The following is a 54,508-nucleotide window of genomic DNA, read 5'->3' as shown; positions in this document are numbered from 1 at the left end:
TCCATGGATGGGAGCTTCTGCGGCCCTGGGCGACCACCCCCGACCGGGTCCGCCGCCTGCTCACCGAGCAGCTACTTCCCGCCGACGTCAGCCCCTGACGCGCGCCGCGCGATCAGCGCCTCGACGCCGTCGAGCAGCAGCTCGAGGCCGAAGTGGAAGTCGCCGTCGTCGACCCACCCTTCGGCGCCGCGCAGCGCGCCCGCGCGCACGGCGGCCGACAGCGCCGGGTAGGTCTCGGTGTCGAGCAGCCCGGCGAGGACCTCGCCGTAGTCGTCGGCTCCCCCGACGCCCGGGTCGTCGACGTACGGCTCTCCGGACGTGGCTACGAGCGCCGCGTCGGTCAGCGCGTAGCCCGCCAGGGCACTGGCCACGTTGATCTTCTCCCCGCCGTCCAGCCCTATGCCGTCGAGCGCGGCGAGCAGGCGGTCGAGCCAGAGCAGCCGACGGGGGCCCAGCGGCGGGGTGAGCCGCGCGATCGGCAACAACCACGGGTGCTCAAGGAGGGTGTCGCGCTGGGCGCGGGTCCAGAGCTCGAGATAGTCGCGCCAGGACCGGCCCGCGAGGTCGGGCGGCTTCGGCACGACGAAGTCGGCCATCGCGGTGAGGAGCTCTTCCTTGCTCCCGACATAGCGGTAGAGCGCCGTCGCCGCCACCCCCACCCGCGAGGCCACGCTCGCCATCGAGACCCCGGCCAGGCCCTCGGCGTCGGCGATCTCGATGGCGGCCGAGGCGATCATGGTCAGGTCCAGCCGAGGTCTCGGCCCTCGGCGCGAGACCGGCTCGCGCCCCCACAACCGCTCCACCACGGGCGGCAACGACCGATCCTGCGACATTCGGCTTCCTCCTTGACTCACTCCTAGGATTCTGCATTACCTTGAAACTATGAACGTCATACACAGTACGTCATTCACAGAAGCTGTGCACGCCAGAGGACTGACCAAGTCCTTCGGCGGCAGGCCGGTGCTCGCGGGGATCGACCTGACCGTGCCCACCGGCTCCCTGCTGGCCCTGCTCGGACCGAACGGCTCCGGCAAGACCACCACCGTGCGCATCCTGACCACCCTGCTCGCGCCGGACGGCGGCACCGTCACCGTGGGCGGCCACGACGTCACCCGCAAGGGCGTCGCGGTGCGCCGCGTGATCGGGCTGACCGCTCAGCAGGCCACGGTCGACGGGCTGCTGACCGGCCGGGAGAATCTTGAGCTGTTCGCCGGCCTCTACCACCTCGGCGGGAGGCAGGCCCGGCGGCGAGCGAGCGAGCTGCTCGAACGCTTCGACCTGACCGCCGCGGCCAACCGCCAGGTCTCCGCCTATTCCGGCGGGATGCGCCGCCGCCTCGACCTCGCCGCCAGCATGATCTCCAACCCGAAGATCCTCTTCCTTGACGAGCCCACCACCGGACTCGACCCGCGCAGCCGGGCCGAACTGTGGTCGGTGATCCGCGAACTGCTCGCCTCCGGCACCACCATCCTGCTGACCACCCAGTACCTCGACGAGGCCGACCACCTCGCCGACCGCGTCGTGGTGATCAACGGCGGGCGGGTCGTGGCCGACGACTCCCCCGCCGCGCTCAAACGCCAGGTCGGCGCGGAACGCCTGGTGATGCGCCTGTCGCGGGCCGACGACGTACCCCGTGCCGGGGCCGCGCTCGCCGACGCCCACCTCGACCCGGACACCCGCGAGGTCACCGTGGCCGTCCAGGACCCCCGGCACCTGCACAGGACGCTGGACCTGCTCCACCGGGCCGGGATCGACGTCGAGCACGTGGCCTTGCGCGCCCCCACCCTGGACGACGTGTTCTTCGAGCTCACGGCGGCCGCGGCATGAGCGCCCTCGTCACCTCGGCAGGCGACCTTCGCCGCCTCGTCGTCCGCGACCTGCGCCGCGAGCTGCGCGTTCTCGACGGCCTCATCGTGAACACGGCGCTGCCCGTGATCATCATGCTGCTCTTCGTGTACGTGTTCGGCGGCGCGATCACCACCGGCTCCAGCGGCCTGTCCTACATCGACTTCGTCGTCCCCGCCGTGCTGCTCATGTCAGGCGGGTACGGAGCCGCCCTGTCGGCCGTGAACATCTCCGAAGACCTGACCGGAGGCATGATCGATCGTTTCCGCACCCTGCCCATCAGCGGCTGGGTGGTGCCCGCGGGACACGTCGTGGCCTCGGTGGTGCGCAACGTGGCATCGTCCGCCATCGCCCTGCTCGCCGCGATCGTCCTCGGGTTCCGCCCCGAGGCCACCCTCACCGGCTGGGCTCTGGTGCTGGCACTGGTCGCGGGATACGTCCTCGCGATGTCCGCCCTCGCGGTCGTGTGGGGGCTGCTGGTCAAGTCGACCCAGGCGGCGGGAGCGTTCAGCTTCGCGGTGCTCTTCCTGCCGTACCTCTCGGACGGGATCGTCCCCGCGGAGACGATGCCGGGCGTGCTGCGCGACTTCGCCTACAACCAGCCGGCCACACCGATCATCGAGACGCTGCGGGCGCTGCTCCTCGACCGGCCCGTGGGCTCGTCGGGGGCGGTGGCGGCGGCGTGGCTGATCGGCGTGGTGGTGATCAGCGTCCCGGTCGCGGCCCTGCTCTTCCGCCGCAGGACCGCCGCCTGACGGCCCCGCCGATCAGGGTCGGGGCGTTATCCCGGCCAGGACCACGTCGACCACCCGTACGGCGAGGTCGGGAGCGAGCTCGCCGCCGGGCCCCCACTTGGTGTGCCAGAGCATCGTTCCCGAGAGCAACGCCATGCCCATGTCGACGTCCAGGTCGGGATTGAGCTCGCCGGAGGCGATGCCGCGCTCGATCACCGCGCGCATCGCCTCCCTGCGAGGGGTGATGGCCCGCTTGACGAACCGCTCCATCAGCTGCGGATAACGATCGGCCTCGCTCATCGCGATGTTCATCACGCAGCGGCTGCGGGGCTGACCCGCCTCCCTGCGCATGGCGTCGAGCAGGCTGATCAGGTCGTCGCGCACCGATGTGCCGCCGAGCTCCGGCAACGGCGCCTTGAGCGTGGCGAGGGCGTCGACGACCAGATCTTCCTTGTTGGACCAGCGCCGGTAGATCGTGGTCTTGCCGACGCCTGCCCTCGACGCGATCGCCTCGATGGACAGCTCGGACACACCCATGCCTTCGCCGAGCAGGTCGAGGGTCGCCTCGATGATCGCCTTCTCGGCCTTCTCGCTGCGCGGACGGCCCGCGGGGCGGGCAACCGCTGGTTCCTGGATCGTCATCGCGGCCTCACACTGTAGCGGGTTCCCTCTGTTCCGTCTGCCGCACCGGGCGCGGCTTGCCGGGCATCCACCTCGCCACGACCACGATGCCGATCAAGCCGACCACCGCCGACACCATGGCCGTGACGTGCATGCCGTCGACGAACGCGGCGAACGCCGGCTCGATCAGCGCCTGCCCCTGCTCTCCCAGAGCCTGGGCGACACCCATCGTCCCCATGATCGACTCGCCGGCGGCGTGCTGGGCGTCGGCGGGCAGGCCCGCCAGCACCGGCGCCATCTCGCCCCGGTAGCTGGAGGACAACACCGAACCGAGCACCGCCACTCCGAGCGCGCCGGCCAGCTGGCGGACGGTGTTGCTCATCGCGGATCCGACACCGGCCTTCTCCCTCGGCAGCGATTCCATGATGGCGGTGGTCGCGGGCGGCATGATGTTGGCCATCGCCGCACCCTGCACGAAGAAGACGATCTCGATCAGCAGGATCGGCGTGTTCTGGTCCATCAGAGCGTAGCTGCCCAGCGCCAGGGTCACCACGATCATGCTCACCGTGGCCGACAGCTTGGCGCCGAACCGCTCGTTCACCCGCTGGCTGAGGGGCGCGAAGATGAGCTGCGCCGCGGCGAACGGGATCATCAGCGCCCCCGCCTGCACCGGCGTGAACCCCAGCACGATCTGCAGGTAGAAGGTCAGGAAGAACATCCCGCCCATCATCGCGAAGAAGACGATGCCCATCATGCCGATGGCCGAGCTGAAGCGGACGTTGGCGAAGTTGCGGACGTCGAAGACCGGGTGGTCGATGCGCCGTTCCCACCACACGAACACGCCGAGCACCGCCAGGCCGAACAGCGTCGGCACCAGCACTTCGGCGCTGGCCACGGTGGCGAGTTCGCCGCCGCGGATGATGCCGTACACGACGGCCACCAGACCGATGATCGACAGCGCCACGCCCAGCGGGTCGAGCCTGGACGGCTTCGGGTCACGCGACTCGGGCACGACCATGGAGATCAGAACCAGGCTGACCAGCACGATCGGCACGTTGACCAGGAACACCGAGCCCCACCAGAAGTGCTCGATCAGCAGGCCGCCCGTGATCGGGCCGATCGCCACCGCGAGGCCGACGCCGCCGGCCCACACGCCGATGGCCTTGCCACGCTCACCGGGCGGGAACACGTTGGAGATGATCGCCAGCGTGGCCGGCATGATGGCCGCGCCGCCGATGCCCATCGCCGCCCTCGCCAGGATCAGCTGCGTCGGATCCTGGGCATAGGCGCTGGCCAGCGAGGACAGCCCGAACAACACCATGCCGATGAACAACATGCGCTTGCGCCCTGTTCGGTCGCCGATCACGCCGAACGTGAACAACAACCCGGCGAACACCAGCGTGTAGGAGTTGATCGCCCATTCGAGCTCGCTCTGCGTCGCCCCCAGGCCCACCGTCTCGTCGGCGATGGTCTTCATCGCGACGTTGAGGATCGTGTTGTCCAGCACGACGGCCAGCAGGCTGAACACCAGCACGCCGAGGATCGCCCATCGGCGTGGATGCCCCGTTTTCGGGTCCATGACAAGGTCCTTAATTTCGATACGTTCAAGTTTCGCAACGACACCGTAGCGCAATGCATTCCGATACGCAACGGTCTCGTTTCGTAAATCGTGAGTGAACTCCGTGAACCAGCGGGATCACTGCCGCCGCCCCCACCACTCGGCCGTCCACCCCTCACACGGGGCGACACGGGCGTCCTGCCGGCGCAAGGGAGGTGTCCTTCTCCAGCACCCGGACGACCTTCTGTCCTTACACGCCGGACGTCCCCTCCACCGGCACCACGGCCACCTGCTCCACCGGTGCCGTGGCAACCGTCTGGGCCGGCGCCGTGGCGATCGTCGCCGCCGGCGCCGTGGAAGCGCCCTCCGGCCGCGGCGTAGCGGGCCGGATCGGCGCGGTGGATGCCATCGGGCGGCGGCGCCAGAACGGGAGGGCGATCACCACCGTGGCCACCCCCACCAGGCCGGCCACGGCGAACGCCCACGCCGGGCCCGTACCGTCGATGACGGCCCCCGCGATCGGCGCCGAGACGGCACCACCCACCAGCAGCGCGGTGCCGTGGAAGCCCATCGCCTCCCCCCTCGCCCCTGCGGGCACCCAGCGGCTGAGCACGTCGACGGTGGACGACAGGGACGGCGCGCAGAGCATGCCCGAGGGCAGCAACGCCAGGACCAGCCAGTGCCAGCCGCCGCCCACCCACGCCACGGGGACGGTCAGCAGGCCCATGGCTCCGATGAGGACCAGCGGCGAGAACCCGCGGGACAGGCCACCGTACAGGAAACCGCCGCTTAGGGAGTAGACCGCCCAGATGGCCACGGCGAGCCCGACCCACGCTGTCTGGCCTGCGTGCTCCATGGTGGCGACCAGAGCGAGCTCGGCCGCCGTGAGCACGAACGTGGCCGCCGCGACCGTGCCGAGCAGCGCCACGAACGCCGGCGTGACCCACTGCCTCCTGGGCACCTTGACCGTCTGCTCCGCCATCTCGTCGGCCGAGCGGGTGGGCGGGTTGAGCACGATCAGCCCCACACCCGCCGACGTCACCCCGAGCCCGATGAGGGCCATCGTCGGGCCGCTGCCGAGCGTCGTGACGCCGGCCACCGCGAGCGCGGGACCGGTCATGTAGGACAGCTCGACCAGCATCGAGTCGAGCGCGAAGCCGCTGCGCCGCTGGGGCTCGGGCACCATGGCGGCCAGGCACTGCCGGGTCACGCTGAAGACCGGCAGCCCCAGCAGCCCCGCCACCGCCGCCGCCACGGCGAGGACGGGGAACGGCAGCGCCCACGCGCACGCCCAGAACACCGCCTGCGCCACGGTCGTGACGACGACCACGGGACGCAGCCCATGCCTGTCGACGAACCTGCCCGCCAGGGGCGAGCCGATCGCCATGCCGATCGTGCTGGCCATGGTGACCAGCCCGGCCTTGGCGAAGCCCAGGTCGAGCGTGGTGGCGACGTGCAGGGTCAGCGCCATGCCGACCGCCGTGGACGGGATGCGCGCCAGCAGCCCCACCAGCAGCAACGTGGGGAGACCCGGAATCCTGAGCAGGCGCCGGTAGGGGTCAAGAGCCATGGTGTTCGCTACCTCCGCGCCGATTCTGGCAAGAGGCACCGACAGTTCTGCCACTCGTTTTCCGCGCGTGCCATCATCGGAGGAGTCCGGGGACGCCACTGGGGCGCCTCGAGACCTTCCTGGAGTGATGACACATGTCCTCTTCGACCACGCTGTACGGCGGCGCCGCCGGACGCCGCGTCACCGTCCGCGACCTCGTCGCCGCCAAGGAGCGCGGAGAGCGGTGGCCCATGGTCACCGCCTACGACGCGATGACGGCGAGGGTGTTCGACGCGGCGGGCATCCCCGTCCTGCTGGTGGGCGACTCGGCGGCCATGGTCGTCTACGGCCACGACTCCACGCTCCCCGTCACGGTCGACGACCTGCTGCCGCTCACGGCGGCCGTCGTACGCGGCTCGTCGCGCGCGCTGGTGGTCGCCGACCTGCCGTTCGGGTCGTACCAGTCCTCTCCGCGGCAGGCGCTGGAGACGGCGGCGCGCTTCGTGAAGGAGGCGGGCGCGCACGCGGTCAAGCTGGAGGGCGGCCGCCGGGCCGTTCCCCAGGTCGAGGCGCTGGTCTCGGCGGGCATTCCGGTCATGGCGCACCTGGGCCTGACCCCGCAGTCGGTCAACGTCATGGGCGGTTACCGCGTCCAGGGCCGCGGGCCGGCGGGGGACGAACTCATGTCGGACGCCAAGGACCTGGAAGGGGCCGGAGCGTTCTCGGTGGTGCTGGAGTGCGTGCCGGCCGATCTGGCGCAGCGGGTCACGACGTCGCTGGCGATCCCGACGATCGGCATCGGAGCGGGCCCGTCGACGGACGCGCAGGTGCTGGTGTGGCAGGACCTCATGGGGCTGACGCCGCGGCCGGCCAAGTTCGTCAAGCAGTACGCGGATCTGGCCGCCGAGATGGACCGCGCCGTCCGCGCCTTCGCCGCCGACGTCACCTCCGGCGCCTTCCCCGCGCCCGAGCACACCTACCGCTGACGGGCGCGGCTCACGGGCAGTCAGGCGGCCAGGGTGGCGGGATCGGTGTTGGAGCCGCAGACGACGACCGCCACCCGCTCCCCCGGGCTCGGCGTGTAGACGCCTGACAGGAGCGCCGCGTACGCGGCCGCGCCGGCGGGCTCGGCCGCGATCCGGTGCCGCTGCCAGAGGGTGCGACGGGCGGCCACGATCGCCTCGTCGGTCACGAGCGCGCTCTCCACCCTGGGCCCGGAGAGGATCTCGAAGGCCAGACCGCCGATCTTGCTGGCGCCCAGCGCGTCGGCCCCCACGCCGCTCACCTCGACGGGCACCGGCCGGCCCGCCTGCAGCGCCGCCCGCAGGGTCGGGATCCGCTCGGGTTCCACGGCGACGATCCGCGGTCCCGCCCCGGAGACGCCCGCCGTGCTCGCGGTGCCCAGCGTGACGCCGCCGGCGAAGCCGCCGCCGCCGACGGCCACCACCACCGTGTCCACGCCACCGGTCTGTTCCACGATCTCCAGCCCGGTGGTGCCCTGCCCGGCGATCACCTCGGGCTGGTCGTAGGCGTGCACCGCCAGCGCGCCGGTCTCGGCGGCGCGTTTGGCGGCGGCCTCGGCGGCTTCGGCATAGATGGCGCCGGTCTGCGTGATGTGCGCGCCCAGCGCCTCGAGCCCCGCCACCTTCACCGGACTGGTCACCTCGGGGACGAAGATCTCGGCCCGCACGCCCAGCTCTCGCGCCGCGTACGCCACCGCCAGCCCGTGGTTGCCGCCGCTGGCCGCGATCACGCCGCCCGCGGGCAGTTCGCCCGCCGACAGGATGCGGTTGAACGCCCCGCGTACCTTGAAGGACCCCGAGTGCTGGAGCAGTTCGAGCTTGAAGAACAGCCCGGGCGAGATCTCGAGCACCGGGGTGCGGAGCGCGAGGCCGTCGATCCTCCTGGCGGCGGCCAGCACGTGCTCATGGGCGACGGTGGTCACGTTGTCCTCTTGTTCGTCGTTGCGGATCTGATCGCAGAACCCGACCCTATGCCAACGCCTGGGCGATGTCGGACCACAGGTCCTCGGGGTGCTCGATGCCCACCGCGATGCGCACCGTGCCCTCGCCGATGCCGCTGCGCGCCAGTTCCTCCGGGCTGAGCAACCGGTGTGAGGTGGTGGCGGGGTGCAGGATGAGCGTCTCGACGCCGCCCAGCGAGGGGGCGAGCAGCGCCAGGCGTACGGAGCTCATGAACTTCTCCCCGGCCGCCCGCCCGCCGGCCAGGTCGAACGCGAACACCCCGCCGAACCCCGGCAGCAGCTTGCCCGCCAGCTCGTACGAAGGGTGCGAGGCGAGCCCCGGCCAGTGCACGGCCGTCACGGCGGGGTGCTCGGCGAGCCGGACCGCCAGGTGGTGGGCGTTGGAGCAGTGGCGTTCCATGCGCAGCCCCAGCGTCTGGAGCCCGCGCAGCGTCAGCCAGGCCGCGAACGGGTCGGCCGAGGCCCCGAGCTCGACGGAGAAGTGCCACACCTTCTCGTAGAGTGCCGCGTCGGCGAAGACGGCGAGCCCGCCGACCACGTCGGTGTGCCCCGACAGATATTTGGTCGTGGAGTGGACCACGACGTCCGCCCCGTGCTCGATCGGCCGGCAGAGCATGGCCGTGGCGAACGTGTTGTCGACCACGGACAGGATGCCCAGCTCGCGCGCGGCCGCGCACATCCCGGGCAGGTCGGCCACGAGGGTCATCGGGTTGCTGATCGTCTCCAGGTAGACGAGCCTGGTCTCGGGCCGCACGGCGGCGCGCAGGGCGGCGGGGTCGTTCTCCGGCACGTACGTGACCGCGATCCCGAACCTGCCCGTCAGCTCGTTGAGCATGGCGGCGGTCCCCCCGTAGAGAGATCGTTGGGCCACCATGTGGTCGCCGGGCTTGAGCAGGCCGAGCAGGACGGTGTTGATCGCACCCATGCCCGATCCGGTGGCCACGGCTCCGGCGCCGCCTTCGAGCCCGGAGACGGCCAGTTCGAGGGAGCGGACGGTGGGATTGGTGTTGCGCCCGTAGACGAACGCGCCGTCGGGGCGGCCCATCGACGCGGCCATCACGGCGGGGTCGTCGAACACGAACCCCGAGGTCTGATAGATGGGAACGCTGATCGGACGGCTGCCCTCGACGGCCGGCCGCGGCGGGTGCACGGCCCGCGTTTCAGGTCGGAATTCGCTCATAGGCTAAGGATCGCCCACAAACGGGACTCACAGTGAGAGCCAATGCCTCAGAATTGGTCCATGGATGGGGCCAATCATGATGACCTCGTCGACCTGCTGGGCCGCTGGGCGTCGGGGCGCGGGCCGCTGTACCTGCTGCTCGCCACCCGGCTGCGGGAGCTGATCGACGACGGCGTCGTACCGCCCGACGAGCCGCTCCCGCCGGACCGCGTGCTCGCCAGGCGGCTGGCGGTGGGCCGGGGCACGGTGGTGGCGGCGTACGACCTGCTGCAGCAGGAAGGGCTCGTCGTACGCCGGCGGGGCAGCGGCACCCGCGTGGCCGCGCTCGACCTGCCCGCGACGCGCTCGGCTGACGGAGTGGCGGCCAACCCGCTGCTGCTGCACCTCCTGCACCCGCCGGACAGCGTGCAGCAGCTCATGTGCGCCGCCCCGGCCGACCCGCCGGAGGCGATGTTCGAGGCGTACGCCGAGGCCGGGGCGCGGCTGGCGGGCACCCGCTCCATGGGGTACCGGCCGGCCGGGGAACCCGCCCTGCGGCAGGCGCTGGCCGCCTACTACACCGGGCGCGGCGTGCCGACGACGCCCGAGGAGATCATCGTGACGACGGGCGCGCAGCAGGCGCTCACCCTGCTCGCCGGGCTGCTGCTGACCCCCGGGGACACCGTGCTGGCCGAGACGCCCACGTACCCGGGCGCTCTGGAGGTCTTCCGGCACGCGGCCGCGGCCATCAGGCCGGTGACGGCGGAGCAGGCGGACGCGGCCATGCGCGAGCGTCCCGCGCTGGCGTACTTCGTTCCCACGGCCCGCAACCCGGACGGCGCCGTCATGGATTGTCCGGCGCGCAGGCGGCTGGCCGCGCTGGCCGCGGAGCACGACGTGCCGCTGATCGACGACGAGGTCCGCGCCGAGCTGTGCTTCTCGGGCGAGACGCCGCCACCGCTGGCGGCGTACGGCCGGGGTGAGCAGATCATCACGGTCGGCTCCCTGAGCAAGCTGGTCTGGGGCGGGCTGCGTGTGGGCTGGATCCGCGCGGCGGCGCCGCTCGTGGCGCGGCTTGCCAGGCTGCGGGCCGTGCGCGACCTCGGCGGCGAGGTCGTCAGCCAGCTCGCCGCCGTCGCCCTGCTCCGCCGCCTCGACGAGGTACGGGCCGCGCGGGTGAGCACGTCCCGCCGGCTGCACGACCACCTCTGCGCCGGGCTGCGCGAGCGCCTGCCGTCGTGGTCGATCGCGCCCGCGCTCGGCGGCCAGACCCTCTGGGTCGGCATCCCGCGCGGCGACGCCGGCTCGTTCGCCCAGGTCGCGCTCCGTCACGGGGTCGCGGTGGCGCCCGGCCGGTCGTTCGACCCCGCGGGCGGGCACGGCGGCCACATGCGGCTGCACTTCCTGCTCCCCGAGGACGAGCTTTCGCAGGCGGTGAACAACCTGGCCGCGGCCTGGGCCGTCTACGACGGAACGGACAAATCGGTCTCCCGCCGGACGCTGGTCGTCTGACAGAGTGTGGTTATGGATTCGACCTTCGTACTCGTGCACAGCCCCTCCGTCGGGCCCTCGACGTGGGCTCCCGTGGCCGAGTCGCTGGAACGCCGCGGGCACGCGGCGGTGGTGCCCGACCTGACCGGCGTGACCGCGGGAGAGGCGCCCTACTGGCCGCGCTTGGTGGAGACGGTGCGCGCGGCCACCCCCGGCACCCGCGTGGTGCTCGCCGGGCACAGCAACGCCGGGCTCTTCCTCCCCTTGATCAAGGAGGGTCTCGACGGGCGGGTGGTGGCCTGCGTGTTCGCCGACGCGCACCTCCCGCCGCGCGAAGGGCCGGTCAAGGTCGCCGACGACGGGTTCCTGCCGTTCCTGCGCGATCTGGCGGGCCCCGACGGCATGTTGCCGCGCTGGACCGACTGGTGGGACGAGGAGGACGTCGTGGCCCTGCTGCCCGACCCCGCGACGCGCGTGCGGGTGGCGGCCGAGCAGCCCCGGTTGCCGCTCGACTACTACACGCAGTCCCTGCCGGTGCCCGCCGGGTGGGACGACGTCAGGTGCTCGATGTTGTGGTACGGCCCGCCGTACGACACGATCGCCGAGGAGGCCGCGCGGCGCGGCTGGCCCGTGACCCGGCTGCCCGGTCAGCACCTGCACCAGGTGATCGATCCGGAGGGTGTCACCGACGCGCTGCTCAAGCTGTCCGGGAAGTCGTGAATTCTTCACTGCCGTCCGCGATCGCGCCCCGCGATAGTCGGACCCATGAGAGCGATAGAAGTCAGCGGGCTCAGCAAGAGCCACCAGGGTTTCCCCGCGGTCAGGGACGTCTCGTTCGAGGTCGCCGAGGGCACGGTCTTCGCGCTGCTCGGCAGGAACGGCGCGGGCAAGACCACGACGGTCGAGGTGCTCGCCGGTTTCCAGCGCGCCGGCAGCGGCACCGTGCGGGTGCTCGGCCTCGACCCCTGGTCCGACAGGGCGGCCCTGCGTCAGCGCGTCGGGATCATGTTGCAGGAGGCCGGGTTCTTCCCTGAGCTGACGGTCGCCCAGACCCTCGACATCTGGCGCGACTTCACCGCCGCGCCGCGCCCGCGCGACGAGGCGCTGGAGCTGGCCGGGCTGGAGGGCCGGTCGGGCACGCGGGTGCGCCAGTTGTCCGGCGGCGAGAAGCGCAGGCTCGACCTCGCGCTCGCCCTGCTGGGCCGCCCTGACGTGCTGTTCCTCGACGAGCCGACGACCGGCATGGACCCCGAGGCGCGGTCGAGGACCTGGGAGGTGGTCCGCGACCTGGCCGGGCAGGGCACCACGGTCCTGCTGACGACCCACTACCTGGAGGAGGCGCAGCGCCTGGCCTCCGCCCTCGCCGTCATGGACCAGGGTGAGATCGTGGCCGCCGGCGGGATGGCGGAGACGCTCGCGGCGCGGCGCGGGCGGGTGGCGTTCCGGATGCCCGCCAAGGTCCGTCCCGCGGACCTGCCGCTGGAGGTCACCCTGGAGGGCGACCTCGCCGTCTGCCGGGCCGAGGATCCCGATCTCGCCGCGCAGACGCTCCTCAGCTGGGCGGCGGCGCGCGGCGTGCGCCTGGCCGGCCTGGAGGTCCGTACGGCCACCCTCGAAGACCTCTTCCTCGACCTGTCCAGGAGCGCCCGATGACCGGCCCGATGACCGGCCCGATGGTCAGCCCGAGGACCAACCCGAGGAACATGGCCGCCACCTACCGCCTCGCCACCCGCCTGTTCTGGCGGGACAAGTCCATGGTGTTCGCCTCTGTGGTCACCCCCGTCGGGCTGGCCGTCGGGATGCCCGCCCTCATGCGGAACGTGACCGACGTCGCCGCGGCCACCCACATCTTCCAGGGCGCGCTCGCGCTGCTGCTGGCGATCACCGCGTTCATGAACGTCACCGTCGTCCTGGCCGGCCGCCGCGACCAGCTCGTGCTGAAACGGCTGCGGGCGAGCCGGCTGACCGACGCGCAGATCCTCACCGGCCAGATCGCCGGCACGGCGACCCAGACCGTGATCGTGATTGTGTCGTGCACGCTGACCGTGCACCTCGTGGCGGATGTTCCGCTGCCGGCCGACCCCGTCGCGTTCGCCGCCGTCGTGATCGCAGGCTCGGCCGTGTTGTCCCTGCTCGGCGCCGCGTACACGGCCGCCGTCCCGCGCGCGGAGCTGGCAGCGGCGTTCACCACGCCGGTGTTCCTGGTGGCGGGCGTCTCCGCGGGCGCGATGGGCCCCATCCCGCTGCCTTCGTGGCTGCCTCCCGTGCTCGACCTGCTGCCGACCACGGCCGTCGTCGACGCCGTCAGGACCGGCGAGCTCGTCGTCCCCCTGCTGATCCTGGCCGGATGGACGCTGGCCGGGCTGGCCGCGATCCGGCTGTGGTTCCGCTGGGAACCCCGCAGGTCATAATCGTCACCGTGATCTCGTCAACCGCCAGGCGGCTCGCGACCGGGCTGATCGTCGGCGTCTCATGCGCCTACACGGTGATCGCGCTGCTCTACTTCCAGCACGGTGCTGTCTACGGCGTGCTGGCCGCCATGGCGATCAGCGCCGTCATCACCACCTACTCCCTCAACATGCGGGCGGCGCTGCGCGATGCGCGCCCGCCCCTCTTCCCTGCCACGCTCGTGCTCCAGGTGGTCGCGACCTACCTGCCGGAGCTGCTGCCGGGCGGCTGGTCGGCCGTGGCGGCCCCGCTGCTGGCCGGGACCCTGCTGGTGTACCTGCCGCTGCGCTGGGGCGGCGCGCTGGTGGGGCTCATGATGGTCTACGAGGGTGCCGCGTTGTCCCTGTCCGGTGCGATGCCGGTGATCGTCGCCTTCTACGTGATCACTGTGCCGACGACGGGGGCGATGACGTACGCGCTGGTGCGGTTCGTCCGGGTGACGGCCGAGCTGGAGGAGGCCAGGGCCGAGCTGGCGGAGGCCGCGGTGATGAGGGAACGCCTGCGTATCTCCCGCGACCTGCACGACGGGCTCGGCCGCAGCCTCACCGCGATCGCGCTCAAGGGCGACCTGGCCGCCCGCCTCATGGACGGCGATCCCGGCCAGGCCCGCTCGGAGGTGGGCGAGCTGGTTCTGGTGGCCAGGGAGGCGGCCAAGGACGTACGGCAGGTGGCCAAGGGCTACCGGGCGCTGTCGCTGACCGGCGAGGTCGACAGGGCGGTGGCGCTGCTGGAGTCGTCCGGGGTGGACGCGCAGGCGCACCTGGCCGACGTGCCGCTCCCCCGGCGGTCCGAGGAGGCGCTGGCGTGGGCGGTGCGCGAAGGGGTCACCAACGTCCTGCGCCACAGCCGGGCCACGACCTGCACGATCACGACGTCGCTGCACGGCACGACACTCCGTCTCGAGGTGGCGAACGACGGCGCGCTCACCGGCTCGCTAACGGCCGGCGGCGGGCTCACGGGCCTGGCGGAGCGGGCCGCGCAGGCCGGCGGCTCCTGCGCCGCCGCCCCGACGGGCGCGGGAGGTTTCCTGCTGGCCGTGGAGGTGACGACGTGATCAGAGTGCTGCTGGCCGAGGACATGCACATGATCCGCGCCGCCCTCACCGCCCTGCTCCGCCTCGAGTCCGACATCGACGTGGTCGCGGAGGTCACCCGCGGCGACGAGATCGTGCCCAGGGCCATGGAGATCCGCCCCGACGTCGCCGTCGTGGACATCGACCTGCCGGTCGTCGACGGCATCACCGCCGCCGCCGAGCTGCGCGAGCGCCTGCCGTCGTGCCGGATCCTCGTGCTCACCGCGATGGGCCAACCCGGCCACCTGCGCAGGGCGCTGGCCGCCGGCATCGAGGCGTTCCTGGTCAAGGACGCGCCCGGCGACCGACTCTCCGACGCCGTCAGGCGTACGGCCTCCGGCCTGCGCGTGCTGGACCCCGAGCTCGTCGCCTCGGCCATGGAGCACGGGGAGAGCCCGCTGACGCCCCGGGAGTCGACCGTGCTCAGGGAGGCGGCCGGGGGCGCGTCGGCCGAGGACATCGCCGCGCGCCTGCACCTGTCGCCCGGCACCGTACGCAACTATCTGACCGGAGCCGTCACCAAGACGGGCGCCCGCAACAAGATCGACGCCATCCGCATCGCCGAGGACGCCGGCTGGTTGTGAGCCGGGTGCCTCACTCGGGTCAGATGTCGGTGATGCGCAGTCCGGCGTGTGCCTTGTAGCGGCGGTTGATTGAGATGATGTTGGCGGTCAGCGCCTCCACCTGGTGGGCGTTGCGCAGCCGTCCACCATAGACGCCCCGCACTCCCGGGATGGCCTCGGCCAGGGCCTGCACCGTGCTGGTGGCCTCGCGGTCGTCGCCCAGCACCAGCACGTCGAGGTCCACCTTCTCCACCGACGGGTCCATCAGCACGACGGCCGACACGTGGTGGAAGGCCGCCACCACCCGGCTGTCGGGCAGCACCGCGGCGGCCTGCTGCGCCGCGCTGCCCTCCTCGACGGGCAGCGCGTACGCCCCCTGCTTGTCGAACCCGAGCGGATTGACGCAGTCGACCACGATCTTGCCTGCCAGCTCGGCGCGCAGGGACTCCAGCAGCGCCTTGTGCCCGTCGTACGGCACCGCGACGATCACGAGGTCCGCCCGGGAGGCGACGGCGGCGTTCTCGTCGCCCGTCGCACCCGCTCCGATGGAGCCGGCCGCCTCCTGTGCCCGCTGGGCGCTGCGCGACCCGATCAGCACCGGATGCCCCGCCAGCGCGAACCGCCGCGCCAGCCCTTTGCCCTGGTCGCCGGTGCCGCCGAGGATGCCGATGGAAAGCCCGTTAACGTCAGTCATAGCCAGATCATGCCAGTTCCACCCCGCCGGACCGGCAGCCGGGCCCGCCGCGAACGTGCCCGGCGAGAAGGAGCACCGGCGAACCCGGCGGGCTCACCGGGCGCGCCCGGTGAGCCCGGTGAGCCCGGTCCGGTGAGCGCGCGCCCGGCGGGTCAGCAGTTGCCGGACGCGGGCAGCCCGTACATCCGCAGCGCCAGCCACTCGATGGCCAGCGGCCCGCCCTCGATGGCCCCGGTGACGTGGTCGGGCGCGGGCAGCGCAACCCAGCGCACGGTCACCCCGGCCCGGCAGTACGCCGAGCGCAGCGTCGATCCCACCGAGAGCGGGATGATCTCGTCCCCGGTGCCGTGGTACAGGAACATCGGCACCTGCGGGGCCGCGGACCCGAGCCGGTTCTCCGCCAGGCGCGCCTGCCACTTGGGCTGGCCGAGCAGGTCGATCGGGCTCAGGTCGGAGAAACGGAGCCCGGCCAGCCTGTCCAGCTCGCCCACGCAGTCGTCGGCGGCGTCGGCGAGCAGCGCGCGGCCCCGGTCGTTGAGGTCGGCGTCGAGGCCGAGCTCGGGGTAGGCGGCGTCGAGCCCCACACCGGCGGCCGCGGCCAGCCCGAAGTCGTCGCCGCCGTCGAGGTGGTTCGCCACGGCGTGCAGGTCGGCGGGGACGCCGCCGGCCGCGACGCCCTTGAGCCGCAGCTCGGGCGCGTACGCGGGCTGCAGCTGGGCGGCCCAGCCGGCGGACGCGCCGCCCTGGGAGTAGCCCATGACGGCGACGGGCGCCCGGCTCGACAGCCCGGAGCCGGGGACGCGGGTGGCCGCCCTGATCGAGTCGAGCACGGCGTGCCCCTGCGAGATCCCGGCCATGTACGTGTGCGGCCCGGGCGTGCCGAGCCCTTCGTAGTCGGTCATCGCCACCGCGAACCCCTTGAGCAGGAACAGGCTCACCAGCGCGAGCTCGGCCTCCCGGCCCTGGCTCATGGCGGCGGAGGGGGCGCACTGGTCGCCGAGCCCGTGGGTGCCGACGGCGTACCCGACGATCGGGCGTGTGCCGAACGGGTAGCGGCCCTTCGGCACGAGCAGCGTGCCGGAGACCGTGTTGAGCGAGCCGGTGGCGGAGGTGGAGTGGTAGAGGATGTGCCAGGCGTTGACCGGCACCTCGAGCAGCCTGCCGGGCAGCAGGTAGACGGTGGCGGGCTGGGCCGAGACCACGTCGCCGGCGGTCGCGGCGCGGGCGGGGGTGGCGATGAGGGACATGATCGATAACAGGATCACTGACATGCTGACGCGGACACGAAAGGTCATGTGCCGCCCCTCTCCTTGAGGTTCACACACTCGGGGACGGCGGCGCCGCGAGCCCGATCGTTACTCGCAGGTAACCCCCTGTCAAGGCCCGATTTGACCGGTAGATCCACCTCGTGTCCGTACGCCACTCCCGAATCAGCCACCCCGGAAGTACGACGTCAGGCACCATGGATGCATGGACTCAGGATCAGTGGCACTCCTGCGCGAGCTCCTGGCCGACACCGGCTGGATCGACCGCGCGCGCGAGCTGGGGCTCGCCCTGCGCGCCACCCGCTCGCCCGGCGGCCTGCTGCTGGTCGGCCCTCCCGACGACGAGCCCTGGCACCTGACCGCGCATCTCAGCGACGAGGCCAGATACTCCGGGCTGACGCAGCTCGCACCCACCCTGGTGCGCTGGACACCGCCGGCCGACGCTCCCCCCCACCTGCGCGTCGGCCTCGACCGCCTGGAGCGGGCGGCCCGGGGCGAGACGTTGTTCGTGCTGGCCGAGGAGCAGGCCCCGGTCCCGCTGCTCGAACGCGTCGACGACGCACGGCGCACGGGCGCGACGATCCTGGCGATCGAGGGCGGCGACGCCGAGCTGACCGGCCTCGCCCATGACGCGATCGCGGTGCCGCGCGGCGGGCTGGTGTCGTTCGACGGCGCGCAGCACCTCGTGAGCGCGGCGGCCGGCGAGGTGGAGCGGCGCCCTGGGCTGCGCGAACGCCTGGCCCGGCTGCTGGAGAAGGTCAGCGGCCCTCAGGTGACCGACTAGGAGGCTCCGCGTGATCGTCGAGCTCAGCCACCGCATCGTCGAGGGGATGACCACCTATCCCGGCGTCCCCGCACCGAAACTCGGGGTGCACCTGAGCCGGGAGGAGTCACGCGGCATGTACGCGCCGGGCACGGAGTTCCACATCGGCGTGATCACGCTGGCCGCCAACACCGGCACCTACGTGGACACCCCGCACCACCGCTACGCCGGCGGCGACGACCTCGCGCAGGTGCCGCTGACGAAACTGGCCGACCTCCCCGGCCTGGTGATCCGGGCCGGTGGGCAGCGCGCGGTGGCCCTGGACCGGGCACTCGACGTACGCGGCCGGGCCGTGCTGATCCACACGGGATGGGACCGCCACTTCGGCACCGACGCCTACGTGCACGGCCACCCGCACCTCGCCCCCGAGTCGGCGGCCTGGCTGGCGGAGCAGGGCCCGGCGCTGGTCGGGATCGACTCGCTCAACATCGACGACACCCCGCCGCACGGCGAACGCCCCGCCCACTCGATCTTGCTGCGCGCGGGGATTCCCATCGTGGAGCACCTGACAGGGCTGGACGCGCTGCCCGAGGAGGGTTTCCGTTTCCACGCCGCGCCACCGATGGTCGCCGGCCTCGGCACGTTTCCCGTCAGGGCCTACGCGGTCGTGCCCTAATCGTCGTCGTCCTCCTCGGCCTCATCCCATGCCTTGTTGCGGTCGGCGGCGCGCTGCAGCGCCCCGGCGGCCTCCTGCTCGGACGCGTAGGGCCCCATCCGGTCCTTGTTGGGGCACCCCTTGTCGGGCTCGACCCTCATGTGCTTGAGGCAGAACCACCACTGGCCTTCGCTCACGGGGTCAATTCTGCCCCGTAGACTCATGTTTCATGACGACACTGCTCCAGCCAGGGCGAGTTTCGCCCATGCGAAAGGTCCCCGCCCACATCGAGCGGCCGGAGTACGTCGGCAAGAAGCGCCCCACCACCGGCGAGTCCGACGTGAAGACCCCCGAGATGATCGAGCGCATGCGGGTGGCGGGCAGGATCGCCGCCCAGGCACTCGAAGAGGTCGGCAACAACGTCCGGCCGGGCGTCACGACCGACGAGCTCGACAGGATCGGCCACGAGTTCCTCATCGACCACGGCGCCTATCCGAGCACGCTCGGCTACAAGGGCTATCCCAAGTCGCTGTGCACGTCGATCAACGAGGTGATCTGCCACGGCATCCCCGACGACACCGTGCTGCGCGACGGCGACATCGTCAACGTCGACATCACCGCCTACATCGGCGGCGTCCACGGCGACACCGACGCCACCTACCTCGTGGGCGAGGTCGACGAGGAGTCGCGGCTGCTGGTGGAGCGCACGCGCGAGGCGATGATGCGCGCGATCAAGGCGGTCGCGCCGGGGCGGCAGCTCAACGTCGTGGGCCGCGTCATCGAGGCGTACGCCAAGCGGTTCGGCTATGGCGTCGTGCGCGACTTCACCGGCCACGGCATCGGCACGAGCTTCCACTCCGGCCTCATGGTCCCCCACTACGACGACCCGTCGCTGCGGGTGGAGCTGGTGCCCGGGATGACGTTCACGATCGAGCCGATGCTGACGCTGGGGACCATCGACTACGACATCTGGCCCGACAAGTGGACCGCGGTCACGAAGGATCGCAAGCGCACGGCCCAGTTCGAGCACACGATCGTCGTCACCGACACGGGCAGCGAGATCCTCACCCTGCCCTGACCGCGCTCCGAGGCACCGTCACCGCCGCATGGGCACCACCCCGGTCACCGTGGTGCCCTCTCCGGGCACGCTGTTGACCGACAGGCTTCCGCCGATCTCCGCGAAGGCCGCCCGCATCCTGGCGATCCCGCGCCCCGCCAGCGGCGCGGGATCACCCATGCCGTTGTCGCTGACCGTCATGCGCAGCCCGCTCCGGCCCGCGGTGACAGCGATGGAGACGGTCTTGGCCCGGCTGTGACGCTCGACGTTCGACAGCGCTTCGCCCATCGCGGCCATGACGCCGCGTGTCACGCGCGACGGCACGTCCGTGGCGGGCAGCGCCCAGGTCTCGACCTCGATCCCCGTGCGCTCCGACCACTCGACGAGGCAGGCCTCCAGCGCCTCGGCCAGGCTCTGCCCCCCGCGCATCCGCGTCTCTTCCGACAATGGTCTCGCCTCTCTCGGCACCCCGGGCTCGCGCCGCACCCCACTACGGCGCTCCCAACCGCGCGGCGCGCAATCCCCCCTCAAGGTTGCGCATGCCGGCGAATGAGGTTATGCCCGTCTCCCCTGAAAGTCAGGCTACCCGGCGGTCCTGAGACGTGTACGGAGAAGATAGAAGGCCGTGTCCGATCGGCTACTCGCCCTTGTCAGCACGGTTGAGACGGGCGAGATAGGCGTTGTAGGAGTCGAGTTCCGGGTCTGCGGCGCCGGAACGGTCGGCCCTGCGGTCGGTGCGCCGTGCCTGCCGGTCGTCGTCCTGATACCACTGCACCGCGATGGCCAGCAGCACGATCAGCGTCGGGATCTCGCCGAACCCCCACGCGATGGCCCCGCCGTCGCGCTGCGTCTGCAGCAGCGTGTCGCCCCAGGGGCGGCCGAGCTGTTCGTACCATCCGGACGCGATCACCGCGCCCATCATCATCAGCGCGATGCCGAAGAACGCGTGGAACGGCATGGTGACGAAGAGCATCAGCAGCCGCCAGACGTGCGGGAGCCGGTGGGGCCCCGGATCGACCCCGACGATCACCCAGAAGAACAGGCACCCGCTGATGAGGAAGTGCAGGGTCATCCAGATGTGCCCGAGGTGCTCCTGCATGGCCGACTCGAACAGGGGCGTGAAGTAGAGCGCGTACGTCGACGCCACGAAGATGGAGGTCGCCACCAGGGGATGCGTGACGACCTTGGTGAACCGGCTGTGCAGGATCGTGGTGATCCACTCCCGCGGCCCGCGATCGCCCCTCCTCGATGCTGGCCTGAGCGCGCGCAGGGCGAGCGTGACCGGCCCGCCGAGCACGAGGAAGATCGGCACGACCATGGAGAGCGTCATGTGCTCGATCATGTGCACGTTGAACATGACCTTGGCATAGCGGGCCAGCCCGCTCTGCGTGGCGAACACCAGCAGCGCCACGCCGATGAACCAGGACGCGGTGCGGCCCCACGACCAGGCGACACCGCGCCGCGCCAGCCGGTAGACGCCGGCTCCGTAGAGCCCGGCCAGGACCGCGGCGACCGCGGCGAAGAACAGGTCGAGCCACCACAGCGTGAACACGTTCGCCAGCGACAGCTCCGGCGGCATGGGGAAGCCCAGCAGCTCGAACGCCCGGTCGGCGGGCACGACGACCTCGGGCGGCCGCGTGCGCGACAGTGCCACGGCCAGCCCGACGGTGGCGAGCATGAGCAGCGTCTCGCCGCCCGCCAGCCGGGTGAACGCCCGGGGCCGTGCCGCCGCGAGGTCGGCCAGCGTGCGCTGCCGGTGCCAGTAGCCCACGTAGCCGAGCAGCACGAACGCCACGATCTTGGCCACGGCCAGCAGGCCGTATTCGGACGTCCACAGGTCGGAGACCGCACCCAGCCGCGCCACCAGGCTGAACAGCCCGGACAACCCCACGCCGACGTAGCACCACACCGCCATCCGGGAGAACCTGGCGGCGGCCACCTCCAGCTGCGGCTGACGGCGCAGCGCGTGCGCGGCCAGCACGACGAGCCCGCCCACCCACAGGGCGAGGGCGAGCAGGTGGAGCGCCACCGACGAGGTGGCCAGGTCGTGGTTGGGCGAGGAGGCGCTGTGCCCGGTCAGCGGCGCGGGCAGCAGCGTCGCCAGCGCGAACACCAGCAGTCCCGCCGCGGCTCCGGCGGTGATGGCGCCGCGCGAGAACAGCGCGATCGCCACCCCGAACAGCACCACGAGCGTCAGCGCCACACCCTGCGTGGTCTGGGTGGCGTAGCTGGTCAGGATGGTGCGCTCGAGAATCTGGGGCACGGTCCTGCCGATGGACTCGGCGGCCCCGAAGAGGATGGCGAGGAACGCCGACCCGGCCCACGCCAGCGCCGACCACGAGCTGGCCTTGACGTAGTCGACGGCGGTCCTGCCGAGCACGCCCTTGTCGTTGGGCAGCAGCGCGGCGGCCATCAGCAGCAGGCCGACGGTGAGCACTCCCGACGCGTCCATGAGCAGCTTGGACAGCGGCAGCCCCCACCTGACGACCGCGCCGGCGTCGGGCAGCCCGGGAATGATCTTGGGGAAGGCGCTGCCTCCGGCCATCATGCCGATCACCAGGGCGGCGATCGCGGCCCCCGCGCCGGCGAGCGCGAGACGCGCCGCCCGGCTCATGGCTTCTTCTTCCGCGCGCTGAGCAGGAAGCCGATGCCGATGCCGACGAGCGCGCCGATCACGATGATCAGCCAGACGGGGAACATGGCCTCCTGCTCGGCCGACGCCTGCTCGGCGCCCGGCGACGAGGCCGCGGGCGCGGCGGGCTCGGACGCGACGCTGCTCGCGGGTGCGGGCGCCTGGCTCGTCGCCGCCTCCTCGCTGGGGCTGGGACCGGGGGACGGTGTCTGCGCCCCCTCGACCCGGAACGGGATCTCCCCTTCGATCGGATGGCCGTCGGAGGACACGACGCGGTAGGCGATCGTGTATTTCCCGTCGGGCAGCGGCCCCTTGACCGCCTGGCGCACGACCGCGCCGTCCAGCTCGGGCTTGCCGAGCTGGTGCTGGTCGTCGCCGGGCCCCCGCACGATCACGAACGGCATGCGCACCTTGGCGGTGAACTCGAGCTCGACCTCGTCGAGGGCCTTGACCTCGGCGCCCTTGGCCGGCGAGCTGCTCTTGAGCGCGTCGTGCGCCAGGGCGGGAGCGGCGCCGGACACGAGCAGGGCGGCGGCGAGAATCGCGGCGAGCACCGCGAACGGGGATCTCTTCATGGCACCTTCCAGGCTACCGACGCCACCGCCCGGTCCGGACCCCGATGGATGGGCCCGATGCCGCCTACAGACCCGCGCAGGCCAGCGCCCGCTGGTAGGCCTCGACGGCCCCCTCCGCGTCGCCCAGCTCCTCGATCGTCTCGGCCGTGGCCAGCCAGGTGGAGGCGGAGCGGCGGGAGTCGGGCAGCGGGGTCAGCCAGTCGCGCACCGACGCCACGTGACCGGCTGCCTCGGCGGAGCGCCCGACGGAGCCGTAGGCCCGGCCGAGCAGGAGGTTGGCCTCGGCGCCCAGCACGTGCCCGTATTCGGGGACCAGGCCTCTGCCGATCTTGGCGTGCTCGACGGCCTTGTCGAGGTCACCGGTCATGTATTCGGCGTAGGCCAGTTCCACGTGGACCCGGGCCTTGTCGATCATGCTGGTGGAGGTCTGCTCGAACTCGGCGACCGTCGCGCGCAGCTCGTCGCGCACGGCGGCGGCCTCGGCGGGCCGCGCCTTGAGCCGCTGCTGCAGGAGCGCGAGGCGCATCCTGGCGACGCTGCGCGGATGGCCGTTCTCCAGCTGCACCGCCATGGCCCGTTCGGCGAAGGACAGCGCCTCCTCGTTGTGGCCGGTGTTGTAGGCGACGTTGGAGGCCATCCAGTTGGCGGCCACGATGGAGCGGGGCGTGCCGAGCGCGTCGGCCGCGTTGAGCAGCTCGGCCGCGAACTGGCGGGCGCGGAGCAGGTCGCCCCGGTGCATGTAGGCCGACAGCAGGGTCGCGGCCAGCTCGACGAGCGGATCGGTCCACGGCAGGCGGGCGCTCCCGCCCAGCATCTGCTCCCCCACGGTGACGGCTTCGGTCAGCCGCTCGCTGTCGCGGTAGGCGCGGCACAGCACCATGGCGACCTCGATGCGCCGCTCGGGTGACAGCTCCTCTCCGCGGAGCTTGAGGAGGATGGAGATCGCCTCGTCGAGGTCGCCGGCCGCCTCGGTGGCGAGGGCCAGCCCGAATTCGGTGTCTTGACGAAGTGTGGGCAACCCTGTCAGGTTGCTGTTGGCCAGCAGCTCGCGGAAGCGGGTGCGGGCCTCGGCGACCTCGCCGTTCTCGAGCGCCAACCGTGCGTAACCGAGAGCCAGTTCGATGTCCTCCATCTGCTCGGCGGTCACACCGTTGATCAGATAAGACAACGAACACTCCAGTTTCTGGGCCAAAAGCTCCAGAACGGCAGGAGTCGGGGTACGCTTGCCACTCTCGATCAATGAGACGTAGCTGTCCGACAACTCGGGATGCGCCAGCTGTGCCTGTGACAGGCCGCGTTGTCGCCGAACTGTCTTGATGCGGAGTCCGACCAGGTCAGATGTGGTCACAGTCGTCGCTCCCTGAGAAGATATAGTCCGAGCAACCCCCACATAGGCGAGGGAGAACCCCCATGCGTATGCGTATTGCCCTGTCGGCACTGGTCACCGCGATGATGGTCGCTGCGACCCTTGCGGGCAATGTTACGGCCGCGAGTGCCGAAATGTCCCCCGTCGGCGTCAATCAGGATTCCAGCGACTGCTGCTGAGGCCGCCCGGCCAGAGGGGCACACTCCCGGCGTCAGGGGCGCGTACACCGCACCTCGCTCCCGACACTCGCCGGGACGATGAGGCACGCCCTCGTCATGTGTGCCCCTCGACCCCGCTCCGAAGTGTTCCTCCAGCCCGGGGCGGCGCGCTCGGCAACCCGCGCTGGGAGCGGCGGCTCGCGAAGGAGCAGGCGGCCGTGCACGAGGCGCTGCACCGGGCCTGATTCGCTAGCGCGGCGGGCCCGTGTCCCTGAGCGCGAGGAAGAAGTCGACCCGGTCCGCCATCGCCGACAGGTCCCTGCCGGTCAGCTCCTCGATCCTGCGGACGCGGTAGCGGACGGTGTTGACGTGCACGTGCAGCCGCTCGGCGCAGGCGTTCCACGAGCCGGCGCAGTCGAGGTAGACGCGCAGGGTGCGCACCAGCTCCGACTGGTGCGTGCGGTCGTAGTCGAGCAGCGGAGCCAGCAGCCGGGCGGTGAACGAGCGGCGCACGTCGACCGGCACGGTGGCCAGCAGCAGCGCGTGCGTGTAGATCTCGTCGCTGGTCACCACGCCGCCGGCGCGGGACTCGGCCAGCCGTCTGGCGTGCCGGGCCTCCTCGACCCCGCCCTTGACGGCGGCGGCACCGGTCAGGGCGCCGCTCAGCCCGACGCTGACGCGCGTGTCCGGCAGGGCGGACAACACCCGGACGCCGGCGCGCAGCCGGCCTGCGACCTCGGAGGCGGTGCGCTCGCGCAGGGGCACCACGGCGACCGCGCCCTCCCCCGTCACAGCCGGGTCCGCTGCCGGGTCCACGGCTGGGAGCACCGCCGCGACCGCCTCGCGGCCGAGCAGTTCCTCGACCACCTGGCCGCCGAGCGCGGACGGGCCGGGGGCGCCCTGCCCGGACACGGTGGCGTTCACGATCGTGTACGGCTCCGCCGCGTCGATGCCGCACGTCCGCAGCCTGGCGTTCAGCTCGGGCAGGCCGGCCCCGGCGAGCGCGGCGGCGACGAGCTGCTCGATCAGGCGGCGCTCCACCCTGCGCCCCTCCTCCATCCGGCTGCGTTCGAGCGCCACGCAGGCGGCCAGCTCGTAGCCGACGTCGGCCCGGCCGAGCAGGTCGCCGTCGCAGGCCAGCGCCCAGCCCGCGGCCCGGTGGCCGCGCCCGACCGCGAAGACCGTGGTGGCGCCGGCGAGCGCGGGCAGCCGTGGCGCCGTCAGGTACGCCGTCGCGAGGTGTGCCGGGTCGTCGGCCGCGCCGACGATCACCTCGCCCGACGCGGACACGACGGCGCCGGTGACGCCCAGCTCGGCGGCGGTCAGCCGGAACAGCTCGGGCAGGTCCGCGCCCTCGGCCATGGCCGCGACGAGCCTGCGGTGGCTGCCGAGCGCCTCGCGGACGTCGCCGGACAGACGGGGCACGACCAGCTCGGCCAGCGTGCGGAACGACACCTCGGTCGGCACCTCGATCAGGGGCAGCCCGGCGGCCCGGCAGGCGGTCACCAGGTCGCCGGGCACGTGGCCGAGCCGGGCCTGCCCGGCCCCGAGCGCGGCGACGCCGGCCTCGGCCAGCGCGGCCACGAAACGCGCCGAGTCCCCGGCCTGGTGCCACCACATGAGCCCGGTCAGGACCAGCTCTCCGCCGCCCAGGTAGCGCCCGGGCTCGGGCAGGTCGGTGATGTGCACGGTGCTGAACTCGCGGGCGGGGTCGCCGGCGAGCAGCGTGAGGCGCAGCTCCTCGATGGCCAGCAGGTCAGAGATCCGCATTTGGAGGAATATACAAGGAGGTGCGGACAACCGCTGACCCGGATTTGACGCCGGGCGCATAGGACGAAACCGGTGGCGGTGCTCTACTCGGAGGATGACGGAGACGGCGAGCACCACCACCGCAGGACAGGGCGTCGGTGAGAGCGCGCGGCGGCCGGACGCCGTACTGAAGGTGACCGGAGAGTTCTCCTACGCCTCTGACCTGTGGCTGGACGGCATGGTGTGGGGCGTGACGCTGCGCAGCCCGCACCCGTCGGCGTGGATCCGCTCGATCGACACAGGCCCGGCGCTGAAGATCGACGGGGTGCTGGCGGTGCTGACGCACGAGGACGTGCCGGGCGCCAAGTTCTTCGGACTGGACCGCAGGGACCAGCCGGTGCTGGCAATCGACCAGGTCCGCTACCAGGGCGAGCCGGTGGCGCTGGTCGCCGCCGACCATCCGGAGACGGCCCGCAGGGCGGCCGCGGCGATCGTGGTGGACTACGAGGTCCGCGAGGCGGTCACCGACCCCCGCCAGGCCAGGGACGTCGTCCGCCACCAGCCGGTACGCCGGGGCGACACGTTCGAGGCGGAGGTCGTCGTCTCCGGCGAGTACGAGGTCGGCATGCAGGACCAGGCCTTCCTCGGCCCGGAGTCGGGGCTGGCGGTGCCGGCCGAGGACGGCGGCGTCGACCTGTACATCGCCACCCAGTGGCTGCACGTGGACCGCGACCAGCTCGCCCCCTGCCTCGGCCTGCCGCACGACAAGGTACGCCTGACGCTGTCGGGCGTCGGCGGCGCGTTCGGCGCCCGCGAGGACCTGTCCATGCAGGTGCACGCCTGCATGCTGGCCCTGCGGCTGAACCGGCCCGTGAAGATCGTCTACGGGCGCGAGGAGTCGTTCTTCGGCCACGTGCACCGCCATCCGGCCCTGATGCGCTACGAGCACGGCGCCACCCGTGACGGCCGGCTCGTCTACGTCAAGGCCGACATCCTGCTGGACGGCGGCGCCTACTGCTCGTCCTCACCCGCGGTCGTGGGCAACGCCGCCTCGCTGGGCGTGGGGCCGTACGAGGTGCCGAACGTGCGCGTGGACGCCACCGGCGTCTACACCAACAACCCGCCGTGCGGCGCGATGCGCGGGTTCGGCGCGGTGCAGGCGTGCTACGCGTACGAGTCGCAGATGGACCGCCTGGCGGAGGCGTGCGGCCTGTCGCCGGTCGAGATCCGCGTCCGCAACGCCGTCGCGCAGGGCTCGCGCCTCATCACCGGCCAGCTGATCGACGCTCCGGCCCCGCTGGCCGCGATGTTGCGCGACCTGGAGTCGATGCCGCTGCCGGAGGGGCCGCCCGCCACGGACCTGCGGGCGCTGCCGGGCGGCGTCTCGCAGACGACCCACGGCGAGGCGGTGCGCCGGGGCGTCGGCTACGGCGTCGGGATCAAGAACATCTGCTTCTCCGAGGGCTTCGACGACTATTCCACGGCCCGGGTGCGTGCCGAGCTGGTCGGGGGCGAGCCGCACGTCACCGTGCACACGGCGGCGGCCGAGGTGGGCCAGGGCCTGGTGACGCTCCAGGCGCAGATCGCCCGCACGGAGCTGGGCATCGCGAACGTCACCGTGGCCACCGCCGACACCGCGGTCGGCTCGGCCGGCTCGTCGTCGGCCTCCCGGCAGTCGTACGTCACCGGGGGCGCGGTGCGGGCGGCGTGCGAGGCCGTGCGGGAACGGTTCGGCGGCCGGCCGGCCCGGGAGGCGCTGGAGAGGTCCGGGCCGATCGAGGAGACGCGTGAATACCGGCACCGCCCCACGTACCCGATGGATCCGGTCACGGGGCAGGGGGACTCGCACACGCAGCTCGCGCTCTGCGTGCACCGGGCGGTCGTGGACGTGGACGTGGAGCTGGGCCTGGTCAAGGTGGTCGAGCTGGCGGCCGTGCAGGACGTGGGCAGGGTGCTGAACCCGCAGGCGCTGGAGGGCCAGATCCACGGCGGCTCCGCGCAGGGGCTGGGGCTGGCGCTGATGGAGGAGATCCAGGTCCGCGACGGCCTCGTGCTGAACCCGTCGTTCACCGACTACCTGATCCCCACCATCCTCGACATGCCACCCATGCAGACGAAAATCCTGGAAAATCCAGACCCTGCGGCGCCGTACGGATTGCGCGGCGCCGGCGAGCCTCCGACCCTCTCCTCCACCCCGGCCATCGCGGCGGCGGTGCGCGCGGCGACCGGCCTCCGGTTGACTCGCGTTCCGATGAGGCCGGAAGATATCGCCTTGTTCGACAACGGGGAGGTTTCTCATGGCAAACGCACGTGAAGCGGCCGAGGCGGAGTTCCGGCGTTTCGACGCCGACGGCGACGGCCTGCTGACCGCCGCCGAGATCCGCCAGGCCAACGAGGCACTGGGCGGGCAGGGCGCGTCCGAGAGCGAGATCGAGGCGTTCATCGCGTCCGCCGACAACGACGGCGACGGGACGATCGGGCTCGACGAGTTCGTCGGCCTGGTGGGCCACGGGCGGCACGAAAAGGCGTGATCTCGTCCCCCGCCGGGTAATTCCCCGGCATTCCCCCTGATCGTTGGGGGGATGGCGTGCTCGACAGGTTCTTCGAGCTCACCGGGCGGGGGACCACCGTCGGCCGTGAGGTGCGTGGCGGGCTCACGACGTTCATGGCCATGGCCTACATCATCCTGCTCAACCCCATCATCCTGGCCGGCGCCAGGGACGTCACGGGCGCCCGGCTCTCCATCACCGAGCTGACCACCTCGACCGCCCTGGCCGCCGCCGTCTCCACGCTGCTGATGGCCGTCGTCGGCAACGCCCCCTTCGGCCTGGCCGCCGGGCTGGGGCTGAACGCGGTCGTCGCCTACCAGGCCGCGCCGCACATGACGTGGGCGCAGGCCATGGGCCTGGTGGTGCTGGAAGGTCTGGTGATCATCGTGCTGGCCGTGACCGGCCTGCGCACGCTGATCATGAACGCCATCCCGCTCGCGCTCAAGCACGCCATCAGCGTGGGGATCGGGCTGTTCATCGCCCTGATCGGCCTGGTGGACGCCGGATTCGTGGCGGCGGGCGAGGGCACGCCCGTGCAGCTCGGCGCGACCGGCCACCTCACGGGCTGGCCGGTCGCGCTGTTCTGCTTCGGCCTGCTCCTGATGATCGTCCTGTACGTCCGCAGGACCCCGGCCGCGATCCTCATCAGCATCGCCGTCACCGCCGTCCTGGCCATCCTGGTGAACTCGCTGGCCACCATCCCCCCGCAGGAGTGGGGCGTGGTCGCGCCGCGAGTGCCCGAGTCGCTGGTCTCGGCGCCGGACTTCGGGCTCGTCGGCGCGTTCGACCTGTTCGGCGGCTTCGCCAGGGCAGGGGCGCTCACGGCGACCGTGGTGCTGTTCACGCTGGTGTTGTCCGGTTTCTTCGACGCCATGGGCACCATCATCGGCGTCAGCGACGAGGCCGGGCTGATCGACGAGCGCGGGCAGGTGCCCCGGCTGGGCCGGATCCTGACCGTGGACGGCGTGGCCGGCATGGTGGGCGGCTCGGCCAGCGCCTCGGCGAACACCGTCTTCGTGGAGTCGGCCGCCGGCGTCGGCGAGGGCGCGAGGACCGGCCTGGCCAGCGTGGTGACCGGGGCTCTGCTGGGCGTGACGCTGCTGTTCACGCCGCTGGCCGCGGTGGTGCCCGCCGCGGCGGCCGCGCCCGCGCTGGTGCTGGTCGGGGCGCTGATGATGACGCAGAGCAGGAACGTGCCCTGGGGCGACATGGACCTCGCCGTGCCGGCGTTCCTGACGATCGCGTTGATGCCGTTCACCTATTCGATCACGAACGGCGTGGGCGCCGGAGTGATCGTCTACACCCTCATCAAGGCGGCCAGGGGCCGCTTCTCGGAGATCCCCCTGCTGCTCTGGATCGTCTCGCTGGTCTTTCTGGCCTACTTCGCCATCGACGGGCTGGAGCAGCTGTTCACCTAACGGATGTCGGCGCTGTTGCAGGCCACGCCGTTGCGGTCGACGTCGGTGTACCAGCCGTATTCGGCGTGCGTGCCCTGGTAGTAGGGCCCGTCGCCGGCGGCCACTGCCTCCTTGCAGCTCGCGTAGCGGCGGTCGGTGGAGCGCGCGGCGCCGGTCTGTGTGGTGCCGGTGCCGCCGGTCCGGGTCGTCTGCGGAACGCCGGTGGACGGCTGGGACGGGGCGCCGGTGGAGGTGGGCCCCATGGAGGTGGGTGCCGTGGACGCGGGGCCGGTCGGGAGGGGGTCGCTGGAGGCGGGGCCGGACGGGGTCGCGCTCGGTGTGCCGCCCAGCAGGCGTGCCACCAGCGCGTCGGCCTCCTCCTTCGTGTATCCCGCGATGCTCATGCTGTCGCCGTCCATGTGCTGTGTGACGATGGGCGCGGCCAGCACGGTCTTGGGCACCTCGGGCTTCTCCGGCGCCAGCACGACGGCGACCTGCCGCTGCTCGGGCACCTGCTCGTCGATGAGCTGGACCAGCCGCTCCTTGAACGCCGGCGCGATCGCGATGCGCACGGAGTACTGGCCGTCTCTCTCGCGCACCGGCTCGATCTTCTGCACGGCGCCGACCGTGACGCCGTCCTCAAGGAGGTAGCAGGTGGTCTGCCCGGCGTCGAGCACGGCGGGGTCGCCGGGGCAGGGGGCGGGCTTGGTCTCCCTGACGGGGGCGAAGTGGATCGGCACGGACAGCCGCGTGGGCGGCGTGCCGCCTAACAGCGGGGTGTCGGGACTGCGGGTCATCAGGACCGCGACCGTGCCGAGCACGCCTGCCACGAGCACGACGAGGACGAGCGAGACGATCAGCACGATGGTGGTGAGCCTGCTGGCCTGCGGCTCTCCCGGGTCCGCGGGTGGCGGCTCTTCGGGTTTGTCCATCGATGGCGACCTCATCCTGATGTTCGGGATGCGGGTGAGCTTATCGAGGACGGGCGGCACGCAGGTAATCAGCCGAACAATCCTCACTTCTCGGCGCTATAGAAGGAAGACTGGGGGTAAATCAGCATATTGGCGAAAAGAGTTGTCTTATGAAGGTCGGTGTACCGCGAGAGGTCAAGAACAGCGAATATCGGGTGGCCCTGACCCCGGCGGGGGTGCACGAGCTCGTCCGTCACGGCCACCAGGTCTACGTCGAGCGCGACGCGGGCGCCGGCTCGTCCATCCCCGACGCCGACTTCACCGCGGCGGGCGCCGTGCTGGTCCCCGCGGCCGACGAGCTCTGGTCCGCGGCCGACCTGGTCATGAAGGTCAAGGAGCCGATGCCGGAGGAGTACCACCGCCTGCGCAAGGGCCAGGTGCTGTTCACGTACCTGCATCTGGCGGCGAACAAGGCCTGCACGCGAGCCCTGATCGACTCGGGCTGCACGGCGATCGCCTACGAGACCGTGCAGACGCCCGGCGGCGCGCTGCCGCTGCTCGCGCCCATGTCAGAGGTCGCCGGACGGCTGGCGCCGCAGGTCGGCGCCTACCACCTGATGCGCTCGGAGGGCGGCAGAGGCGTGCTGATGGGCGGCGTCTCCGGCGTGCGGGCGGCACACGTCGTGGTGCTCGGAGCCGGGGTGTCCGGCATGAACGCCGCCACCATCGCCCTCGGCATGCAGGCCGAGGTGATGCTGCTGGACAAGAACATCGACAAGCTGCGCCAGGCCGACCTGATCTATCAGGGCCACTGCCAGACGATCGCCTCCAACACGCTGGAGATCGAGCGCGCGGTGCTGGAGGCGGACCTCGTCATCGGCGCCGTGCTGGTGCCCGGCGCCAAGGCGCCGACGCTGGTGAGCGACGACCTGGTCAGCCGGATGAAGCCGGGCTCGGTGCTGGTGGACGTCTCGATCGACCAGGGCGGCTGCTTCGCCGGCTCCCGCCCGACCACGCACGAGCAGCCCACCTACCGGGTGCACAACTCGATCTTCTACTGCGTGGCCAACATGCCGGGCGCGATGCCGCACACCTCGACGTTCGCGCTCACGAACGTCACGCTGCCGTACGCACTGGCCGTCGCCGACCGGGGCTGGCAGCGGGCCATGCGCGAGGACCCCGCGCTCGCGCTCGGCCTGAGCACCCACGAGGGCCGGCTGACCAGCCGGCCCGTGGCCGAGGCGCACGCGCTGGAGTGGACGCCGCTGGAGGACGTGCTCGCCTGAGCGCCCTTACTGCTGGGACTCGCTGGGCGCCGGGGAGGTGGTCTCCATCGGCGACTGCTGCTGGCCCGTGGGCTCGGGCGGCAGGGGCGCCTGGTCGGCCGTGGTGGTGATGGCGGCCTCGCCGCCGCAGGTGGCGCCGAGCTCGGGGGTGTCGGGCCCGTTCTGGTATTTCTTGATGAACGCCCCGAGCTTCGGGTCGTTGGCGTCGGTCAGCTTCAGCTGGTGGCCCCACGACGAGACGACGATCGGCGACGGCAGGTTGGGGAACGGACTCATCAGCATGTAGTCCTGCTGGCCCGTGGAGGACGCCACCTCCGTCAGCGCGTCGAGCTGCGCCTTCGGCAGGTCGGGCCGGTAGGTGATCCAGATGGCTCCGTGCTCCAGCGAGTGCACCGCGTGCTCGCTGTGGATCGGCTTGTCGTAGATCGAGCACTGCTGCCAGTTGTTGTGGTGCTGGCCGCCCACCGGCGGCGTCTCCTTGTAGGAGACCTTGTCCCACACGTGCTGGCCGCCTTCGTACTTCGCGCTGGTCACCGCGTCGAGCGAGGTCTCACGGGCCTGCTTGACGAGGTAGAAGCCCACCACGCCGACGAGCACCACGATGATGAGACCGCCGGTGCCCCACATGAGCAGCGCTGCGCGGCGCTGTTTGCGCCGCTGCTCGGCCCGCATCTTCTCCAGATGCTCGCGCCTCGCCTGCGCCTTCTCCTTGGCCATCGTTCCTCCATCGGCGTACCAACTCCGGTCACCCTATGCCCTCCGGGCGTATGGGGGTAATAAGAGCTCTATAAGGGTCCGATCACGGCCGCCGCCCCAGGTGGGTACGCTGTACTGACCATGGAAATGCCCGCGCGGAAATCGTTTCTCGCCATCGCCGGCGTGCTGGTGCTGGCCGTCGCGGCGTTCCTGCTGTTCGGCCGCGGCGGCACCCCCGGCGACACGTCCCCCGAGGCCGGTTTCGCCCGCGACATGGCCACCCATCACGCACAGGCCGTCGACATGGCGTTCAAGATCAGGGACAAGGGCCCCGCTCCCGAGATCGACAGCCTGGCCTTCGACATCATCAACACCCAGGCCAACCAGCGCGGCATGTTCCTGGGCTGGTTGCAGCAGTGGGAGCTCACGCAGTCGACCGACCAGCCCGCGATGGCCTGGATGCGCGGTCACGGACACGGCGGCACGTCACCGGCTCCCGGCGCCCCCGGGACCATGCCCGGCATGGCGAGCCCGCAGGAGCTGACCGAGCTCAGGCAGGCACAGGGCAAGGACGCCGAGGTGCTCTTCCTGCAGCTGATGATCCGTCACCACGAGGGCGGCGTGGAGATGGCCGAGGGCCTGCTCAAGCTCTCCACGCGGGCCGAGGTGGTCAACATGGCCCAGAAGATCGTCGCCAGCCAGAGCGGTGAGATCGAGCTCATGACCACGCTGCTCGAGAAGCGGGGCGCGCGGCCCTACCCGTCGATCCTGACCCCCCGATAGGGCCATGCGCCCCGACGCCGCCGTCGTGGGGTCCGGGCCCAACGGGCTCGTCGCCGCCGTCCTGCTGGCCCGCGCCGGGCGCAGGGTGCTGCTGCTCGAAGCCGCCGACCGGTTCGGCGGCGGGCTGCGGTCCGGCGAGCTGACGCTTCCCGGCCGGGTGCACGACCTCGGCGCGACGGTGATGGCCATGACGCTGGCCTCCCCCGCCTTCCGCGAGCTCCGTCTCCACGGCGTCGAGTTCGCCCATCCGCCGGTCGCCGCCGCCCACCCGTTCGACGACCGTCCCGCCGTGCTCGTGCACCGCGACGCCCGCCGCACCGCCGAAGGGCTCGGGCGCGACGCGGGCGCGTGGCTGGCGACCGCAGGGGCGACCGCCAGGGCCGGGCTTCCTCTGGTGGAGCTGCTGCTCAAACCGCTCGGGCCGTGGACGGTCCCGCCGTCCACGTTCGCGCGGGCGGCCAGGTTCGGGACGATGGCGGCGCTGCCCGCGACGACCTTCGCCAGACGCGCGTTCGGCACCATGGAGGGACGGGCGGCGATCGCCGGCATGGCCGCCCACTCCATGCTCGACCTGCGCTCACCCATCACCGCCGGCTACGGCCTGCTGCTGGCGTCCCTGGCCCACCTGGTGGGCTGGCCGCTCGTACGGGGCGGGTCGCAGGTCCTCGCCGACGCCCTCGTCGCCGAGCTGCGCTCCCTCGGCGGGGAGGCCGTCACCGGCCACCGCGTCCGCCGGCTCGCGGAGCTGGACGCGCCCACGATCGTGCTCGACGTGACGCCCCGGCAGCTCATGTCGATGGCCGACCTCCCCAGCGGCTACCTGCGGCGCCTGCGCCGCTTCCGTCACGGGCCAGGAGTGTTCAAGCTGGACTGGGCGCTGGACGGGCCCGTGCCGTGGCGGGATCCCGCGGTGGCGGGCGCGGGCACCGTGCACCTGGGCGGGACGCTGGAGGAGATCGTGCTCAGCGAGGCCGAGACGGCCGCCGGGCGGCACTCGCCGCGACCGTACGTGCTGCTCGTCCAGCCGTACGCGGCCGACCCCACGCGGGGCGGGCACACGCTGTGGGCCTACTGCCATGTCCCCCACGGCTCGGACGTCGACATGACGGACGCCGTCGAGAGCCAGATCGAACGGTACGCCCCGGGCTTCCGCGACCGCGTCCTCGCCCGTCACGCCATGGGGCCCGCGGCGCTGGAGGCGGCCAACCCCAACCTGGCCGGAGGCGACATCGGCGGCGGCCTGGCCAGTCTGGCGCAGTTCGTCAGGCGCCCGGTCTGGTCGCCCGCGCCCTGGCGTACGCCGCTGCCCGGGGTGTTCCTCTGCTCCTCGTCGACGCCGCCGGGGCCGGGCGCGCACGGCATGGGAGGCTGGCAGGCGGCCCGCCTCGCCCTCCGCCCCTGACCTCCGCCCCGGCGGCGCACCCGGCCCGGCGCCGGCGTTCCCGGCAGGCACCCACACGAACCGCGACCGCGGCGGGCGGTGCCCGGGAGGTGTCAGGTGGCGGGCCGGGCGGAGGCGGCGGTCATCTCCTCGGCGACGGCGGCGGCGAAGGCGTCCACGTCCGCCTCCGTGGTGTCGAACGCGCACATCCAGCGCACCTCGCCCACGGCCTCGTTCCACATGTAGAAACGGAACCTCTTCTGCAGCCGCACGACGACGTCCTTGGGCAGGACGGCGAACACCGCGTTGGCCTCGACGGGGCGCGGCAGGCGCACCCCCGGGATCGGGCGCACGGCCTCGGCGAGCCGCCGGCCCATGGCGTTGGCCTGGCGGGCGTTGCGCAACCACAGGTCGCCGTCCAGCAGCGCCTCGAACTGCGCCGACACGAACCGCATCTTCGACGACAGCTGCATGAAGGTCTTGCGGATGTAGTCGACGCCCCGCGCCGCGTCGGGGTTGAGCACCACGACCGCCTCGCCGTACAGGAGGCCGATCTTGGTCCCGCCGAACGACAGCACGTCGACCCCGGCGTCCGTGGTGAGGGCCCGCATCGGTACGCCGAGGGCGGCGGCGGCGTTGGTGAGCCGCGAGCCGTCGAGGTGGACGAGCAGGCCGAGGTCGTGGGCGTGGGAGCAGACGGCGGCGATCTCGTCGGGGGTGTAGACGGTGCCGAGCTCCGTGGTGTTGGACAACGACACGACGCGCGGCTGGGCGCGGTGCACGTCGCCGAACCCCCACGCCTGCCGGTCGATCAGCTCGGGGGTGAGCTTGCCGTCGGGTGTGGGGACGGTCAGCAGCTTGATGCCGCCGGCGACCTCGGGCGCCCCGCCCTCGTCGGTGTTGATGTGGGCGCTCTCGGCGCAGATGACCGCCTCCCAGTGGGCGGTCATGGCGCGCAGGGAGACGACGTTCGCGGCTGTGCCGTTGAACACCGGCCAGGCCTGCGCGCGCTCGCCGAAGTGCCGCCGGAAGGTGTCCTGCAGGGCCTCGGTGTAGACGTCGTCGCCGTAGGAGATCTGGTGCCCGCCGTTGGCCGCCGCGACGGCCTCGAGGATCTCGGGGTGCACGCCGGCGTAGTTGTCGCTGGCGAACGAGATGAGCTGGGGGTCGTGCCGGGGAATCAAGAAGTCAGGTCCCATCGCGTGCCGTTGATCTCCGCCGCGGGCCGGTCGTAGAGGCTGCCGATCGCCGCGGCCAGGTCGTTGACGTCGGTGAAGCCGGCGAACGCCGCGTCCGGCCTGGCCGCGCGCATGGCGTCGTTCACCAGGGCCTTGACCACCAGGATGGTGGCCGCGCTCGAGGTGCCGCGGAGCGCGTCGGCCAGGGAGAGCGTCCAGGCCTCCGACGCGGCCTTGGCCGCCGCGTAGGCGGCGCCGCCGGCCTCCGGGTTCTGGGCCGCCTTGGCCGAGACGATCACGAAGCGGCCGTTGTCACTGCGGCGCAGCAGCGGCTCGAAGGCCAGCGACACGTGCTGGAGCGTGCGGATCAGCAGGTCGTGCAGCACGTCCCAGTCGGCGAGGTCGGTGTCGGCGAACGAGCCGCCTCCGCGCCACCCGCCGACCAGGTGCACCACTCCGTCGACGCGCCCGTGCTCGCGGTCGATCCGGCCGGCCAGGTCGTGTACGGCGGCGCGGTCGAGCAGGTCGACGTCCTGCTTGTCCACGCCGATCACGGTGTGCCCATTTTTCCGGAAATATGCGGTAACTGCCTCGCCGGTGGGCCCGCCGGCCCCGGTCACCAGAATGATCATGCTCGGAGTCCCTTGGTCGATTCGACGACGTCGGCCAGCTTACGGCGGAGCGCCTCGTAGAACATGCTCAGGGGGAACTCGTCCGGCAGCACCGCGTCCACCTTGGCCTTCTGCTCCTCGGGCAGCGCCTGGATCCCCCGGGCCCAGGTCGAGGCCGGGTGCGGCGGCACGTACGCGCTCACCAGCTCGTACGCCGCCAGCCAGTGCGCCAGCTTGGACCTGTCGATGCTGTCGCGGTACAACTTCTCGACCTCGCCCCGCAGGTCGGCCACGCCGTCGGCCACCCGCTCCCAGTCGATGGTGAGCCGGTTGTCCGTCCACCGCACGATGTCGTTGCGGTGCAGGTACGCGAAGAGCAGTTGCCCGCCGAGCCCGTCGTAGTTCCGCACCCGCTCCCCCGTGATCGGGAACCTGAACAGCCGGTCGAACAGGATCGCGAGCTGCACGTACCGGGCGTACGGAACTCCCCGCGCCTCCAGCTTCACCGCCTCCCCGAACGCGGTCAGGTCGCAGCGCAGCTCCTCCAGCGAGTACAGCCAGTACGGCATCCGCTGCTTGATCATGAAGGGGTCGAACGGCAGGTCGCCGTGGCTGTGGGTGCGGTCGTGCACCAGGTCCCACAACACGAACGTGTCCTGCGCGAGCCGCTGCGACGCCAGCAGCCTGGCGGCGTCGGGCGGCAGGTCCAGCCGGAGCGTCTCGGTCGCGGCCCTGGACACCCGCCGGAACCTGGCGGCCTCCCGGTCGGCGAAGATGCCGCCCCAGGTGAACCGCTCGGGCGCCGTCCGCACCGCGACCGTCTCGGGGAACAACACGGCGGAGTGGGTGTCGTAGCCGGAGGTGAAGTCCTCGAACGCGATCGGCACGAACATCGGGTTGTCGTAGCCGTCCGCCTCCAGTCCGGCCAGCCAGCCGGGCCAGATCGTACGGATCCAGACGGCTTCGAGGTTGCGGTTCGGGTTGCCGTTCTGGGTGTACATGGGGAAGACGACGACGTGTTCCAGACCGTCCTCGCGCTGGCGGTCGGGGTGGAACAGGTCGAGGGAGTCGAGGAAGTCGGGCACGCCGAGGCCCTGCTCGGCCCACGCGGCCAGGTCGGCCTGCACGGCCCGCAGGTAGGCGGCGTCATGGGGGAAATATGGCGAAATTTCGCCCAGGTGTCCCGCGATCGCCTCCACCAGCTCGCCGGCCCTGGCCTTCGACTCCTCCGGCACCGAGCCGTCCTTGACCTGCAGCGGCCTGAGCTCCTCGACGGCCTCCTTGAGCCTGCCGAACACCGCCGCCCTTCCGCCGCGGGCCTCCTCACGCGCAGAGTCGCCCGCACCGCGAGCCGGGACGCGGGCGGCCCAGGTGACGACGTTCCCCCAGAGCGTGCGGTGGTCGTAGTCGTCGATGGAGTCGTCACCGAACAGGTCGGAGTCGGCGAACACGACGACGCGGCCCTGGCCGTACCGGAGCGTGACGGCCAGCGGCGCGCCCGCGGGGTCGGCGCTCGGCGAGGTCGCGAACAACACGGTCGCGCCCGTCCCCGGCACCGCGCCCCCGGCGGTCACCGTGCGCCCACCCTCGGCGGTCACGGTGAGCGCGCCGGAACGGTAGAAGCAGGCGGTCCGGACGCCGGCGAGCAGCCCGCCCGAGGTGGCGGGCTCGGCCAGCACCCACGTGGCCACGTCCCGGTGGGCGCGCTTCGGGTCGCGCACGGTGGTGTGCTCGACGCCCACCCCGAACCGTGCGAGCAGCTCGTTCAGGTTGTTGCCGTACTTGTCCTGCTCCTCCTCGGCCAGCACCACGAGGCCGCCCCCCGCCGCGACGAAGGACTGGACGGCGTCCAGCTCGGCTGCGGTGAGGACGGGGCTGCCCTGGCCGGTCGTCCGCTCCCACCGCTCCCCCGACGGATGCGCGATGACCAGGACGTCCTGGTCCGCCAGCGCCTCGGGGCCGAGCGCTCCGGACGTGTGCGCCGCGACCGTGTGCCCCAGGTGCCGCAGCAGTCCGGCCGCGCGGGCGTAGCTGTTGTCGTCGGGATGGGCCGGGTTGATGGCCTCGGCCACCTCGCGCCGGACGGTCCACGACTCGTTGTGGGCCTCGTCGAACAACACCCGGGGGAACGCATGCATGAAAGATCTCCTGCTTCTGCCGCTTTCAGGCGCAGAATATACACACAGGTCCGGCATGCTTCGCCAAAGCCTCCCGAATGATGAGACAGAACGGCGGTCAGGACACGTGGACGCTCTGCCTGATGCGCGCCTGGGTGGCGTCGTCACACGTGGCCTTGGCGCAGAAGTACATGACGAGCATGGTCTTCGGCTCGCGGTCGATCACGTAGCTGACGAAACCGAGCCTGGTGCCGGTGGCCGGATCGCGCAGCGTGCCGTCGAAGCGGGTCGCTGGGCTGTTGCCGGCCTGGTCGGGCACGGGTCTGCCGACGTCGACCTGGCCGGGCAGCAGGGCGTCCATCTTGGCCTTCATCTGCTCGGAGGTGCCGCCGGCGTCGAGCGTGTCGGAGACCTGGACGTACAGACCGGAGGCGCTGTCGGGCTCGTCGGCGACGATCTCCGAGACCGTCGACCAGTCGGCGGCGGGGCCGGCGACGAACAACTTCTCGAACTCGGTGGCATGCGGCGAGGCCACCGCGAACAGGTCCTGATGGGTGCGTACGGCCCAGTCGCCGGGGTACTCGAACGTGAGCGGCGCGGCGGAGCTGGTCTTGTAACGGGACCAGGTGTCCCCCTGGTGGTTCACGACGATCATCACGACCAGGGCGAGCGCCGCGGCGGCTGCGACCAGCGTGGCCGCCACGATCGGGACGCGTCCGGGACGTCTCGGCGCGGACGGCTGCGTGGGCGCCCCCTGGGCGCCGCCCGGAGACCGCGCGAACCCCGGACCAGCGTGCGGCCCCGTGTGGGACCCGGCATGTGAACCGGCAGGGGCCCCGGGGCCCGAGCCCGGTGTGGGGCGGGGCACGAGATGCGGCCCCGAGGACCCTCCCGGCGAAGGCTCCCCCTGGCGCCCGCTCATCGCCTCGCGCAGCGCCGTCACGAACTCCGCGCAGGTCGCGTAGCGCTGCTCGGGCGCCTTGGCCAGCGCGCGCATCATCACGGCGTCGACCTGCGGCGGCAGCTCGGGCCTGAGCTGCGACAGCGGCGTCGGCTGCTCGGCCAGGTGGGCCCAGAGCAGCGCGATGTCGTTCTCACGCTGGAACGGCAGCCGCGCCGACAGCGCCTCGTGGACGACGCAGGCCAGCGCGTACTGGTCGCAGCGGCCGTCGACGGTCTCCTTGTTGATCTGCTCGGGCGACATGTAGCGGGGCGTGCCGATGAAGTGGTCGGTCTGGGTCAGCCCGGAGATCGACGAGCGGTGCTTGGTGATGCCGAAGTCGGTGAGGTAGACGTGGTCGCCGGCCAGCAGGATGTTGGCCGGCTTGACGTCGCGGTGGATCAGGTCGTGCGCGTGGGCGGCGTCGAGCGCGGCGGCGACCTGGGCGAAGATCCGGTTGGCCGGGCCGAGCGGCAGCGGCCCGCGGTCGTGGATGAGGCGGCGCAGGTCGAGGCCGTCGACGTAGCGCATGGCGATGTAGAGCACGCCGTCGGCGTCGGCGTTCGCCTCGTAGATCGGGATGATGTTGGGGTGCTCGATGCTGGCGACCGTCCTGGACTCCAGGATGAACCGCTGCCTGAACCGGTCGTCGACGCTGAGCACCGGGTTGAGGATCTTCAGCGCCACGCGGCGGCTCAGCCGGGGGTCGAGCGCCAGGTAGACGACGGCCATGCCGCCCTTGCCGACGATGTCCTCGATGTAATATCCGGCCACCTCCTGGCCGATGAGCGATCTTTCGTTCACGTGCATCACGTCTCGATGGGGTGGCCGCAGTAGCCGCAGAAACGATGCGCGGGGCCGAGCTTCATGCCGCACGAGGTGCAGTACTTGATCGCCGGGTCCGGCGCGGTCATCACCTGCTGGTGCTGCGGGGCCACGTGGAACGGCTGGGAGCGCCGTACGACCACGGTCTGGTGGGCGCCGTCGTCGTCGGGCGGTGGACCGGCCGCGAGCGGCTGCGCCGGTGTGGTCACTTCTTCGGGAGCGCGGCGGCGCCACAGCAGATACGCCCCGCCGCCCGCGGCCAGGAAGAGGATCCCCGCCGCCAGGAGGAACGGCCACAGCGGGGTGGAACCGGCCGGTTCGGCCGCAGCCTCCCGCGTGCCCTGGTCCTCGGGGCCGCCCCGCTTGGCCAGCGAGGTCTTGAGCAGCTCCGCGGCCACCACGTTGCCCGGATAGAGCTCGAGCACCCGCTGGAAGCCCGGCGCCGCCTCGGTGAAGTATTTCGTGTGGTAGCGGGTCAGCGCCGCCTCGAACGCCGTGTCGATCGCGCCCCTGCGCGGCTCCACCCCGGCCTCCGCGAGGGTCTTGGTGATCTCCCTGACGCCGATCATCCTGGCGTCGTCGCCGCCGCCGACGAGCAGGCCGATGACGTGGCCGTCCTTGTCGCCGATGACCGGCGCGCCGATCATGCCCCTGTCGGCCAGGCCACCGAGCTTGACCGGCTCGTCCACCTTCTTGTCGGGGTCGGTGAAGGGCCTGCCTGCGTCGCCCGACGTGCCGCCCTTGCCCAGGTGGGCGATCTCGACCGTGTGGGTGGTCTTGGGGCCGGGACGGCCCAGGAAGCCGGCCACGCTGGTGGGCGCGCCCTGCTGGTCGGGCACCTTGTCCGCGAGCGGCGCGGTGGGCATGCCGACGCTTCCCGTCGCGGGGTCGAGCGGCACCAGCACGGCGGGGCTGTCGGCCTTCCCGCCCGCCTTGGCGAGCTTGAGCTTGTAGCCGTCGGCGCTGGCCGGCGACACGTTGGGGAAGGCGGTGATCTCCGTGGTCACGGTGATGATGCAGGTGGACGTGTCGCTTCTGGGCGGGTAGCAGTCCTGTAGGTGCCGGTCGAGCAGCTCGTCCGGGAGCTCGTGCTTCTCGTCGTCGTCTGGGATCTCGACGTCGTGGTGCTCGGCGAAGATCTTGTTCGCGGCGCGTACGGCGACGTCGTCGTCGTTCACCGCCAGGCGGCGGAGCGCGACGACGCTCCCGTCGGGGTTGACGACGGTCCCCGTTCCCTCGGCGAACGGGAAGTCGTAGGACCGCTCCACATGTTTGAGCCGGCCGACGTGGTCGAGCAGGGTGATCTCCACGTGGGACACGGCCTCCAGCCGTATCACGGCGGGGCTCACCAGGTCGGTGATCCCGCTCGGATGCTCGTGTGCGGCGACCGGCGTCGCGACCAGCACGAGCGCCGCCGCGACGCCACTGGCAAGAGCTCTGAGGCGCGCCATCTCTCCGCTCCCAAAGGCTGGATTAAGACCAGGGTCCCAATCGGGTGCCGTAAGTCAATAGACGACTACGTAGACAAGCGCTTGCTAGGGGACATAGCGTACGCGGATGGGGTTCGTGATCGGCGTCGATGCCGGCGGCACCTTCACCGACGTGGTCCTTCGCGCCAAGGAGACCCGGCGCGGCACGTTGGCCGTGGCCAAAGTATTGAGCACCCACTACGACCCCATCGCGGGAATCCTCGCCGGCGTTACGCGCGCGCTCGGCGACCGCGACCCCGCCCGGGTCGAACGGGTGGTGCACGCCACCACGCTGGCGACCAACGCGGTGCTCGAACGCACAGGCGTACGGGTGGCTTATGTCACCACCCAGGGCTTTCGCGCCACCATCCCGCTCGGCCGTTACGCCCGGGTCGAGGAGGACCGCTACGACCCGGGCCGCGACGGCGGGTTGCCGGGGCCGCTGGGCGGGTTCTTCCGGCGTCGTCTGGACGGGACCGTGGAACGCCTGGCGTCGAAGGTCGGCAACGTGCGGTTCGCGGCGGGCGAGGCGTTCATCGTGGAGACCACGGGCGGGGGCGGCATCGGCCCGCCGGGCGAACGGGACAGGGAGGCGATCCTGGCCGACCTCGAGGCGGGGCGCGTCACCCCCCGGGGAGCGGCCGAGGACTACGGGGTCAGCCTCTGAGACGCATCAACTGGGCGGGATCGAAGGTCACGGAGAAGGGCGCCGGCAGGGTGACCATGTTTCCGGCCTTGTGAACGGCGGGTCCCGCGTAGGAGTGGCCGTCGAGTTCGTAGACGTAGATTCTCGGCCCTTCCATGGGCTCGACACGCCAGTAGAGGGGAATGCCCGCTTCCGCGTACGCCTCCACGTTGACCGCTCTGTCGACGGACTTGCTGCTCGGGCTGACCACCTCGACGGCGAGGAGCAGGTCGCCGGGTGAGTACATCAGGTCCACCCCGTCGGACACTGCCTCGGGAACGACGACGAGGTCGGGGATGTAGAAGTTCTCGTTGCTGTAGCCAACGTTGACCGTGGTCAGGCACTCCAGTTCGGGCGGCGCCGCGCTCTGGAGGATGATCATCAGCCGGGTGATCACACGCTGGTGCAGGGGGGTGGGGGCAGGGCTCACGAGCAGGCTCCCGTTGAAGAGCTCGTATCGGTTCCCGTCGTCGGGGAACCTGAGCAGGTCGTCGACGGTGAACGGCGGCGCACCCGGGAGAACCGTGCGCCTCGTGGTCGGCTCATCCGCGGCCGTTCCGCTCTTCGGTTCGATCGTCGCCATTGCGGTCACCCACTCAGTATCGGGAGTCACGCCCTCGCCCACATGCTACTTCCCCGAAAATCAACACCCTGGGTGACGGATACGCCACGATTCGGCACCGCGCCGGACCGCCTGGTGCACCGCCCGCGCCACCCGTGCACCCCACTCCGAGCGCGGCCCGCCGAACACCTCCCGCGGCCCGCCGGCGGGAACGGCCACGCAGACCGCGTCGGAGGCCGTGCCCGTGCAGGGGAACCCGGCCTCGACGAGCGCCTGCGTCTTCGCCTCGGTGACCGTCATGACCGTGTTGACCAGCGCGGCGTCCGTCATCGCCACCGGCAGCACGGTGACGATGTTGACCGTGCCCACCCGCATGGGCGCGAGCTCGGGGTCGTCGGTGCCTTCCGGGGCGGCGGCCCATGTGGGCACCCGCAGCCCGACGGTGGCCACCGCCTCCACGCCACCGTCCGCGGCGCGCGTGCAGCGGTCGACGGACGCGGCGGTCATCATCCCGACCCCGTCACCCGCGGGACCTAACGACCGCAGGTGCTCGGCCGGGTCCATCCGCGCGTAGCCGGCCACGACCTGCGCGTTCAGCACCCACGCGCGGGCCCCGATCCCGCCGCCCAGCATCGCGGAGGAGATCATCCGATATCCGGGTCCGAACTCCCACAGCAGCGACCCGAGCCGGGCGCCCCCCTCCACGCGGTACGTCAGCTTCACGGTCCTCCCCTGACCAGGTGCACGACGGGCCGCCCGTCGGGCCCGGGCTCGATTTTGACCTGGGCGTCGAAGTGCCGGCCCACCAGTGCCTCGGTCAGCACCTGGGCGGGCTTGCCCGCGGCCACCGCGCGTCCCTCGGCCATGAGGAGCAGGGAGTCGGCGTAGAGCCCCGCCACGGTCAGGTCGTGCAGAGTGGTGACGACGGTCAGCCCGTCGGCCCTGCGCAGGCGGTCGACCAGCTCCAGCACCTGCTGCTGGTGCCCGAGGTCGAGCGCCGTCGTCGGCTCGTCGAGCAGCAGCACGGGCGCCTCCTGGGCGAGCGCCCTGGCCAGCACCACGCGCTGCCGCTCCCCGCCGGACAGCTCGCCGACGCGGCGGGTGGCCAGCCCTGTGAGGTCGAGCCGGTCGAGCACGGAGGCGGTGACCCGCCGGTCGTGCCCGCTCTCCCTCCCGAGGTAGGGGATGTACGGGGTGCGCCCGAGCAGCGCGTAGTCGAAGACCGACATGTCGGGCGGCAGGGCCGGCGACTGCGGCGCGTACGCCACCAGCCTGGCCCGTGCGCGGGGCTTGAGCGCGGCGCCCGGCCGGGAGTCGATCGTGACCTCGCCCCGGTGCGCGACCAGGCCCATGACCGCTTTGAGCAGCGTGGACTTGCCGGCGCCGTTGGGCCCGATGATGGCCAGCCATTCGCCGCGCCGCACGTCGAGGCCGACGTCCGCGACGACGTCGCGCCCGCCGAGCCGCACGGAGACGGCACTGACCCCGATCATGTGGCCGCCCGCCTGGTCACGCGCAGGATGCCGACGAAGAACGGCGCTCCCACGAACATGGTCACCACGCCGATCGGCAGCTCGGCGGGCGCCAGCACGGTGCGCGCGACGAGGTCGGCCAGCACCAGGAAGGCCGCGCCGCCGATCAGCGAGAGCGGCAGCACGCTCCGGTACGAGCCGCCCGCCAGCCGCCTCACGACGTGCGGGACGACGATGCCCACGAACCCGATCAGCCCGCTCACCGCCACGGCCGAGGCGGTGGCCAGCGACGCCGCCAGCAACACCGTGAAACGCACCCTCGCCGCGCGCACCCCGAGGCTCGTGGCCTCCTCGTCGCCCACGGACAACACGTCGAGCATCCTCCCGTGCAGCAGGAGCAGGACGGCGGAGACGGCGCCGTACGGCAGGACCAGCCAGAGCTGGTCCCATCCGCCGCCGACGTCGCCGAGGATCCACGAGTAGATGCGCTGCAGCTCCTCGACCTTGAGCTGCTGGACGAACGTCTGGATCGCGGTCAGGAACGACGTGACCGCCACCCCGGCCAGCACCAGCGTGGCGGTGCCGCCCGCGCGCCCGGCGGCGTTGCCGAGCGTGTACGCCAGGAAGACGCCGCCCACGGCCCCGGCGAAGGCCGCGATCGGCACGCTGCCCTCCGCGGCGGGCAGCAGCACGATGGCCGCGGTCGCCGCGAGCCCCGCGCCGGCGGCCGCGCCCAGCAGGTAGGGGTCCGCGAGCGGGTTGCGGAACACGCCCTGGTATCCCGCCCCCGCCATGGCCAGCAGCCCGCCGACCACGGCGGCGACCAGGACCCGGGGCAGCCGCAGCTCGAACAGCAGCCCCTGCTCGACGGGGGCGAGCCCGGAGTCGACGCGGACGAGCGGCAGCCAGTCCGCGACCTGCAGCACGACCTGCCACGGCGAGATGTCGGCGGCACCGTCGAGCAGCCCGGCGACCATGGTGGCGGCCAGCACGCCCAGGGCGCTCGCCACCCAGGCGGGTCTGGCCCTGGACGGGCGGGCCTGCGTGGTCACGGTCAGCTCGTGCCGTCCCCTGCGCCCGCTTCGGCCACGGCGGCGCCGATCGCCTCGGCCAGGTCGACGACGCGTGGCCCCCAGCGGGAGGCGATGTCGTCGTCGAGCTGGATCACCTGGTCGTTCTTGAGCGCCGACAGGTTCTTCCATCCTGGCCGCTTGGCCAGGGTCTCCTTGCTCTGCCCGCAACACTTGACGTCCGCCAGGAAGATCAGGTCAGGGTCGGCCTGGGCGACGAACTCGGCGGAGAGCTTGGGGTAGCCGCCCGCGGACGCGGGCGCCTTGTCGGCGATGTTGGTGAGGCCGAAGATGCCGTAGATCTGGCCGATGAACGTCTTCGACGTCGCGGCGTACGGCGTCTGGTCCAGCTCGTGGTAGTAGGTGAGCTTCTTGTCCTTCGGCGCCTCGGCGGCCAGCTTGTCCATGGCCGTCTTCATGCCGGAGACGACCTCCTCGGCCTTGGCCTTGTTGCCGGTGGCGGCGCCGAGCTCGAGGATCTCCTCGTACGTGTCGTCGAGCTCGGTGGCGGCGGGCTGCACCAGGACGGGCACGTTCACCTTGCCCAGCTCGGCGACGATCTTGTTGAGGTCGTCGGAGACGACGACCAGGTCGGGCTTCTCGGCCACGATGGCCTCGACGTTGGGCTCGAAGCCCGACAGGTCGGTCTTGGGAGCCTCCGGCGGGTAGTTCGACTGGTTGTCCACGGCGACGACCTGAGGGCCCGCGCCGATGGCGAAGAGCGTCTCGGTGTGGGTGGCCGACAGCGAGACGACGCGCTCCGGCCTCCTGGCGATGGTGACCTGGCCGTTGCCGGCCTCGATCGTGACGGGGAACTCTCCCGAGGGGGCGGCGGGGGCCGAGGACGCGGGGGCGGAGGAGGGGGTGGCTGTCGTGCCGGCCTGGCCACAGCCGGCCAGGACGAGCGTTCCCAGCAGCGCGCCCGCGAAGGCCGTTCGTACAGGCCTCACGAGTAGTCCTTTCACACTGTCGGAACCGAGAGACCCGCATAGAGCGACGGATCACCCTTTTCCACGAGGGCTGATGACGTCGGCGCAGCGGCAGGCGACCTGGCTATGACAGTTGCGGGACAGCGCCGGATTCGCACCGGACTTCGCTGCAACGCTGCGCGTCGGACAAACGCTATCAATCCCCCGATGGAGCCGGGCGTCAAGGGGCCAGTTGGGCCTCCGCCTCGGCGATGATCCGCTGGAGCCGGAGCCCGTGGGCGGCGTCGAGCGGGTGCCCGCCGCCGTTGCGCACGGTCTCCGCGAACTCCGCGGCCACGTTCTCGAGGGGGTCGTCGTCGAACGGCAGCAGCACGGCGTTGCCGGTGCGGCCGTACACGGCGAACGACGACGGGGGCAGGTCGCCGACGGCGGTCATGCACAGGGACGCCTCGCTGACGGCGCCGTTCTCGTGCTCCAGCAGCAGCCCGGTCCAGCCGAGGGGGTGGCCGTGCGCGCGCACGCCGGTCACCCGGCCGAGCGCGGCGTCCAGCAGGTCGATGACGTGCGGGCCGACGTCCAGGAGCGCGCCGCGTTCGAGCCGCCACGGGGTGGCGAAGTGGTGGTCGCCGAGGAGGGCGCCGGAGATGTTGGCGGCGTGGCCGCCGAACGCCTCGATCTCGGCGCACCGGGCGAGGAAGATGCGGGTCTGGGTGGCGTACCGCATGGTGAGCACCATCTGGGAGGCGACGCCCGCCTCCGCCACGGCGCCGGCCAGGCGCTCGGCGGCTTCGAGCGAGTCGGCCAGTGGCTTCTCCAGCAGCAGCGCCTTGCCCGCGCGGGCGGCGCGGACGCCGATCTCGGCCTGGACGGCCGGCGGCACGCAGAACGCGACGGCCTCGCAGGCGTCGAACAGGTCCTCGACCCGCTCGAACACCGGCGCGCCGAACCTGGCCGCCGCTTCCGGCCTGCGGGCCCACACCCCGGCCAGCCGCGTGTGCGGCCCTCTGGCCAGCATCGGCGCGTGCGCCATCTCCGCCCACGGTCCCGCTCCGACCAGCCCGACCGCCACCGGCTCCATGCGCCCCTCCTCGACCTATACAAAACCCGCAATATTGGACATCTAACCCTCCAGTAGCGTTCCTACGCTCCCATCTCACCCCGGAAGTGACGCCTTCCTGCTCTAACCGGACGTCACGACCTCTCCTGCGCGCGCTCGCCCCCTGGCGCCGGGCCGCGACGGGCCGTACCGGATGATGGACAACATGGACGAGATGGTGCTGCTCCGGCACGGCGCGACAGAGTGGAGCAAGGCAGGCAAGCACACCGGCCGCACCGACCTGCCGCTGACCGGCGACGGCGAGGAGCAGGCCAGGGCGCTGGCGCCGCTGGTCAAGGGGCGCGAGTTCGGCCTCGTGCTGGTCTCGCCCGCGCAGCGCGCGCGGCGCACGGCGGACCTGGCCGGGCTCAACGGCTACGAGGTGGACGCCGACCTGTGGGAGTGGGACTACGGCGGCTACGAGGGCATCACCACGCCCGAGATCCGCGAGAGCCGCCCCGGGTGGTACCTGTGGCGCGACGGCGTGATCCCCGGCGACGCCGAGCATCCAGGGGAGAGCGCCGCGGAGGTCGCCGCCCGTGCCGACCGGGTGATCGAACGGGCGCGCGCCGCACGGGGACGGGTGGCGCTGGTGGCGCACGGCCACTTCCTGCGCGTCCTGGCCGCCCGCTGGCTGGGGCTCGGCCCAGCGGAGGGGCGGCTGTTCAGGCTCGACACGGGCACGTACTCGCGGCTCGGATTCGAGCACGCCGAGCCGGTGCTCATGACGTGGAACGCCCCGGCCGACTGCCTCAGGGCGTCCTGACCGCGCCCGGCGCGGCGTCGGCCGGCGCCGGGGAAGGTCGCGGGCCGCGCCCGGTGAGCCACTCCAGGACCCTGCGGTGCCCGGTGGCGGCGTCCTCGAAATGGCCCCAGTGCCAGTACCGCGGCTGGTCGCGGATGCCGGTCACCCAGGTCCGGTAGGAGACGGAGGCACCCGCGGTGGCGGGAGCCACGCCGTAGGTGCGGATCACGACCTTGCCGCCGGGCGCGAACAACACGTCGTCGGCGATCGGGTACCACGTCATCTGGTCGAGCATGACCCCGATCCTCACCCCGGCGGGAGGCGGGGCGATTACACCTGCGGCTCGCCCCCGTTAAGCGGGTGAGCCGCAGGTGAACACGGTGTTACACGAGCAGTCCGTCGAACTCTCCGTCCTTCACCCCGAGCACCAGTGCCCGGATCTCGTCGCGGGTATAGATGAGGGCAGGGCCGTCGGGGAAACGCGAGTTGCGCACCGCGATCCCTCCGTCGGGAAGCTCCGCGAGCTCCACGCAGTTGCCCTGCGAGTTGCTGTAGCGGCTCTTGCGCCAGGCGACCTGGGTCAGGTCCGCCGCGGGCATGCCGTTGTAGGTCTGGTTCATCTACATCTTTCTGAGAAGACCGCCGATGAGCTCGACGGTGCCCCCTGGCGTGGTGCTCTCCACGCACAGTTGCTCCATAGCCGTGAGATACGGATCGATGTCCTCACGCTTGTCCAGGTACAGGGCACCCCAGAGCTGCTCGACGTAGACAACGTCCGACAAGTCGGACTCGGGAAACCGCAAGATGCTGAACGCGCCCCCTTCAGCGGCATGCTTGCCGAACCTGAAGGGCATCACCTGAAGGGTGATGTTGGGAAGGGCAGCGACTTCCAGCAGATGCTGGAGCTGCTCGGCCATGACCTCCTGCCCGCCGATGGTCCTCTTGAGCGCCGCCTCGTCGACGACGGCCCACAGACGGGGCCCGTCCTTCTGCGTGAAGCGCTCCTGGCGCTGCATGCGCATGTGCACGCGGCGCTCGATTCTCTCCGGACTCGCATCGGGGTTGCCGAGCTGGAAGACCGAACGCGCGTACGCGGCCGTCTGCAGCAGGCCCGGCACGAACTGCACCTCATAGGTGCGGATCACGCTGGCGGCCTCCTCCAGGCCCACGTACGTGGTGAACCACGTCGGCAACTCCGCCGAGTACTTGTGCCACCACCCGGGGGTGTTGGCCTCGCGAACCATTTCCAGCAGGGCACGGCGCTCGGCGTCGTCGACGACGCCGTACAGGGTGAGCAGGTCTTCCACGTCACGTGTCTTGAAGCCGACGCGCCCGAGCTCCATGCGGCTGATCTTGGACTCGGACGCCCGGATGTGGAATCCGGCCTGAGCACGGTCCAGGCCGCTGGTTTCGCGCAGGCGCCTGAGACTCGCCCCCAGCATGATGCGCCGAACGGTCGAGCCGGAACCGGGCGGATCAATGGACACGTGCTGCTCCTTGGTCGTTTCCTTGCGACTCAGTCTGTCACTTCACGGCCCAAAGATCATGGGCCGCGGACAAGATCCCCTTTCCCCCATATTGACCTTTTGAGGGAAACCGTAGCGCGTGCACGTGTTGTCTGCACGTGCATTCGCTCTTGCAGTTGCACGAGAGTTTGGCGCAGAATGATCTACGTGCAATCCACCACGGCGCCCGGCCAGTGGACGACGTTCGACTGGTGGCCTCCGGTCGGCTGGTGGCCGGAGGCGGCCCGCGATCTGCTGGCCCCCGGCCCGTCGACGAGCGCCACGTTCGTGCTGCCGCCCACCGCCTCCTCGGTCCACTCGGCCCGCAGCTTCGGCGCCGGCGTCCTGACCGGGTGGGGTCTGACCGAACTCATCGAGAACATGGAACTGGTGGTCTCCGAGCTGGCCACCAACGCCCTCCGCCACGGCCTCTGCCTCGACGACCCACGCCGCGAACGCGCCGTCCACATGTCCCTGGTGCGCCGCGGGCCGCTCGTGACCAGCGCGTTCACCGATCCAGGGTCATCGGTGCCGGTGCTGCGATACCCTGGCCCTCTTGACACCGGTGGCCTCGGACTCCACATCGTCGAATCACTCAGCCTCCGCTGGGGCTGGTCCGCACTCGCACCTCACGGAAAGATCGTCTGGGCAGTCCTCTCCTGACCGGGGGTGATCTGCATTACCGTGGATGGTCATGGCTCACGGTGAGTCCCTTGCGCGCGACCCCATGAGAGTGCTGACAGATGGAAGATCACCTGCTCGGCTGGCTGCGAACACTAGAGGAAGACCGGCTCGGCCGCGTCCTGGCCAACAGGCCTGACGCCATCGCCGCGCCCTGGCCCCGGCGGCTCGACACCCTGGCCCAGCGACTGGGCAACGGCTTCGCCGTCATGGAGACCCTGCGGAGGCTCCCGCTCCCCTGCCTGCAACTGGCCGAGGCGGCCCTGGCCATGAGCCGTCCCACGGCCGACCGGCTGGCGGCATTCGTCGACGCCAGGGTCGACGACGTGACCCCCTGGCTCGAACACCTCTACGACCACGCGCTGGCATGGCCGGGCGACGACGGCGTGATCCATCTGGCCGAGGGCGTGACGCGCTGGTGGTCGGCGCCGCTGAGCCTGGGCGAGCCGCTCGACCACTACCTCAACTCCTGGACGATCAGCAACGACGCGCTGCACGCGCTGGCCCGCAACCTCGGCCTGCCCGCGCAGGGCGGCAAACGCCGCACGATCGCCCGCGTCACCGAGGCGCTCGGCGACGGCGAGCGGGTCCGGGCGATGGTGTCCAAGGCCCCCGAAGGCACCGTCCCGCTGCTCGACCGGTTCGCCTGGGAGGGCCCCACGCTCAACGTCGACGGGGGCCGCTTCGTCATCCCCGGCACGCCGGAGAAGTGGTGCGCCGACCACGGCTTGTTGTTCCGGCCGAGCTGGCACGTCGCCGAGATCCCCCGCGAGGTGGCGATCTGCCTGCGCGGTCCCGGCTACCACCCGCCCTACATGCCCGAATCGCCCGAGGTGGCCACCATCCCGGTCGACCCCGAAGAGGTCGACCACCTGATGACGCTGGCCGCGCCGCACGTGGTGGAGCGGTGCGCGGCCCTGCTGGACAACACCGCGAAAACGCCGCTGCCGCTGCTCAAGACCGGCGGCGTGGGCGTGCGCGAGGTGCGCAGGATCGCCAAGGAGACCGGCTGCGACGAGGACGAGACGCGGCTGCTGCTGGAGATCTGCGCGGTGGCCAGGCTGCTGGCCTGGGACGAGCAGTCCGGCGGCATGATCCCCACCGAGCGCTACGACCGGTGGCGGCTCGACGAGGGCTCGGCCAGGCTCAGGGTGCTGCTGTCGGCGTGGTGGCGTATGGAGCGCTCGTCGCTGCGCAGGGTCGACGGCAAGTACGGCACCGTGCTCGGCGACGACCCCACCGGCAGCGCGGTGGCCAGGGTCCGCCGGGCCGTGCTGTCGGTGCTGGCCCATCTGCCCGCCGGCACGGCGTTCGCCGGCCGCGACAGCCTCATGGGCAGCGTGCACTGGCACGCGCCGCTGATCGACCTGGAGCTGCTGCGGGAGTGCGCCCCCGCCGTGCTCGACGAGGCCAGGCTGCTGGGGCTGCTGGCCAACAACGCGCTCACCGACCTGGGCCGGGCGCTGGCGGGCCTGACCGCCAGGCCGGGCGACGAGAACGACGCCGCCGTGCCCATGGTCGAGCACGACCCGGTGCTGTCCGAGGCGGCCACGAGGGCGCTGGCGAGCGTCCGCAGGAGCGCCCTGTTCGGCCCCGACCTCACCGCTGTCGTGACCGGCCCGCCGTCGGCCGAGCTGGCGGAGCTGCTCGACCGGACCGCCGAGCGCGAGTCGCGGGGCGCCGCCTCGGTGTGGCGGTTCACCACGGAGAGCGTGCGCCGGGCGCTCGACCGCGGCTACGAGCCCGACGAGCTGCTCGACGAGCTGGCCGGGGTCGGCACCATCCCGCAGCCGCTGGAATACCTCGTGCGCGACACCGCGCGCCGGCACGGCGAGGTGACGGTCACCACGGTCGGCTGCGTCGTCCAGGCCGCCGACCCGGCGCTGCTGGCCGAGATCGCCGCCCACCGGCGGCTGGGCAAGCTGGGCCTGCGGCTGCTCGCCCCCACGGTGCTCGTCAGCGCCGCGCCCGCCGAGCGCACCCTCGCCGCGCTGCGCGAGGTCGGCTACTCCCCCGTGCCCGTGGCCGACACCGGCGAGATCACCATCCACCGGGCCAGGTCCACCCACCTGGACGAGCCGCACAACGGCAAGCTGATCCTGCTGCCGGGCGGCCAGGTGGCCGAGCTGTCCGACTTCACCGGCATCACCGAGCTCGAAGCGCCCCCCTACATGCTGGCCGAGCCGCCGCCCGACCCCTACGAGCACGCCCGCCGCCTGATCGTCGCCAGCCGGGCCGACGCCGGCTCCAGCGGCCGCACCTGGGCGGTCATCGGCCGGATGGCCACCAGGCTACCGACGGCCCAGCAGTCGCTGCTCGGCTTCGTGGTCGACCGCGGCGTGCGCGCCGGCATCACGCTCACCGACGGGCTGACCGCCACGATCAGCCACGGCGAGCTCAAGGGCGGCGCGCTCGACGCGTGGTGCGAGGAGGCGGGCGACTACCTGGAGTTCCCCCTCGCCGAGATCGTCGAGGTCAGAGGCGCGCACTGACGGTGCGTGTCAGGCGGAGGCGGTGACGCGGCGGCGGGCCTCCGGAACGATCAGCGGCGTGGCCGTCTGCGGGTCCTGGATGATCTCGCAGCGCAGGTCGAACACCTGCCGCACCAGCTCCGGCGTGACGACGTCGGCCGGCTCCCCCTCGGCGACGATCTCGCCGCCGCGCATCACGATCAGGTGGGTCGCGTACCGGCAGGCCTGGTTCAGGTCGTGCAGCACGGCCACCATGGTCCGCCCGGCCTCGTGCAGATCGGCGCAGAGGTCGAGCACCTCGATCTGGTGGGAGATGTCCAGGAACGTGGTCGGCTCGTCCAGCAGCAGGATCGGCGTCTCCTGCGCCAGCGCCATGGCCAGCCACACCCGCTGCCGCTGGCCTCCCGACAGCTCGTCCACGATCCGGTCGCCGAGCTCGGTCACGTCGGTGGCGCGCATGGCCTCGGTCACCGCCCTCTCGTCGGCCTTCGACCACTGCCGCATGAGCCGCTGGTGCGGGTAGCGGCCGCGGGCCACCAGGTCGGCCACGGTGATGCCGTCGGGCACGATCGAGGTCTGCGGGAGCAGGCCGAGCCGCCTGGCCACCTCCTTCGACGGCAGGGAGGTGATGACGCTCCCGTCGAGGTGCACGGCGCCCGTCCTGGGCTTGAGCATCCTGGCCAGCGCCCGCAGCAGGGTGGACTTGCCGCAGGCGTTCGGACCGATGATCACGGTGAAGGACTCGTCGGGAATCGACACGTTCAGGTCCGTGGCCACGACGCGCTGGTCGTACGCGAGGGTGAGGCTGGTACCGGACAGGCGGGAGGCCATCAGCGGAGATCCTTTCGCCGGGGCGGTGGCCATCAGTGGCGGTCCTTTCGCAGGAGCAGCACGAGGTAGGTGCCGCCGATGGCGGCGGTCAGCACGCCGACGGGCAGCTGCGTGGGGGCCAGCAGCCGCTGCGCGGCCAGGTCGGCGGCGGTCAGCAGGACGGCGCCGGTCAGCGCCGAGGCGCCCATCGTCACGCCCGGCGAACGGGTGAGCCGCCGGGCGAGCTGCGGCGCGGCCAGCGCGACGAAGATGACGGGGCCGGCCGCGGCCGTGGCCACCCCGGACAGCAGCACCCCCGCGGCGATGGCCACCGCGCGCACGGCCTCGACCCTGATGCCCATGGCCCTGGCCGCGTCGTCACCCATCTCGATCATCCGCAT

Annotated in this window: 57 protein-coding genes and 1 riboswitch (2 of these 58 cut by a window edge); of the genes, 25 read left to right on the top strand and 32 right to left on the bottom strand. The window is 71.8% G+C overall.

From position 1 onward, the window contains the following. Window positions 1-98: the 3' end of a hypothetical protein gene (locus tag ABGA98_RS24670; RefSeq protein WP_347620758.1), read on the top strand. It extends 1,039 nt beyond the left edge of the window; 98 of the gene's 1,137 nt are visible here — the last part of the coding sequence; its start codon lies off the left edge, out of view; its stop codon occupies window positions 96-98. Here ABGA98_RS24670 and ABGA98_RS24665 read toward each other — a convergent pair. Continuing rightward, complete coding sequence (locus tag ABGA98_RS24665; RefSeq protein ID WP_347620757.1) at window positions 72-833, bottom strand: TetR/AcrR family transcriptional regulator; 762 nt, start codon at window positions 831-833, stop codon at window positions 72-74. The genes ABGA98_RS24670 and ABGA98_RS24665 overlap by 27 nt on opposite strands. Before the next feature lie 85 nt (window positions 834-918). Between ABGA98_RS24665 and ABGA98_RS24660 the strand changes: the two genes are divergently transcribed. Continuing rightward, complete coding sequence (locus ABGA98_RS24660; RefSeq protein ID WP_347620756.1) at window positions 919-1,827, top strand: ATP-binding cassette domain-containing protein; 909 nt, start codon at window positions 919-921, stop codon at window positions 1,825-1,827. Continuing rightward, window positions 1,824-2,600 carry an ABC transporter permease gene (locus tag ABGA98_RS24655; RefSeq protein WP_347620755.1) on the top strand — a complete coding sequence of 259 codons (777 nt, stop codon included), beginning with the start codon at window positions 1,824-1,826 and terminating at the stop codon, window positions 2,598-2,600. Before ABGA98_RS24660 ends, ABGA98_RS24655 begins: the two co-directional genes overlap by 4 nt. A gap of 12 nt (window positions 2,601-2,612) precedes the next feature. Here ABGA98_RS24655 and ABGA98_RS24650 read toward each other — a convergent pair whose 3' ends face one another. The 3 genes from ABGA98_RS24650 to ABGA98_RS24640 all read right to left on the bottom strand — a co-directional run bounded on the left by ABGA98_RS24650 (window position 2,613) and on the right by ABGA98_RS24640 (window position 6,328). Next, complete coding sequence (locus ABGA98_RS24650; RefSeq protein WP_347620754.1) at window positions 2,613-3,221, bottom strand: TetR/AcrR family transcriptional regulator; 609 nt, start codon at window positions 3,219-3,221, stop codon at window positions 2,613-2,615. Window positions 3,222-3,228: 7 nt separating this feature from the next. Then, a complete protein-coding gene (locus ABGA98_RS24645) occupies window positions 3,229-4,779 on the bottom strand; it encodes an MFS transporter (RefSeq protein WP_347620753.1) in 1,551 nt (516 codons plus the stop codon). A gap of 229 nt (window positions 4,780-5,008) precedes the next feature. Beyond that, window positions 5,009-6,328: an MFS transporter gene (locus ABGA98_RS24640; RefSeq protein ID WP_347620752.1), complete on the bottom strand. Its 1,320-nt coding sequence runs from the start codon at window positions 6,326-6,328 to the stop codon at window positions 5,009-5,011. Window positions 6,329-6,462: 134 nt separating this feature from the next. Between ABGA98_RS24640 and panB the strand changes: the two genes are divergently transcribed. Then, window positions 6,463-7,293, top strand: coding sequence for a 3-methyl-2-oxobutanoate hydroxymethyltransferase (gene panB, locus ABGA98_RS24635; RefSeq protein WP_347620751.1), 831 nt, complete (start codon window positions 6,463-6,465; stop codon window positions 7,291-7,293). A 20-nt stretch (window positions 7,294-7,313) separates the two neighbouring features. On the opposite strand, the gene ABGA98_RS24630 is transcribed toward panB, so the two are convergent. Further along, window positions 7,314-8,252, bottom strand: coding sequence for a serine/threonine dehydratase (locus ABGA98_RS24630; protein WP_347620750.1), 939 nt, complete (start codon window positions 8,250-8,252; stop codon window positions 7,314-7,316). Window positions 8,253-8,298: 46 nt separating this feature from the next. Next, complete coding sequence (locus ABGA98_RS24625; protein ID WP_347620749.1) at window positions 8,299-9,471, bottom strand: aminotransferase class I/II-fold pyridoxal phosphate-dependent enzyme; 1,173 nt, start codon at window positions 9,469-9,471, stop codon at window positions 8,299-8,301. Window positions 9,472-9,531: 60 nt separating this feature from the next. On the opposite strand from ABGA98_RS24625, the gene ABGA98_RS24620 reads away from it, so the two are divergent. Genes ABGA98_RS24620 through ABGA98_RS24595 form a run of 6 tightly spaced genes read left to right on the top strand, consistent with a single transcriptional unit; the run spans window position 9,532 to window position 15,045 of the window. Further along, window positions 9,532-10,962, top strand: coding sequence for a PLP-dependent aminotransferase family protein (locus ABGA98_RS24620; RefSeq protein WP_347620748.1), 1,431 nt, complete (start codon window positions 9,532-9,534; stop codon window positions 10,960-10,962). A 12-nt stretch (window positions 10,963-10,974) separates the two neighbouring features. Next, window positions 10,975-11,661 carry an alpha/beta hydrolase gene (locus tag ABGA98_RS24615; RefSeq protein WP_347620747.1) on the top strand — a complete coding sequence of 229 codons (687 nt, stop codon included), beginning with the start codon at window positions 10,975-10,977 and terminating at the stop codon, window positions 11,659-11,661. Between the two features lie 45 nt (window positions 11,662-11,706). Further along, window positions 11,707-12,594 (top strand): ABC transporter ATP-binding protein, encoded by an 888-nt coding sequence (locus ABGA98_RS24610; protein WP_347620746.1) that lies wholly within the window; start codon window positions 11,707-11,709, stop codon window positions 12,592-12,594. Next, a complete protein-coding gene (locus ABGA98_RS24605; protein WP_347620745.1) occupies window positions 12,591-13,352 on the top strand; it encodes an ABC transporter permease in 762 nt (253 codons plus the stop codon). The genes ABGA98_RS24610 and ABGA98_RS24605 overlap by 4 nt, the downstream gene beginning before the upstream one ends. 8 nt (window positions 13,353-13,360) lie before the next feature. Continuing rightward, window positions 13,361-14,443, top strand: coding sequence for a histidine kinase (locus ABGA98_RS24600; RefSeq protein WP_347620744.1), 1,083 nt, complete (start codon window positions 13,361-13,363; stop codon window positions 14,441-14,443). Then, entirely contained in the window at window positions 14,440-15,045 is a 606-nt protein-coding gene (locus ABGA98_RS24595) for a response regulator transcription factor (protein ID WP_347620743.1), read from the top strand. The genes ABGA98_RS24600 and ABGA98_RS24595 overlap by 4 nt, the downstream gene beginning before the upstream one ends. A gap of 19 nt (window positions 15,046-15,064) precedes the next feature. Here the strand turns inward: ABGA98_RS24595 and npdG are convergent, their stop codons facing one another. Both npdG and ABGA98_RS24585 read right to left on the bottom strand, forming a co-directional pair. Next, entirely contained in the window at window positions 15,065-15,718 is a 654-nt protein-coding gene (gene npdG / locus ABGA98_RS24590) for an NADPH-dependent F420 reductase (protein ID WP_347620742.1), read from the bottom strand. Between the two features lie 152 nt (window positions 15,719-15,870). Further along, complete coding sequence (locus ABGA98_RS24585) at window positions 15,871-17,013, bottom strand: lipase family protein (protein ID WP_347620741.1); 1,143 nt, start codon at window positions 17,011-17,013, stop codon at window positions 15,871-15,873. Window positions 17,014-17,188: 175 nt separating this feature from the next. On the opposite strand from ABGA98_RS24585, the gene ABGA98_RS24580 reads away from it, so the two are divergent. After that, a complete protein-coding gene (locus ABGA98_RS24580) occupies window positions 17,189-17,767 on the top strand; it encodes a hypothetical protein (RefSeq protein ID WP_347620740.1) in 579 nt (192 codons plus the stop codon). A 10-nt stretch (window positions 17,768-17,777) separates the two neighbouring features. After that, window positions 17,778-18,422: a cyclase family protein gene (locus ABGA98_RS24575; protein WP_347620739.1), complete on the top strand. Its 645-nt coding sequence runs from the start codon at window positions 17,778-17,780 to the stop codon at window positions 18,420-18,422. Here ABGA98_RS24575 and ABGA98_RS24570 read toward each other — a convergent pair. Beyond that, complete coding sequence (locus ABGA98_RS24570) at window positions 18,419-18,625, bottom strand: hypothetical protein (RefSeq protein ID WP_347620738.1); 207 nt, start codon at window positions 18,623-18,625, stop codon at window positions 18,419-18,421. The genes ABGA98_RS24575 and ABGA98_RS24570 overlap by 4 nt on opposite strands. A gap of 5 nt (window positions 18,626-18,630) precedes the next feature. Here ABGA98_RS24570 and map point away from each other — a divergent pair, with 5 nt between their 5' ends. Beyond that, window positions 18,631-19,479 carry a type I methionyl aminopeptidase gene (map, locus tag ABGA98_RS24565; protein WP_132596428.1) on the top strand — a complete coding sequence of 283 codons (849 nt, stop codon included), beginning with the start codon at window positions 18,631-18,633 and terminating at the stop codon, window positions 19,477-19,479. 18 nt (window positions 19,480-19,497) lie between these two features. Here map and ABGA98_RS24560 read toward each other — a convergent pair whose 3' ends face one another. From ABGA98_RS24560 to ABGA98_RS24545, 4 genes are all read right to left on the bottom strand, one after another. Further along, the gene (locus tag ABGA98_RS24560; RefSeq protein WP_347620737.1) at window positions 19,498-19,887 is read right to left on the bottom strand and encodes an ATP-binding protein; all 390 of its coding nucleotides are present in this window, start codon (window positions 19,885-19,887) and stop codon (window positions 19,498-19,500) included. A 208-nt stretch (window positions 19,888-20,095) separates the two neighbouring features. Further along, window positions 20,096-22,072 (bottom strand): cytochrome c oxidase assembly protein, encoded by a 1,977-nt coding sequence (locus ABGA98_RS24555; protein ID WP_347620736.1) that lies wholly within the window; start codon window positions 22,070-22,072, stop codon window positions 20,096-20,098. Further along, on the bottom strand, window positions 22,069-22,665 hold the full coding sequence (locus ABGA98_RS24550) for a copper resistance CopC family protein (protein ID WP_347620735.1): 597 nt from the start codon (window positions 22,663-22,665) through the stop codon (window positions 22,069-22,071). Before ABGA98_RS24550 ends, ABGA98_RS24555 begins: the two co-directional genes overlap by 4 nt. A gap of 64 nt (window positions 22,666-22,729) precedes the next feature. Beyond that, window positions 22,730-24,013 carry a helix-turn-helix domain-containing protein gene (locus ABGA98_RS24545; RefSeq protein ID WP_347620734.1) on the bottom strand — a complete coding sequence of 428 codons (1,284 nt, stop codon included), beginning with the start codon at window positions 24,011-24,013 and terminating at the stop codon, window positions 22,730-22,732. A gap of 62 nt (window positions 24,014-24,075) precedes the next feature. Here ABGA98_RS24545 and ABGA98_RS24540 point away from each other — a divergent pair, with 62 nt between their 5' ends. Further along, window positions 24,076-24,210 carry a hypothetical protein gene (locus ABGA98_RS24540; protein ID WP_347620733.1) on the top strand — a complete coding sequence of 45 codons (135 nt, stop codon included), beginning with the start codon at window positions 24,076-24,078 and terminating at the stop codon, window positions 24,208-24,210. A gap of 98 nt (window positions 24,211-24,308) precedes the next feature. Beyond that, complete coding sequence (locus ABGA98_RS24535) at window positions 24,309-24,434, top strand: hypothetical protein (protein ID WP_347620732.1); 126 nt, start codon at window positions 24,309-24,311, stop codon at window positions 24,432-24,434. 4 nt (window positions 24,435-24,438) lie between these two features. On the opposite strand, the gene ABGA98_RS24530 is transcribed toward ABGA98_RS24535, so the two are convergent. Further along, window positions 24,439-25,959, bottom strand: coding sequence for a helix-turn-helix domain-containing protein (locus ABGA98_RS24530; RefSeq protein WP_347620731.1), 1,521 nt, complete (start codon window positions 25,957-25,959; stop codon window positions 24,439-24,441). 94 nt (window positions 25,960-26,053) lie between these two features. On the opposite strand from ABGA98_RS24530, the gene ABGA98_RS24525 reads away from it, so the two are divergent. Genes ABGA98_RS24525 through ABGA98_RS24515 form a run of 3 tightly spaced genes read left to right on the top strand, consistent with a single transcriptional unit; the run spans window position 26,054 to window position 29,905 of the window. Then, complete coding sequence (locus tag ABGA98_RS24525) at window positions 26,054-28,252, top strand: molybdopterin cofactor-binding domain-containing protein (protein WP_347620730.1); 2,199 nt, start codon at window positions 26,054-26,056, stop codon at window positions 28,250-28,252. Next, window positions 28,236-28,469 (top strand): EF-hand domain-containing protein, encoded by a 234-nt coding sequence (locus ABGA98_RS24520; protein WP_347620729.1) that lies wholly within the window; start codon window positions 28,236-28,238, stop codon window positions 28,467-28,469. The genes ABGA98_RS24525 and ABGA98_RS24520 overlap by 17 nt, the downstream gene beginning before the upstream one ends. Window positions 28,470-28,525: 56 nt before the next feature. Further along, on the top strand, window positions 28,526-29,905 hold the full coding sequence (locus ABGA98_RS24515) for an NCS2 family permease (protein WP_347620728.1): 1,380 nt from the start codon (window positions 28,526-28,528) through the stop codon (window positions 29,903-29,905). Here the strand turns inward: ABGA98_RS24515 and ABGA98_RS24510 are convergent. Then, window positions 29,902-30,816: an excalibur calcium-binding domain-containing protein gene (locus ABGA98_RS24510; protein WP_347620727.1), complete on the bottom strand. Its 915-nt coding sequence runs from the start codon at window positions 30,814-30,816 to the stop codon at window positions 29,902-29,904. The two genes, ABGA98_RS24515 and ABGA98_RS24510, sit on opposite strands and share 4 nt — an antisense overlap. Window positions 30,817-30,965: 149 nt before the next feature. Here ABGA98_RS24510 and ald point away from each other — a divergent pair, with 149 nt between their 5' ends. Beyond that, a complete protein-coding gene (ald, locus tag ABGA98_RS24505) occupies window positions 30,966-32,081 on the top strand; it encodes an alanine dehydrogenase (RefSeq protein WP_347620726.1) in 1,116 nt (371 codons plus the stop codon). Between the two features lie 6 nt (window positions 32,082-32,087). On the opposite strand, the gene ABGA98_RS24500 is transcribed toward ald, so the two are convergent. After that, window positions 32,088-32,798, bottom strand: a complete 711-nt coding sequence (locus ABGA98_RS24500; protein ID WP_347620725.1) for a DUF3105 domain-containing protein — start codon at window positions 32,796-32,798, stop codon at window positions 32,088-32,090. A gap of 126 nt (window positions 32,799-32,924) precedes the next feature. Between ABGA98_RS24500 and ABGA98_RS24495 the strand changes: the two genes are divergently transcribed. Together ABGA98_RS24495 and ABGA98_RS24490 are read left to right on the top strand one after the other, a co-directional pair. After that, window positions 32,925-33,560, top strand: coding sequence for a DUF305 domain-containing protein (locus ABGA98_RS24495; RefSeq protein ID WP_347620724.1), 636 nt, complete (start codon window positions 32,925-32,927; stop codon window positions 33,558-33,560). 4 nt (window positions 33,561-33,564) lie between these two features. Beyond that, on the top strand, window positions 33,565-34,962 hold the full coding sequence (locus tag ABGA98_RS24490; protein WP_347620723.1) for an NAD(P)/FAD-dependent oxidoreductase: 1,398 nt from the start codon (window positions 33,565-33,567) through the stop codon (window positions 34,960-34,962). Between the two features lie 92 nt (window positions 34,963-35,054). Here the strand turns inward: ABGA98_RS24490 and ABGA98_RS24485 are convergent, their stop codons facing one another. The 5 genes from ABGA98_RS24485 to ABGA98_RS24465 form a co-directional block, all read right to left on the bottom strand. Continuing rightward, window positions 35,055-36,140: a low specificity L-threonine aldolase gene (locus ABGA98_RS24485; RefSeq protein WP_347620722.1), complete on the bottom strand. Its 1,086-nt coding sequence runs from the start codon at window positions 36,138-36,140 to the stop codon at window positions 35,055-35,057. After that, a complete protein-coding gene (locus ABGA98_RS24480; protein ID WP_347620721.1) occupies window positions 36,122-36,751 on the bottom strand; it encodes an SDR family NAD(P)-dependent oxidoreductase in 630 nt (209 codons plus the stop codon). Before ABGA98_RS24480 ends, ABGA98_RS24485 begins: the two co-directional genes overlap by 19 nt. Further along, window positions 36,748-38,868, bottom strand: a complete 2,121-nt coding sequence (locus ABGA98_RS24475; protein ID WP_347620720.1) for a DUF6421 family protein — start codon at window positions 38,866-38,868, stop codon at window positions 36,748-36,750. Before ABGA98_RS24475 ends, ABGA98_RS24480 begins: the two co-directional genes overlap by 4 nt. A 97-nt stretch (window positions 38,869-38,965) precedes the next feature. After that, window positions 38,966-40,597 carry a protein kinase gene (locus tag ABGA98_RS24470; RefSeq protein WP_347620719.1) on the bottom strand — a complete coding sequence of 544 codons (1,632 nt, stop codon included), beginning with the start codon at window positions 40,595-40,597 and terminating at the stop codon, window positions 38,966-38,968. Next, window positions 40,597-42,063, bottom strand: coding sequence for a hypothetical protein (locus ABGA98_RS24465; RefSeq protein ID WP_347620718.1), 1,467 nt, complete (start codon window positions 42,061-42,063; stop codon window positions 40,597-40,599). The genes ABGA98_RS24470 and ABGA98_RS24465 overlap by 1 nt, the downstream gene beginning before the upstream one ends. Window positions 42,064-42,169: 106 nt before the next feature. Between ABGA98_RS24465 and ABGA98_RS24460 the strand changes: the two genes are divergently transcribed. Continuing rightward, window positions 42,170-42,748, top strand: coding sequence for a hydantoinase/oxoprolinase N-terminal domain-containing protein (locus ABGA98_RS24460; protein ID WP_347620717.1), 579 nt, complete (start codon window positions 42,170-42,172; stop codon window positions 42,746-42,748). On the opposite strand, the gene ABGA98_RS24455 is transcribed toward ABGA98_RS24460, so the two are convergent. The 6 genes from ABGA98_RS24455 to ABGA98_RS24430 form a co-directional block, all read right to left on the bottom strand. Next, complete coding sequence (locus tag ABGA98_RS24455; protein WP_347620716.1) at window positions 42,738-43,349, bottom strand: Uma2 family endonuclease; 612 nt, start codon at window positions 43,347-43,349, stop codon at window positions 42,738-42,740. The genes ABGA98_RS24460 and ABGA98_RS24455 overlap by 11 nt on opposite strands. A 60-nt stretch (window positions 43,350-43,409) precedes the next feature. Then, entirely contained in the window at window positions 43,410-44,051 is a 642-nt protein-coding gene (locus ABGA98_RS24450) for an adenosylcobinamide amidohydrolase (protein ID WP_347620715.1), read from the bottom strand. Beyond that, window positions 44,048-44,821, bottom strand: a complete 774-nt coding sequence (locus ABGA98_RS24445; RefSeq protein WP_347620714.1) for an ABC transporter ATP-binding protein — start codon at window positions 44,819-44,821, stop codon at window positions 44,048-44,050. The genes ABGA98_RS24450 and ABGA98_RS24445 overlap by 4 nt, the downstream gene beginning before the upstream one ends. Further along, window positions 44,818-45,852 carry an iron ABC transporter permease gene (locus tag ABGA98_RS24440; RefSeq protein WP_347620713.1) on the bottom strand — a complete coding sequence of 345 codons (1,035 nt, stop codon included), beginning with the start codon at window positions 45,850-45,852 and terminating at the stop codon, window positions 44,818-44,820. Before ABGA98_RS24440 ends, ABGA98_RS24445 begins: the two co-directional genes overlap by 4 nt. Window positions 45,853-45,854: 2 nt before the next feature. Continuing rightward, window positions 45,855-46,820, bottom strand: coding sequence for an ABC transporter substrate-binding protein (locus ABGA98_RS24435; RefSeq protein WP_347620712.1), 966 nt, complete (start codon window positions 46,818-46,820; stop codon window positions 45,855-45,857). A gap of 71 nt (window positions 46,821-46,891) precedes the next feature. Then, window positions 46,892-47,009, bottom strand: a riboswitch (cobalamin riboswitch). Between the two features lie 10 nt (window positions 47,010-47,019). Then, complete coding sequence (locus tag ABGA98_RS24430; protein WP_347620711.1) at window positions 47,020-47,877, bottom strand: Gfo/Idh/MocA family oxidoreductase; 858 nt, start codon at window positions 47,875-47,877, stop codon at window positions 47,020-47,022. 184 nt (window positions 47,878-48,061) lie between these two features. Between ABGA98_RS24430 and ABGA98_RS24425 the strand changes: the two genes are divergently transcribed. Beyond that, the gene (locus ABGA98_RS24425) at window positions 48,062-48,661 is read left to right on the top strand and encodes a histidine phosphatase family protein (protein WP_347620710.1); all 600 of its coding nucleotides are present in this window, start codon (window positions 48,062-48,064) and stop codon (window positions 48,659-48,661) included. Here ABGA98_RS24425 and ABGA98_RS24420 read toward each other — a convergent pair. The 3 genes from ABGA98_RS24420 to ABGA98_RS24410 all read right to left on the bottom strand — a co-directional run bounded on the left by ABGA98_RS24420 (window position 48,648) and on the right by ABGA98_RS24410 (window position 50,082). Next, window positions 48,648-48,935, bottom strand: coding sequence for a hypothetical protein (locus ABGA98_RS24420; RefSeq protein WP_347620709.1), 288 nt, complete (start codon window positions 48,933-48,935; stop codon window positions 48,648-48,650). The two genes, ABGA98_RS24425 and ABGA98_RS24420, sit on opposite strands and share 14 nt — an antisense overlap. 88 nt (window positions 48,936-49,023) lie before the next feature. After that, window positions 49,024-49,260 carry a DUF397 domain-containing protein gene (locus ABGA98_RS24415; protein WP_043632079.1) on the bottom strand — a complete coding sequence of 79 codons (237 nt, stop codon included), beginning with the start codon at window positions 49,258-49,260 and terminating at the stop codon, window positions 49,024-49,026. Next, complete coding sequence (locus ABGA98_RS24410; RefSeq protein ID WP_347620886.1) at window positions 49,261-50,082, bottom strand: helix-turn-helix transcriptional regulator; 822 nt, start codon at window positions 50,080-50,082, stop codon at window positions 49,261-49,263. 222 nt (window positions 50,083-50,304) lie between these two features. On the opposite strand from ABGA98_RS24410, the gene ABGA98_RS24405 reads away from it, so the two are divergent. Together ABGA98_RS24405 and ABGA98_RS24400 are read left to right on the top strand one after the other, a co-directional pair. Next, window positions 50,305-50,808: an ATP-binding protein gene (locus ABGA98_RS24405; protein WP_132605034.1), complete on the top strand. Its 504-nt coding sequence runs from the start codon at window positions 50,305-50,307 to the stop codon at window positions 50,806-50,808. An 80-nt stretch (window positions 50,809-50,888) separates the two neighbouring features. Continuing rightward, window positions 50,889-53,318: a helicase-associated domain-containing protein gene (locus tag ABGA98_RS24400; protein ID WP_347620708.1), complete on the top strand. Its 2,430-nt coding sequence runs from the start codon at window positions 50,889-50,891 to the stop codon at window positions 53,316-53,318. Window positions 53,319-53,327: 9 nt separating this feature from the next. Here ABGA98_RS24400 and ABGA98_RS24395 read toward each other — a convergent pair whose 3' ends face one another. Together ABGA98_RS24395 and ABGA98_RS24390 are read right to left on the bottom strand one after the other, a co-directional pair. Next, window positions 53,328-54,128, bottom strand: coding sequence for an ABC transporter ATP-binding protein (locus ABGA98_RS24395; RefSeq protein ID WP_347620707.1), 801 nt, complete (start codon window positions 54,126-54,128; stop codon window positions 53,328-53,330). Window positions 54,129-54,160: 32 nt separating this feature from the next. Next, window positions 54,161-54,508: the end of an iron chelate uptake ABC transporter family permease subunit gene (locus ABGA98_RS24390; protein ID WP_347620706.1), read on the bottom strand. Its footprint extends 660 nt past the window's final position; only the last 348 of its 1,008 coding nucleotides appear in the window; its start codon lies beyond the right edge, outside the window; the stop codon is at window positions 54,161-54,163.

Origin of the sequence: Nonomuraea sp. B1E8, assembly GCF_039871515.1 — a bacterium.
Lineage (GTDB): Bacteria > Actinomycetota > Actinomycetes > Streptosporangiales > Streptosporangiaceae > Nonomuraea.
This window is presented reverse-complemented; position numbering and strand designations above follow the sequence as displayed.

Coding starts and splice junctions, on each gene's coding strand:
- ABGA98_RS24665 (WP_347620757.1), bottom strand. CDS start 833: ATGTCGCAGGATCGGTCGTTGCCGCCCGTGGTGGAGCGGTTGTGGGGG.
- ABGA98_RS24655 (WP_347620755.1), top strand. CDS start 1,824: ATGAGCGCCCTCGTCACCTCGGCAGGCGACCTTCGCCGCCTCGTCGTC.
- ABGA98_RS24650 (WP_347620754.1), bottom strand. CDS start 3,221: ATGACGATCCAGGAACCAGCGGTTGCCCGCCCCGCGGGCCGTCCGCGC.
- ABGA98_RS24645 (WP_347620753.1), bottom strand. CDS start 4,779: ATGGACCCGAAAACGGGGCATCCACGCCGATGGGCGATCCTCGGCGTG.
- ABGA98_RS24640 (WP_347620752.1), bottom strand. CDS start 6,328: ATGGCTCTTGACCCCTACCGGCGCCTGCTCAGGATTCCGGGTCTCCCC.
- panB (WP_347620751.1), top strand. CDS start 6,463: ATGTCCTCTTCGACCACGCTGTACGGCGGCGCCGCCGGACGCCGCGTC.
- ABGA98_RS24625 (WP_347620749.1), bottom strand. CDS start 9,471: ATGAGCGAATTCCGACCTGAAACGCGGGCCGTGCACCCGCCGCGGCCG.
- ABGA98_RS24620 (WP_347620748.1), top strand. CDS start 9,532: ATGGATGGGGCCAATCATGATGACCTCGTCGACCTGCTGGGCCGCTGG.
- ABGA98_RS24615 (WP_347620747.1), top strand. CDS start 10,975: ATGGATTCGACCTTCGTACTCGTGCACAGCCCCTCCGTCGGGCCCTCG.
- ABGA98_RS24610 (WP_347620746.1), top strand. CDS start 11,707: ATGAGAGCGATAGAAGTCAGCGGGCTCAGCAAGAGCCACCAGGGTTTC.
- ABGA98_RS24605 (WP_347620745.1), top strand. CDS start 12,591: ATGACCGGCCCGATGACCGGCCCGATGGTCAGCCCGAGGACCAACCCG.
- npdG (WP_347620742.1), bottom strand. CDS start 15,718: ATGACTGACGTTAACGGGCTTTCCATCGGCATCCTCGGCGGCACCGGC.
- ABGA98_RS24585 (WP_347620741.1), bottom strand. CDS start 17,013: ATGACCTTTCGTGTCCGCGTCAGCATGTCAGTGATCCTGTTATCGATC.
- ABGA98_RS24580 (WP_347620740.1), top strand. CDS start 17,189: ATGGACTCAGGATCAGTGGCACTCCTGCGCGAGCTCCTGGCCGACACC.
- ABGA98_RS24570 (WP_347620738.1), bottom strand. CDS start 18,625: ATGAGTCTACGGGGCAGAATTGACCCCGTGAGCGAAGGCCAGTGGTGG.
- map (WP_132596428.1), top strand. CDS start 18,631: ATGACGACACTGCTCCAGCCAGGGCGAGTTTCGCCCATGCGAAAGGTC.
- ABGA98_RS24560 (WP_347620737.1), bottom strand. CDS start 19,887: ATGCGCGGGGGGCAGAGCCTGGCCGAGGCGCTGGAGGCCTGCCTCGTC.
- ABGA98_RS24555 (WP_347620736.1), bottom strand. CDS start 22,072: ATGAGCCGGGCGGCGCGTCTCGCGCTCGCCGGCGCGGGGGCCGCGATC.
- ABGA98_RS24550 (WP_347620735.1), bottom strand. CDS start 22,665: ATGAAGAGATCCCCGTTCGCGGTGCTCGCCGCGATTCTCGCCGCCGCC.
- ABGA98_RS24540 (WP_347620733.1), top strand. CDS start 24,076: ATGCGTATGCGTATTGCCCTGTCGGCACTGGTCACCGCGATGATGGTC.
- ABGA98_RS24530 (WP_347620731.1), bottom strand. CDS start 25,959: ATGCGGATCTCTGACCTGCTGGCCATCGAGGAGCTGCGCCTCACGCTG.
- ABGA98_RS24525 (WP_347620730.1), top strand. CDS start 26,054: ATGACGGAGACGGCGAGCACCACCACCGCAGGACAGGGCGTCGGTGAG.
- ABGA98_RS24520 (WP_347620729.1), top strand. CDS start 28,236: ATGGCAAACGCACGTGAAGCGGCCGAGGCGGAGTTCCGGCGTTTCGAC.
- ABGA98_RS24510 (WP_347620727.1), bottom strand. CDS start 30,816: ATGGACAAACCCGAAGAGCCGCCACCCGCGGACCCGGGAGAGCCGCAG.
- ald (WP_347620726.1), top strand. CDS start 30,966: ATGAAGGTCGGTGTACCGCGAGAGGTCAAGAACAGCGAATATCGGGTG.
- ABGA98_RS24500 (WP_347620725.1), bottom strand. CDS start 32,798: ATGGCCAAGGAGAAGGCGCAGGCGAGGCGCGAGCATCTGGAGAAGATG.
- ABGA98_RS24495 (WP_347620724.1), top strand. CDS start 32,925: ATGCCCGCGCGGAAATCGTTTCTCGCCATCGCCGGCGTGCTGGTGCTG.
- ABGA98_RS24490 (WP_347620723.1), top strand. CDS start 33,565: ATGCGCCCCGACGCCGCCGTCGTGGGGTCCGGGCCCAACGGGCTCGTC.
- ABGA98_RS24485 (WP_347620722.1), bottom strand. CDS start 36,140: ATGGGACCTGACTTCTTGATTCCCCGGCACGACCCCCAGCTCATCTCG.
- ABGA98_RS24480 (WP_347620721.1), bottom strand. CDS start 36,751: ATGATCATTCTGGTGACCGGGGCCGGCGGGCCCACCGGCGAGGCAGTT.
- ABGA98_RS24475 (WP_347620720.1), bottom strand. CDS start 38,868: ATGCATGCGTTCCCCCGGGTGTTGTTCGACGAGGCCCACAACGAGTCG.
- ABGA98_RS24470 (WP_347620719.1), bottom strand. CDS start 40,597: ATGCACGTGAACGAAAGATCGCTCATCGGCCAGGAGGTGGCCGGATAT.
- ABGA98_RS24465 (WP_347620718.1), bottom strand. CDS start 42,063: ATGGCGCGCCTCAGAGCTCTTGCCAGTGGCGTCGCGGCGGCGCTCGTG.
- ABGA98_RS24460 (WP_347620717.1), top strand. CDS start 42,170: ATGGGGTTCGTGATCGGCGTCGATGCCGGCGGCACCTTCACCGACGTG.
- ABGA98_RS24455 (WP_347620716.1), bottom strand. CDS start 43,349: ATGGCGACGATCGAACCGAAGAGCGGAACGGCCGCGGATGAGCCGACC.
- ABGA98_RS24445 (WP_347620714.1), bottom strand. CDS start 44,821: ATGATCGGGGTCAGTGCCGTCTCCGTGCGGCTCGGCGGGCGCGACGTC.
- ABGA98_RS24430 (WP_347620711.1), bottom strand. CDS start 47,877: ATGGAGCCGGTGGCGGTCGGGCTGGTCGGAGCGGGACCGTGGGCGGAG.
- ABGA98_RS24425 (WP_347620710.1), top strand. CDS start 48,062: ATGGACGAGATGGTGCTGCTCCGGCACGGCGCGACAGAGTGGAGCAAG.
- ABGA98_RS24420 (WP_347620709.1), bottom strand. CDS start 48,935: ATGCTCGACCAGATGACGTGGTACCCGATCGCCGACGACGTGTTGTTC.
- ABGA98_RS24415 (WP_043632079.1), bottom strand. CDS start 49,260: ATGAACCAGACCTACAACGGCATGCCCGCGGCGGACCTGACCCAGGTC.
- ABGA98_RS24410 (WP_347620886.1), bottom strand. CDS start 50,082: ATGCTGGGGGCGAGTCTCAGGCGCCTGCGCGAAACCAGCGGCCTGGAC.
- ABGA98_RS24405 (WP_132605034.1), top strand. CDS start 50,305: ATGATCTACGTGCAATCCACCACGGCGCCCGGCCAGTGGACGACGTTC.
- ABGA98_RS24400 (WP_347620708.1), top strand. CDS start 50,889: ATGGAAGATCACCTGCTCGGCTGGCTGCGAACACTAGAGGAAGACCGG.
- ABGA98_RS24395 (WP_347620707.1), bottom strand. CDS start 54,128: ATGGCCTCCCGCCTGTCCGGTACCAGCCTCACCCTCGCGTACGACCAG.